At 69.2% G+C, this 48297-nt stretch carries 47 protein-coding genes, 3 tRNA genes and 2 pseudogenes; 36 read left to right on the forward strand and 16 right to left on the reverse strand.

Annotated features, from left to right (window positions below; all coding sequences use genetic code 11):
• Nucleotides 1-467, reverse strand: a pseudogene (locus ACTHL4_RS14250) (hypothetical protein); the annotation flags it as partial.
• Nucleotides 468-658: 191 nt separating this feature from the next.
• Between ACTHL4_RS14250 and ACTHL4_RS14255 the strand changes: the two are divergent.
• The 3 genes from ACTHL4_RS14255 to purM are packed head-to-tail and all read left to right on the forward strand — an operon-like array spanning nucleotide 659 to nucleotide 3687.
• Nucleotides 659-931, forward strand: coding sequence for a hypothetical protein (locus tag ACTHL4_RS14255; protein ID WP_440283426.1), 273 nt, complete (start codon nucleotides 659-661; stop codon nucleotides 929-931).
• A gap of 34 nt (nucleotides 932-965) precedes the next feature.
• Entirely contained in the window at nucleotides 966-2555 is a 1590-nt protein-coding gene (purF, locus tag ACTHL4_RS14260) for an amidophosphoribosyltransferase (protein WP_440283427.1), read from the forward strand.
• A gap of 25 nt (nucleotides 2556-2580) precedes the next feature.
• Nucleotides 2581-3687 carry a phosphoribosylformylglycinamidine cyclo-ligase gene (purM, locus tag ACTHL4_RS14265; protein ID WP_440283428.1) on the forward strand — a complete coding sequence of 369 codons (1107 nt, stop codon included), beginning with the start codon at nucleotides 2581-2583 and terminating at the stop codon, nucleotides 3685-3687.
• A 138-nt stretch (nucleotides 3688-3825) separates the two neighbouring features.
• On the opposite strand, the gene ACTHL4_RS14270 is transcribed toward purM, so the two are convergent.
• The 3 genes from ACTHL4_RS14270 to ACTHL4_RS14280 form a co-directional block, all read right to left on the reverse strand.
• Nucleotides 3826-3972 (reverse strand): DUF3073 family protein, encoded by a 147-nt coding sequence (locus ACTHL4_RS14270; protein ID WP_440283429.1) that lies wholly within the window; start codon nucleotides 3970-3972, stop codon nucleotides 3826-3828.
• A gap of 225 nt (nucleotides 3973-4197) precedes the next feature.
• Nucleotides 4198-4845: a copper resistance CopC family protein gene (locus ACTHL4_RS14275; protein ID WP_440283430.1), complete on the reverse strand. Its 648-nt coding sequence runs from the start codon at nucleotides 4843-4845 to the stop codon at nucleotides 4198-4200.
• Between the two features lie 73 nt (nucleotides 4846-4918).
• Nucleotides 4919-5695 carry a DUF4352 domain-containing protein gene (locus tag ACTHL4_RS14280; RefSeq protein ID WP_440283431.1) on the reverse strand — a complete coding sequence of 259 codons (777 nt, stop codon included), beginning with the start codon at nucleotides 5693-5695 and terminating at the stop codon, nucleotides 4919-4921.
• Between the two features lie 162 nt (nucleotides 5696-5857).
• On the opposite strand from ACTHL4_RS14280, the gene ACTHL4_RS14285 reads away from it, so the two are divergent.
• Together ACTHL4_RS14285 and ACTHL4_RS14290 are read left to right on the forward strand one after the other, a co-directional pair.
• Nucleotides 5858-7120, forward strand: coding sequence for a sensor histidine kinase (locus ACTHL4_RS14285; protein ID WP_440283432.1), 1263 nt, complete (start codon nucleotides 5858-5860; stop codon nucleotides 7118-7120).
• Complete coding sequence (locus tag ACTHL4_RS14290; protein ID WP_440283433.1) at nucleotides 7113-7781, forward strand: response regulator transcription factor; 669 nt, start codon at nucleotides 7113-7115, stop codon at nucleotides 7779-7781. The genes ACTHL4_RS14285 and ACTHL4_RS14290 overlap by 8 nt, the downstream gene beginning before the upstream one ends.
• A 92-nt stretch (nucleotides 7782-7873) precedes the next feature.
• On the opposite strand, the gene ACTHL4_RS14295 is transcribed toward ACTHL4_RS14290, so the two are convergent.
• The 4 genes from ACTHL4_RS14295 to ACTHL4_RS14310 all read right to left on the reverse strand — a co-directional run bounded on the left by ACTHL4_RS14295 (nucleotide 7874) and on the right by ACTHL4_RS14310 (nucleotide 9322).
• A tRNA-Phe gene (locus ACTHL4_RS14295) sits at nucleotides 7874-7949 on the reverse strand.
• Between the two features lie 32 nt (nucleotides 7950-7981).
• Nucleotides 7982-8058 (reverse strand) — tRNA-Asp (locus ACTHL4_RS14300).
• Between the two features lie 43 nt (nucleotides 8059-8101).
• Nucleotides 8102-8174: transfer RNA gene (locus ACTHL4_RS14305), tRNA-Glu, on the reverse strand.
• Between the two features lie 101 nt (nucleotides 8175-8275).
• Nucleotides 8276-9322, reverse strand: a complete 1047-nt coding sequence (locus tag ACTHL4_RS14310) for a PHP domain-containing protein (RefSeq protein WP_440283434.1) — start codon at nucleotides 9320-9322, stop codon at nucleotides 8276-8278.
• Between the two features lie 41 nt (nucleotides 9323-9363).
• Here ACTHL4_RS14310 and ACTHL4_RS14315 point away from each other — a divergent pair, with 41 nt between their 5' ends.
• A complete protein-coding gene (locus ACTHL4_RS14315) occupies nucleotides 9364-9831 on the forward strand; it encodes a hypothetical protein (protein ID WP_440283435.1) in 468 nt (155 codons plus the stop codon).
• 7 nt (nucleotides 9832-9838) lie between these two features.
• Here ACTHL4_RS14315 and ACTHL4_RS14320 read toward each other — a convergent pair whose 3' ends face one another.
• From ACTHL4_RS14320 to ACTHL4_RS14330, 3 genes are all read right to left on the reverse strand, one after another.
• Nucleotides 9839-10801 (reverse strand): threo-3-hydroxy-L-aspartate ammonia-lyase, encoded by a 963-nt coding sequence (locus ACTHL4_RS14320; protein WP_440283436.1) that lies wholly within the window; start codon nucleotides 10799-10801, stop codon nucleotides 9839-9841.
• 10 nt (nucleotides 10802-10811) lie between these two features.
• On the reverse strand, nucleotides 10812-11351 hold the full coding sequence (locus ACTHL4_RS14325) for a hypothetical protein (RefSeq protein WP_440283437.1): 540 nt from the start codon (nucleotides 11349-11351) through the stop codon (nucleotides 10812-10814).
• A 62-nt stretch (nucleotides 11352-11413) separates the two neighbouring features.
• Entirely contained in the window at nucleotides 11414-12679 is a 1266-nt protein-coding gene (locus tag ACTHL4_RS14330) for an MFS transporter (RefSeq protein ID WP_440283438.1), read from the reverse strand.
• A gap of 279 nt (nucleotides 12680-12958) precedes the next feature.
• Here ACTHL4_RS14330 and ACTHL4_RS14335 point away from each other — a divergent pair, with 279 nt between their 5' ends.
• The 3 genes from ACTHL4_RS14335 (at nucleotide 12959) to ACTHL4_RS14345 (ending at nucleotide 15487) form a co-directional block, all read left to right on the forward strand.
• Nucleotides 12959-14200 carry a hypothetical protein gene (locus ACTHL4_RS14335; protein WP_440283439.1) on the forward strand — a complete coding sequence of 414 codons (1242 nt, stop codon included), beginning with the start codon at nucleotides 12959-12961 and terminating at the stop codon, nucleotides 14198-14200.
• 77 nt (nucleotides 14201-14277) lie between these two features.
• On the forward strand, nucleotides 14278-15150 hold the full coding sequence (locus tag ACTHL4_RS14340; protein ID WP_440283440.1) for a diacylglycerol/lipid kinase family protein: 873 nt from the start codon (nucleotides 14278-14280) through the stop codon (nucleotides 15148-15150).
• Nucleotides 15151-15175: 25 nt separating this feature from the next.
• Nucleotides 15176-15487 carry a DUF1330 domain-containing protein gene (locus ACTHL4_RS14345; RefSeq protein WP_440283441.1) on the forward strand — a complete coding sequence of 104 codons (312 nt, stop codon included), beginning with the start codon at nucleotides 15176-15178 and terminating at the stop codon, nucleotides 15485-15487.
• On the opposite strand, the gene ACTHL4_RS14350 is transcribed toward ACTHL4_RS14345, so the two are convergent.
• Nucleotides 15460-16725 carry an isochorismate synthase gene (locus ACTHL4_RS14350; protein ID WP_440283468.1) on the reverse strand — a complete coding sequence of 422 codons (1266 nt, stop codon included), beginning with the start codon at nucleotides 16723-16725 and terminating at the stop codon, nucleotides 15460-15462. The genes ACTHL4_RS14345 and ACTHL4_RS14350 overlap by 28 nt on opposite strands.
• 80 nt (nucleotides 16726-16805) lie before the next feature.
• Here ACTHL4_RS14350 and ACTHL4_RS14355 point away from each other — a divergent pair, with 80 nt between their 5' ends.
• The 22 genes from ACTHL4_RS14355 (at nucleotide 16806) to ACTHL4_RS14460 (ending at nucleotide 40211) form a co-directional block, all read left to right on the forward strand.
• Nucleotides 16806-17519 carry a demethylmenaquinone methyltransferase gene (locus tag ACTHL4_RS14355; RefSeq protein ID WP_440283442.1) on the forward strand — a complete coding sequence of 238 codons (714 nt, stop codon included), beginning with the start codon at nucleotides 16806-16808 and terminating at the stop codon, nucleotides 17517-17519.
• Between the two features lie 86 nt (nucleotides 17520-17605).
• Nucleotides 17606-18919, forward strand: coding sequence for a geranylgeranyl reductase family protein (locus ACTHL4_RS14360; RefSeq protein ID WP_440283443.1), 1314 nt, complete (start codon nucleotides 17606-17608; stop codon nucleotides 18917-18919).
• A 43-nt stretch (nucleotides 18920-18962) separates the two neighbouring features.
• Nucleotides 18963-19328 (forward strand): NADH-quinone oxidoreductase subunit A, encoded by a 366-nt coding sequence (locus tag ACTHL4_RS14365; RefSeq protein ID WP_440283444.1) that lies wholly within the window; start codon nucleotides 18963-18965, stop codon nucleotides 19326-19328.
• Nucleotides 19329-19339: 11 nt separating this feature from the next.
• Nucleotides 19340-19894 carry a NuoB/complex I 20 kDa subunit family protein gene (locus tag ACTHL4_RS14370; protein ID WP_440283445.1) on the forward strand — a complete coding sequence of 185 codons (555 nt, stop codon included), beginning with the start codon at nucleotides 19340-19342 and terminating at the stop codon, nucleotides 19892-19894.
• Nucleotides 19891-20652 (forward strand): NADH-quinone oxidoreductase subunit C, encoded by a 762-nt coding sequence (locus tag ACTHL4_RS14375; protein ID WP_440283446.1) that lies wholly within the window; start codon nucleotides 19891-19893, stop codon nucleotides 20650-20652. The genes ACTHL4_RS14370 and ACTHL4_RS14375 overlap by 4 nt, the downstream gene beginning before the upstream one ends.
• Nucleotides 20649-21992, forward strand: a complete 1344-nt coding sequence (locus ACTHL4_RS14380) for an NADH-quinone oxidoreductase subunit D (protein ID WP_440283447.1) — start codon at nucleotides 20649-20651, stop codon at nucleotides 21990-21992. Before ACTHL4_RS14375 ends, ACTHL4_RS14380 begins: the two co-directional genes overlap by 4 nt.
• Nucleotides 21993-21994: 2 nt before the next feature.
• A complete protein-coding gene (nuoE, locus tag ACTHL4_RS14385) occupies nucleotides 21995-22840 on the forward strand; it encodes an NADH-quinone oxidoreductase subunit NuoE (RefSeq protein WP_440283469.1) in 846 nt (281 codons plus the stop codon).
• Nucleotides 22840-24168 (forward strand): NADH-quinone oxidoreductase subunit NuoF, encoded by a 1329-nt coding sequence (gene nuoF / locus ACTHL4_RS14390; protein ID WP_440283448.1) that lies wholly within the window; start codon nucleotides 22840-22842, stop codon nucleotides 24166-24168. The genes nuoE and nuoF overlap by 1 nt, the downstream gene beginning before the upstream one ends.
• Entirely contained in the window at nucleotides 24165-26744 is a 2580-nt protein-coding gene (locus tag ACTHL4_RS14395) for an NADH-quinone oxidoreductase subunit G (RefSeq protein WP_440283449.1), read from the forward strand. Before nuoF ends, ACTHL4_RS14395 begins: the two co-directional genes overlap by 4 nt.
• Nucleotides 26741-28132 carry an NADH-quinone oxidoreductase subunit NuoH gene (gene nuoH / locus ACTHL4_RS14400; RefSeq protein ID WP_440283450.1) on the forward strand — a complete coding sequence of 464 codons (1392 nt, stop codon included), beginning with the start codon at nucleotides 26741-26743 and terminating at the stop codon, nucleotides 28130-28132. Before ACTHL4_RS14395 ends, nuoH begins: the two co-directional genes overlap by 4 nt.
• 64 nt (nucleotides 28133-28196) lie before the next feature.
• Entirely contained in the window at nucleotides 28197-28796 is a 600-nt protein-coding gene (nuoI, locus tag ACTHL4_RS14405; protein WP_440283470.1) for an NADH-quinone oxidoreductase subunit NuoI, read from the forward strand.
• Nucleotides 28793-29587 (forward strand): NADH-quinone oxidoreductase subunit J, encoded by a 795-nt coding sequence (locus ACTHL4_RS14410; RefSeq protein ID WP_440283451.1) that lies wholly within the window; start codon nucleotides 28793-28795, stop codon nucleotides 29585-29587. The genes nuoI and ACTHL4_RS14410 overlap by 4 nt, the downstream gene beginning before the upstream one ends.
• Complete coding sequence (nuoK, locus tag ACTHL4_RS14415) at nucleotides 29584-29883, forward strand: NADH-quinone oxidoreductase subunit NuoK (protein ID WP_440283452.1); 300 nt, start codon at nucleotides 29584-29586, stop codon at nucleotides 29881-29883. The genes ACTHL4_RS14410 and nuoK overlap by 4 nt, the downstream gene beginning before the upstream one ends.
• A 60-nt stretch (nucleotides 29884-29943) precedes the next feature.
• Complete coding sequence (gene nuoL / locus ACTHL4_RS14420; protein ID WP_440283471.1) at nucleotides 29944-31800, forward strand: NADH-quinone oxidoreductase subunit L; 1857 nt, start codon at nucleotides 29944-29946, stop codon at nucleotides 31798-31800.
• Nucleotides 31800-33467 carry an NADH-quinone oxidoreductase subunit M gene (locus ACTHL4_RS14425; RefSeq protein ID WP_440283453.1) on the forward strand — a complete coding sequence of 556 codons (1668 nt, stop codon included), beginning with the start codon at nucleotides 31800-31802 and terminating at the stop codon, nucleotides 33465-33467. Before nuoL ends, ACTHL4_RS14425 begins: the two co-directional genes overlap by 1 nt.
• Nucleotides 33464-35008, forward strand: a complete 1545-nt coding sequence (gene nuoN / locus ACTHL4_RS14430; protein WP_440283454.1) for an NADH-quinone oxidoreductase subunit NuoN — start codon at nucleotides 33464-33466, stop codon at nucleotides 35006-35008. The genes ACTHL4_RS14425 and nuoN overlap by 4 nt, the downstream gene beginning before the upstream one ends.
• A 36-nt stretch (nucleotides 35009-35044) precedes the next feature.
• Nucleotides 35045-35863 (forward strand): polyprenyl synthetase family protein, encoded by an 819-nt coding sequence (locus ACTHL4_RS14435; protein ID WP_440283455.1) that lies wholly within the window; start codon nucleotides 35045-35047, stop codon nucleotides 35861-35863.
• Between the two features lie 236 nt (nucleotides 35864-36099).
• Nucleotides 36100-36702: a TetR/AcrR family transcriptional regulator gene (locus tag ACTHL4_RS14440; protein WP_440283456.1), complete on the forward strand. Its 603-nt coding sequence runs from the start codon at nucleotides 36100-36102 to the stop codon at nucleotides 36700-36702.
• Nucleotides 36699-37877: an alanine racemase gene (locus ACTHL4_RS14445; protein ID WP_440283457.1), complete on the forward strand. Its 1179-nt coding sequence runs from the start codon at nucleotides 36699-36701 to the stop codon at nucleotides 37875-37877. The genes ACTHL4_RS14440 and ACTHL4_RS14445 overlap by 4 nt, the downstream gene beginning before the upstream one ends.
• Nucleotides 37870-39168 (forward strand): D-arabinono-1,4-lactone oxidase, encoded by a 1299-nt coding sequence (locus ACTHL4_RS14450; RefSeq protein ID WP_440283458.1) that lies wholly within the window; start codon nucleotides 37870-37872, stop codon nucleotides 39166-39168. Before ACTHL4_RS14445 ends, ACTHL4_RS14450 begins: the two co-directional genes overlap by 8 nt.
• A 186-nt stretch (nucleotides 39169-39354) precedes the next feature.
• On the forward strand, nucleotides 39355-39672 hold the full coding sequence (locus ACTHL4_RS14455; RefSeq protein ID WP_440283459.1) for an ArsR/SmtB family transcription factor: 318 nt from the start codon (nucleotides 39355-39357) through the stop codon (nucleotides 39670-39672).
• Nucleotides 39669-40211: an SRPBCC domain-containing protein gene (locus tag ACTHL4_RS14460; RefSeq protein ID WP_440283460.1), complete on the forward strand. Its 543-nt coding sequence runs from the start codon at nucleotides 39669-39671 to the stop codon at nucleotides 40209-40211. The genes ACTHL4_RS14455 and ACTHL4_RS14460 overlap by 4 nt, the downstream gene beginning before the upstream one ends.
• Before the next feature lie 6 nt (nucleotides 40212-40217).
• Here the strand turns inward: ACTHL4_RS14460 and rarD are convergent, their stop codons facing one another.
• On the reverse strand, nucleotides 40218-41204 hold the full coding sequence (gene rarD / locus ACTHL4_RS14465) for an EamA family transporter RarD (RefSeq protein ID WP_440283461.1): 987 nt from the start codon (nucleotides 41202-41204) through the stop codon (nucleotides 40218-40220).
• A 152-nt stretch (nucleotides 41205-41356) separates the two neighbouring features.
• Here rarD and ACTHL4_RS14470 point away from each other — a divergent pair, with 152 nt between their 5' ends.
• Nucleotides 41357-41974: a hypothetical protein gene (locus ACTHL4_RS14470; protein ID WP_440283462.1), complete on the forward strand. Its 618-nt coding sequence runs from the start codon at nucleotides 41357-41359 to the stop codon at nucleotides 41972-41974.
• On the opposite strand, the gene ACTHL4_RS14475 is transcribed toward ACTHL4_RS14470, so the two are convergent.
• The 3 genes from ACTHL4_RS14475 to ACTHL4_RS14485 form a co-directional block, all read right to left on the reverse strand.
• Nucleotides 41936-43000: a 2-oxoacid:ferredoxin oxidoreductase subunit beta gene (locus tag ACTHL4_RS14475; RefSeq protein WP_440283472.1), complete on the reverse strand. Its 1065-nt coding sequence runs from the start codon at nucleotides 42998-43000 to the stop codon at nucleotides 41936-41938. The genes ACTHL4_RS14470 and ACTHL4_RS14475 overlap by 39 nt on opposite strands.
• 17 nt (nucleotides 43001-43017) lie before the next feature.
• On the reverse strand, nucleotides 43018-44892 hold the full coding sequence (locus ACTHL4_RS14480; protein ID WP_440283463.1) for a 2-oxoacid:acceptor oxidoreductase subunit alpha: 1875 nt from the start codon (nucleotides 44890-44892) through the stop codon (nucleotides 43018-43020).
• 171 nt (nucleotides 44893-45063) lie between these two features.
• Nucleotides 45064-45543, reverse strand: coding sequence for a carboxymuconolactone decarboxylase family protein (locus ACTHL4_RS14485; RefSeq protein ID WP_440283464.1), 480 nt, complete (start codon nucleotides 45541-45543; stop codon nucleotides 45064-45066).
• 98 nt (nucleotides 45544-45641) lie between these two features.
• Here ACTHL4_RS14485 and ACTHL4_RS14490 point away from each other — a divergent pair, with 98 nt between their 5' ends.
• The 4 genes and pseudogenes from ACTHL4_RS14490 to ACTHL4_RS14505 all read left to right on the forward strand — a co-directional run.
• Entirely contained in the window at nucleotides 45642-46403 is a 762-nt protein-coding gene (locus ACTHL4_RS14490; RefSeq protein WP_440283465.1) for an alpha/beta fold hydrolase, read from the forward strand.
• Nucleotides 46404-46408: 5 nt separating this feature from the next.
• A complete protein-coding gene (locus tag ACTHL4_RS14495) occupies nucleotides 46409-47725 on the forward strand; it encodes a cytochrome P450 (RefSeq protein ID WP_440283466.1) in 1317 nt (438 codons plus the stop codon).
• A gap of 7 nt (nucleotides 47726-47732) precedes the next feature.
• Nucleotides 47733-47957: a hypothetical protein gene (locus tag ACTHL4_RS14500; RefSeq protein WP_440283467.1), complete on the forward strand. Its 225-nt coding sequence runs from the start codon at nucleotides 47733-47735 to the stop codon at nucleotides 47955-47957.
• Nucleotides 47958-48002: 45 nt separating this feature from the next.
• Nucleotides 48003-48297: pseudogene (locus ACTHL4_RS14505) on the forward strand (hypothetical protein); the annotation flags it as partial.

Below are 48297 nucleotides of genomic sequence, written 5' to 3' on the forward strand. Positions count from 1 at the left end.
AGTGCGGGTGGCGGGGTGTCCCAGTCGTCGCCGGCGGAGGTGGCCGCGGGCGTCTCCTCGAGTGCGGGCGGCGGGGCGTCCCAGTCGTCGCCGGCGGAGGTGGCCGCGGGCGTCTCCTCGAGTGCGGGCGGCGGGGCGTCCCAGTCGTCGGCGGCCGGCTCGGCGACCGGTTCCGGAGCCGGCTCGGCTGCCGGTTTCGCAGGCGGTTCGGCCACCGACTCGGTGATCGACGCACTGGCCGCCGGCTGCACACTGGTGGCCGGCTCGTCATGGGTGTCGACCGAGTCCTGGGCGGGCGCGGCGCTCGCGAGCTGCCCCGGATCGACCGCCGGCTCTGCGCTGCTCAGCTTGTGATCACTGGTCACGCCGTCGATGCCAACCGAGCGACCGCCCTTCGGGTCGCGCAGCAGCAGCCACAGGACGACGGCCAGCACGACAATGATCAGGGCCAGGATCAGCCACACCATGAGCAATACCTCTGAGTTCGACGGTGATCCGACGGAGCGTTCGCCGGACGGGATCAACTAGCGCCTCACCCTAACGAGTCGCGATCGCGCTCGCCGCCGCGTCTCTACGCGCCGGTAACAACGCGATGTGCGAGGTCGCCCCGCGCAGGGCGGCGACATACCACTGAGCGCGCGCGGTTACCGTTCTGGGCGTGAACGAGCAGGAACGACCGACCGGCCCGCAGCGGAACCCACGCGTGGTCCGGCGCCGGGTGCGCCGTACCCCCAACTTCCTGCGGTTCATCATCACCGGAGCGGTCCTCGGTCTGATCGTCGGCGCGATCATCGGCAGCACCGGCCCGCAGACCGCGGGCTACTCCACCCGCACGGGTGTCGCGCTCATCGGCGCTCTACTGGCCGCGATCGGTGCGCTCGCCGGGGCGATCGTCGGGTTGATCCTGGAGCGCCTGCTGAACCGCCCGTGACCGAGCAGTCCGCCCGCCGTGTCACACTGGTGGCGTGGCGCGTGGAGATGGACGGCTGACGCACGATCTCTTCCCCGGTGAGAAGGCACCCCAGGACGAATGCGGTGTCTTCGGTGTCTGGGCTCCCGGTGAAGAGGTCTCCAAACTCACCTATTTCGGGCTCTATGCCCTGCAGCACCGCGGCCAGGAAGCCGCCGGCATGGCTGTCTCCGACGGCACGACCGTCGTCGTCTACAAGGACATGGGGCTGGTGTCGCAGGTCTTCGACGAGTCGAGCCTGACGTCGCTGCGCGGCCACCTGGCCATCGGCCACACCCGCTACTCGACCACCGGCGGCAGCACCTGGGAGAACGCCCAGCCGACCCTCGGCGGCAGCGACCGCGGCACGGTGGCACTGGCCCACAACGGCAACCTGATCAACTCGGCGGAGCTGCGGGAGCTGGTCGACGAGCAACTGGACGGTCGCGCGGCCCGTGGCGAACTCGCCCGCGGCAACACCTCCGACACCGCGCTGGTCACCGCGCTGCTCTCGGAGAACCCCGACAAGCCGCTCGAGGAGACCGCCCTGGAGGTGCTGCCCAAGCTGCGCGGCGCCTTCTGCTTCGTCTTCATGGACGAGCACACCCTGTATGCCGCCCGCGATCCGTATGGCGTCCGGCCGCTCGCCCTCGGCCGCCTCGACCGGGGGTGGGTCGTGGCGTCCGAGACGGCAGCGCTGCAGACGATCGGCGCCAGCGTGGTGCGCGAGGTCGAGCCCGGTGAACTCATCGCGATCGACGAATACGGGCTGCGCAGCCACAAGTTCGCCACCCCGACCCCCAAGGGCTGCGTCTTCGAATACGTCTACTTGGCCCGCCCGGACGCCGTCATTCGCGACCGCGTCGTGCACGAGGCGCGAGTGGAGATGGGCCGGGTGCTCGCCCGCGAGCACCCGGTGGATGCCGACCTCGTCATCGGCGTCCCCGAGTCCGGGGTGCCCGCCGCGACCGGCTACGCGCAGGAGTCCGGCATACCGTTCGGCCAGGGCTTCGTGAAGAACGCCTATGTCGGCCGCACCTTCATCCAGCCCAGTCAGACGCTGCGCCAGCTCGGCATCCGGCTGAAGCTCAACGCCCTGCAGCACGCGGTGAAGGGCAAGCGGGTGTTGGTCGTCGACGACTCCATCGTGCGCGGCAACACCCAGCGCGCCCAGATCCGGATGCTGCGCGAGGCGGGCGCGGCCGAGGTGCACGTCCGCATCTCCTCGCCGCCGGTGAAGTGGCCCTGCTTCTACGGCATCGACTTCGCCACCCGCGCCGAACTCATCGCGACCGGCCTCGGTGTGGAGGAGATCTGCTCGTCCATCGGCGCCGACTCGCTCGGCTACATCTCCGAGGCCGGCATGATCGCCGCGACCAAGCAGCCGAAGCGGGAGCTGTGCAGTGCCTGTTTCACTGGCGAATACCCGATCGAACTGCCCGAGGACGGCCGGATCGGCAAGCACGTGCTGGAGACGCTGCCGATCGACGTGCGCACCGGACACGACAGCTCCATCGACGTCGCCGACCAGGACCGGCGCAGCGACGCCGAGGGTGTGTCGATCGGTTTGTCCGGTGGCGCCGAGAACTCCCTGTTGCAGCCCTGATCCGTCATACCCCCGAAGGACTCCGATGACCGACTCCCCGCAGATCACGTATGCCGCAGCCGGTGTCGACGTCGAGGCGGGTGACAAGGCGGTCGAGCTGATGAAGGAGTCGGTCCGCCGCGCCACCCGGCCGGAGGTGATCGGCGGCCTCGGCGGCTTCGCCGGCCTCTTCGACGCGTCCGCGATCGCCCGGTTCGCGCACCCGGTCCTGGCGACGTCCACCGACGGCGTGGGCACCAAGGTTGCCATCGCCCAGGCGATGGACGTGCACCACACCATCGGCTTCGACCTGGTCGGCATGGTCGTCGACGACATCGTGGTGTGCGGCGCCGAGCCATTGTTCATGACCGACTACATCGCCACCGGGAAGGTGGTGCCTGAACGCATCGCCGCGATCGTGCAGGGCATCGCGGCCGCGTGCGAGCAGGCCAACGTGGCCCTCGTCGGCGGCGAGACCGCCGAGCACCCGGGACTGCTGGAGCCGAGCGAGTACGACGTGGCCGGTGCCGCCACCGGCGCCGTCGAACGGGCCGACCTGCTCACCCCCGACCTGGTGCGGGCCGGTGACGTGGTGCTCGGGGTGCCGTCCAGCGGGCTGCACTCCAACGGGTTCTCGCTGGTGCGTCGCGTCATCGCGTCGGCCGGCTGGTCGCTGGACCGCGACGTGCCGGAGTTCGGCCGCACCCTCGGTGAGGAGCTGCTCACGCCGACCCGGGTGTATGCCGCCGACCTGCTGCAGCTGGTCCGGGAGCTGCCGGTGCACGCCCTCTCGCACGTGACCGGCGGGGGATTGGCCGCCAACCTGGCCCGGGTGCTGCCGACCGGGCTGACCGCCGTGGTCGACCGCAGCAGTTGGACGCCGCCGGCGGTCTTCTCGGTCATCGGCGAGCTGGGCAACGTCCCCCAGGAGGACATCGAGCGCACCCTCAACCAGGGCGTCGGCTTCGCCGTGGTGCTTCCCGAGGCGGCCGTCGACGACGCGCTCGCGCTGCTGGCCGCGCGTGACCTGCCGAGCTGGGTCATGGGCACCGTCCGGGCCACCGACGAGGTCGATGCCAGCGGCGTCGAGATCGTCAGCGGCGCGAAGGGCGCGCAGTCCGGCGGGGCTCAGCTGATCGGTGTCCACGGCTGAGGGAGTGACTGCACGCCGCGACGTGCAGTCGCGGCGGGTGCGTCATACCCAGGATGGGCGGAACAGACCGATCCACGGACCGACGGTCCGTGGATGCGGTGAGTGTGGTGTGGTGCCCCCGGTCAGCAGGGGGCAGGGTCAATCGCGGTGCGACGCCCAGTCGGCGTAGTCGCCGTAGTCGTCGTCATCACGCGACTCGTCGGCTTCCTCCGCACCGTGCTGAGACTTCGCGCGAAGTTCGCGCTCGAGTGCATTCAGATCCGTGTCGGGAGAGAAGTACTTCAACTCCCGGGCTACCTTGGTCTGCTTTGCCTTGGCCCGGCCGCGCCCCATGGCGAGACCCCCTCGTGTGTGTTGCCGGGGTGCGACCCGACGGGAACCCGCGCATGCGCGAGACCGCCCTCGGACCCCGGGATCCTCGGTCTATGTCGTGAGGTAAACGGTACCTCAGCCGCCGGACATTCCCAGCATCGACCGGCACCTGTCGCGCAGATCCGATGACGGGGCGGGTCACAGGTCGGAGTCGTCGTCCCGGGAGCGCAGCCGGATCAGCGCCGCGACACCGCCGACCACGATGAGCGCGGCGACCGTCAGGACGATGATCAGCAGCGGCTCGTTGTTGGTCCGGTCGGTCGGGCGCTGGAAGGTCGGCACCGACGTGGAGTAGCTGGTGTCGTCCGACGTCGACCCGCTGCTGCGCTCGAGCCCGCCGGTGGCGCTGGAACTGCCCGTCCCGGCGGTCCTGCCGGCGCTCGTGTCCGGACTGCGCGTGCTGGCTGCTGCCGCGTCGACCGAAAAGTTGAAGTTGCCGGTGGCCGGATGCCCGTCGGAGGACGTCACCCGCCATACGACCCGGACGGTGCCCGGCGTCGTGGTCGCCTTGAGTCGCTGCGTGACCACGGTGTCGTTGACGACCGGTTCACCGAGCTGCAGCTGCGCGCCGGATGCATCGGTGACCTGGATGGCCGTGCCGGTCGCGTTGATGCCGTCGCTGAACGTCAGCCGCAGGGACGTCGGCGCCGCGCGCAGGTCGGTGCCCGCGGCGGGATTGGAACCGACCAGCGAAGCGTGGGCCAGGGCCTGTCCCGTGCCGGCCGGCCAGGCCGCGAGCAGCAGCGGCAGGACGAGGAGGCCGAGACGGGGATGCAGAAGACGCATGGGCCCGATTAGAACATCGGCTGTGCCGATCGGGCCCATGCGCCGGTCCTGGCGGTGTGTCTCGGACCTCCGGTCAGTGCAACCGGACGGTCTTGCTGTCCTTGAACAGGCCTCCGCTGAAGTCGATGGCCGTGGCTTGCACGCCGACCGGCATGTCGTAGACCAGGATGCCGTCGACGGCGTTGCCCGGGTTGATCTGCGCCAGCCAGACGTCGTTGTCGTCCATCACCAGCTCGGCACCGCTGTCGGGGCTGTAGGTCTTGTTGTCGGCGTCCTTGATCTTCTGCTCCGAATCCAGCAGCGTCTCGGAGTCGTTGCCGACATTGCGGACCGTGACGTACACCAGCGTGAAGCGGCCCTGCGCCTTCTGCGCCATGAAGTCCTGGCCGACCTGGGCCTGGTTGCGCACCACCTTGGTGACGGTGAACTGCAGATTGCCCGACTTCACCGGGTCGCCGATGCCCGGCGCGGTGTCCTTCGCCGGCTCGGCGGCTGCGCTCGTCGGCTTCGCCGAGGTGGCGGACTTCGCCGGCGCCGCGCTGCCGCCGGCCGCAGAGCCGTCCGCCGAGCCGGCCGCAGAGTGCGAGGCTGTGGTGGTCGGAGCCGGGTCGGAGGCCCCGCCACTCGCGGTGGCCGCCGTGGCGATCACCACGACGGCGGCCAGCCCGCACAGCCCGGTCAGGATCTTGTGCCGGGCGAACCAGTTGGCCTTCTTGGGTGCCGGACCGGGCGGCACGGGCGGGTAGGGCCCGCCGGCGTACGGCGGTTGGCCGCTCCACTGGGTGGGGTTCTGCTGCTGGTGTCGTGAGGTGTTGTGGGCGCCGTGGTCGGGGCCGTCGTGCTGGGTCATCGGGTGCTCCTCCGCTTGTCGTTCTCCGATGGCCTCAGTGGACCGCGGCGGCGGGGTGGCGCACTTCCGGCGACCGGCTCGACATACCTCCGCCGAACGGGGGAGGTGGTGATCGCCGACCGGTGGATATGCGCCGTCCGAGGCGGGCCCTAGAGTGCGGCCATGACGACCGCAGCCGACGCATCCTGGTGGCGATCGTCGCGCGTGCGGCGTGGCGCGGTCACCACCGTGATCGTGCTGTTGTGCGCCGGCACGCAGATCAGCACGTCGGCATACGTGCAGTACCGCCACGACGGCATCACCGACCGCGCGGTCGCCGATGCGACTCAGTCGTCCGGCCGCTTCATCCTCCTCGGCCTGGTCGGTGTTCTCGCCGGTGTCGCGCTCGTCTGGCGGCACCGGTGGCCGGTGTGGATCTCCCTCGGCATCAGCACGCTGACCATCGCCCTGCCGCTGGACGCCATCACCCCGCTGTTCGCGCTGTATGCCCTGCTGCTCGTCGCGTCGGGGCCCTGGTTGTGGGCCTGCCTGGCCGTGGCGACCGGTGCGGAGCTGGCGAGCGTATGGCGCGACGGCACCGGCAGTCAGGTGTCGTCGTGGGCCCGCAGCATGTTCTCGATGGACGACGCCACGCGCTTTCCGTGGTGGCTCGTGGTGCTGGAGACGGTGATCCTGCTCGCGATCACGGTCGGGGCCGCGATGCTGGTGCGCAGCCGCAGGGCGCTGCGGGTGAGCGAGGTCAAGGAAGGCCGCGCCGAGACCAAACTGCACGCGCTGGGTGAGGAGGTGGCGCGCCAGGCAGAGCGCGAACGGATCGCCCGGGAGGTGCATGACGTGCTCGGCCACCGGCTGTCGCTGCTGTCGCTGCACGCCTCCGGTCTGGAGCTGGCCGCCGAGGACCCCAAGCTGGCCCGGAGCGCCGCACTGGTGCGGGAGGGCGCCCAGGAGTCCATGGACGACCTGCGTTCGTTGCTCGCGGTGCTGCGGCAGCCGGGCTCCCCGGACATCAGCGCCACGCTGCCGACGCTGGTCGACCTTCCCCGGCTGATCGACGAGTCGCTGGCGGCCGGCAGCCCCGTCGCGGCGACCGTCTTCCTCGATCACGGCGCCGACCTGCACGACCAGGTCGGTCGCAGCGCCTACCGGATCACCCAGGAACTGCTCACCAACGCACGCAAGCACGCCCCCGGCGCACCGGTCCGGCTGCAGATCGAGGGCGGCCCGGAGCGTGGGCTGCAGATCGGCACGGCCAACCGGGCGCCCGACCCGGCCGACCACACCATCCGGCCCGGCAACGGGCTGACCGGCATGCACGAGCGGGTGCAGCAGGCCGGCGGCGAGTCGTGGGTGTGGGTGGACGACGAGGGCGCCTTCCGGACGCTGGTCCGGCTGCCCTGGCGATCGAGAGGAGCCACTGGTGAGTGACGCGCAGGTGCAGCCGATCAGGGTGCTGCTGATCGACGACGACCCGCTGGTGTGTGCGGGGCTGGAGCTGATCCTGTCCAGCACCGACGACATCGAGGTGGTCGGCACTGCGGGCGACGGCGACGAGGCGGTCGCAGCCGTGCAGCGACACTTCCCGGACGTCGTCCTGCTCGACGTGCGCATGCAGCGCCTCGACGGCATCGCGGCAACCGCGGCGCTGCGTGCGCTGCCCCAGACGCCGCGGGTGATCGTGCTGACGACGTTCGACGCCGACGACGTGGTGATGCGGGCGATCTCGGCCGGTGCAGCCGGCTTCCTGCTCAAGACCGCCCCGGCGCCCACCATCATCGCCGCCATCCGCAACGTCCATGCCGGTGACGGCGCGCTGTCGCCACGCAGCGTGCGCCGGGTGTTCGAGCAGATCAACGACCGTCATACGAGCGAACACACCGCGGCGCGCGAGGCGATCGGCATGCTCACCGAACGCGAGCTCGAGGTGGTGCAACTCGTCGGCGAGGGGCTGAGCAACCAGGAGATCGGCGCCCGGCTGTATGTCGGGGAGGCGACCGTCAAGACGCATCTGTCCGCGGCCCAGCGCAAGCTCGGCATCGAAGGGCGCGTGCGGCTGGCGGTGTTCGCCTCGAAGGCGGGCCTGGTCTGAGGCCGGGCCGGCCGGCATACCGACCGACCCGCAGTCCGCAGACGACAACGGACCCGTCCGAGGACGGGTCCGTTGTGCGGCCAGTGCGACCGTGGTGGCCAGAGACGGGGTCGAACCGCCGACCTAGCGATTTTCAGTCGCTCGCTCTACCAACTGAGCTATCTGGCCTTGTGGCTGTCTAACGTCCCTCCGAGAAGGGATGGCGACCCCGACGGGACTCGAACCCGCGACCTCCGCCGTGACAGGGCGGCGCGCTAACCAACTGCGCTACGGGGCCTTGCGGCCTTCCTGCATCCTGCATCATCACCATGAGTGATGCGTATCCCCAACGGGATTCGAACCCGTGCTACCGCCGTGAAAGGGCGGGGTCCTAGGCCGCTAGACGATGGGGACTACATCTTCGACGACCAGTCCTGTCGCTCAGCGCACCTCGGCTGGTGTCGAGGACTAGAGAACTATAAAGGAGCGTTGGGCGATCCGCCAAAACGAGGTCCTCAGGACCTCGCCGCCCAGCGCAGCAGGTCCCTCTTGGGCCAGGTGTTGACGATGCGTTCGAGCGGGATCTGCAGCCGTTCGGCGCGTTCGCAGCCGTACTCCACGAAGTCCAACTGCCCGGGCGCATGGGCGTCGCTGTCGATGGAGAAGAGGCAGCCGGCGTCGAGCGCGAGCGCGATCAGATCGTCCGGCGGGTCTTGGCGTTCGGGCCGGGAATTGATCTCGACCGCGACACCGTGCGCGGCGCATTCGGCGAAGACCGCCGCTGCATCGAAGCTGGACTGCTCGCGCCGCAGCGCCTTGCCGCGGCGTTCGCCGTCGACCATCCGTCCGGTGCAGTGGCCTAGGATGTTGGTGCTCGGGTTGCGGACCGCGCCGATCATCCGGCGGGTCATCGGCGCCTTGGCCATCTTCAGTTTCGAGTGCACGGACGCGACGCGTACGTCGAGCTTGTCGAGCATGGCGTCGGTCTGGTCGAGGGTGCCGTCGTCCAGGATGTCGACCTCGATCCCCTTGAGCAGCGTGAAGTCACCGGTGCGTTCGTTGATCCGGTCGATCAGTGCCAACTGCTTGGTCAGCCGCTCGGCACTGAGCCCGTTGGCCACCCGCAACGACGGTGAATGATCGGTCAACACTTGGTATTCATGGCCGAGTTCCATTGCGGTCGCGACCATTTCGGGGATCGGTGAGCCGCCGTCGCTCCAGTCGGAGTGGCTGTGGCAGTCGCCGCGCAGCGCCTCCCGGTAGCGCTCGCCGCCGTCGGCCAGGCGTTCGGGTGACTTCTCCTCCAGGCTGGTCAGGTATGCCGGCCGGTCGCCGCCCAGTGCTTCCCGGATGACCGCCTCGGTCGACTTCCCGATGCCCGGCAACTCGGCGAGGGTGCCCGCCCGTGCGCGGTTCTCGAGCTCGTCGCGCGGTGTCGCCACCACGGTGTCGGCCGCCTGACGGAAGGCCTTGAGGCGATAGGTGCCTGCACGGGATCGCTCCAGCAGGAACGCGATCCGGCGCAGTGCGTCGAGGGGCTCGATGGTGGTGTCGTCCGGCATACGCCCAGCTTGCCGGACGAGCGGGCCGTAGGCTGCCAGCCGTGCGGATCTGGATCGAGTTGCCCCTGCTGGTGGCGGGCGTTGCTTGGGCGTGGTGGGTGCGCCGGCGCATGCAACAAGGTCAGCTGCGCTGGCTGATCCGGGCAGCCGCGCAGAGCACCAGCCGCGCGCGCACTCTGACCGTGAGCAGCCAGCTGATCGCAGCCGTGCTGGCCATCGTCCTACTCGTGGTCGCGCTGTGGGCGGAGCAGGTCTATCGCGCCTTCTGGATCCGAATTCCGCTGGCACTGTTGGTGATCTCTGTCTATGTTCCGTTCGCAACGCAGCTCGCATCGGTGCGGTTCCGGCTGGGCACGTTGCGCCGTTCACCCGAAGAAAGGATGGTCGAGCTCGGTGCGCGACCGCCCGTCGCCGAAGCGATCGGTCGTGCCGGGCGGCCGTTCGCGTTCGTGGGTTCGCTGATCTTCCTGGCGTCGATCGCGGTCCTTGCCTGGCACCACGTGCGCTGAGGGAGTCTCAGCGCGACGACAGCAGGCCGGCGAAACGATCCAGGTCGATGTTGCCGCCGGACAGGATCACCCCGACCTTCGCGCCTGGCATGTCCGGAGCCAGCGTGCGGGCCGCGGCCAGCGCCAGTGCCCCGGTGGGCTCGACGACCAGTTTGCAGGTGTGCGCCAGTGACCGCATCGACGCCACGAGTTCATCATCACCGACTCGCACGATGTCCTCGACGAGCTCGCGGATGATCGGAAAGGTCAACTCGCCCAGCGCCGTGGTCTGGGCACCGTCAGCCAGCGTCTGCGGCACCGGGATGCGGACGATGTGCCCTGCGTCGAACGACTGCTTGCCGTCGTCACCGGCGGCCGGCTCTGCGCCGAAGACCCTTGTCCCACCTCGCTTCCCGCGGACCGCGACGGCCGTGCCGCTGAGCAGTCCGCCGCCACCGAGCGGTGCGATCACGACATCGAGATCCGGCACCTCCTCCAGCAACTCCAGGGCCGCGGTGCCCTGCCCGGCGGCGATGTGCGGATGGTCGAACGGTGGTATGACGGTGCGACCGTCCCGCGCGGCCAACTCGGCGGCGATCGCCGCACGGTCCTCGGTCTGCCGGTCGTAGAGGACGACCTCGGCGCCATACCCCTTGGTGGCGGTGAGCTTGATCCTCGGCGCGTCCGTCGGCATCACGATCGTCGCCGGCATGCCCAACAGCCGGGCGGCCAACGCCACCGCCTGCGCGTGATTCCCAGAGGAGAAGGCGACGACCCCGGCGGCGCGTGCCGCATCGTCCAGCCGGCTGAGCGCGTTGTAGGCGCCGCGAAACTTGAAAGCGCCCATCCGCTGCAGGTTCTCGCACTTCACGTGCAGTGAGACGCCCAGCTCGGCGTCCAGCCGTGCCGAGGTCACGACCGGTGTGCGGTGTGCGACGCCGTCCAGCCGGCGCGCGGCGTCCTCGACGTCGGCGAACTCGAACGTCGTCATCGGGTTCCTGTCATCGGGTCTCTTCGGGACGGCTGTCGCGCTCGGTCTCGGTCGCTGCGTCGGGACCGGACGTCGACGTCGGCAACGCCGGGTTGGCCGGCTTGGCGCTCGGCGGCGCTTTCGGGCCGGTGGGTGCGGTGGCCGCCGGTGCGTCGTGCCGTGCCCGGTCCTGCACGGTCTTGACGGCGAACAGGACGGCGACGACGCCCGCTGCCATGAGCAGCCGCGGGTGCTTCACACCGCGCTTGACCAGGAACTGCTCGATCCGGTCGTCGGCCTTCATACCGAGGCCGGAGGTGACCAGCATCAGCCCGCCGGTGGCGGCGGCGAGCACGTCGCTGGCGCTGACAGCCTTGTGCAGCGGGTGGTCGTCGGGCAGGTCGTCACCGCGGACGACGAAGAAGAGCGACCCGGCCGTCCCGGCGGTGTTCGCCCAGCGCAGGCCGCGCCGCGCCCACTTCGGGAAGCGCGCGGGCTGGATCAGCGTGATGACGCCGGCCGTCGCGGCCGACGCGAGGTTGAGGGCAGTGGTCTGCTTGGAGGACGCCATGGCAAAACCCTAGAGCGTGCTCGGGCGCGGGCAGTTGTCGCCCGAGGACGGCGACGGTGGGCTCAGGCGGCTCGTGTCGCCGCCGACCGACGGTTGTCGCCCGGCTGCAGGGTCTGCGCGGCGGCGTGTGCCCGCCGCAGCAACGGGCCGGCCAGCACGGCGAGCACACAGGCGAGGCCACCGGCGGTGACGGTGACGGCGAACGCGGCGGTCGCGCCGGACACGTCACCGAGTCGTCCGGCGACGGCGGCGCCGACGGCATACCCCAGTCCGGTGGCGGCAGCCAGCAGCGTCATCGCGGCGCCGGTGCGCGACGGAGGTGTCAGCTGCTCGCCGAGGGTGAAGGTGGTGATCATGTATGGCGCCACGCAGCACCCGAGCACGATCAGCACCGGGCACAGCAGGGCCAGGGAGTGCACCAGCAGCAGCGGCGACGCCAGCACGAACAGGCCGGCCGCTGTCACCCGCCAGCGGGTCACGTAGCCGATCCGCGCCGGCAGCGCTGCCATGCTCAGCCCCGCCGCGACGCTGCCGACGCCCAGCAGTGCCTGGACGAGGCCGGCCACCCCGCCGTGTCCGGCGTCGGTCGCGATGACGGTCGTGCCGGTCTGCACCGAGCCGAAGATCATCCCGATGATCAGTTGTGCCAGCAGCAGCGTCCCCAGCGCGGGAGTCAGCAGCCGCCCGGCCGCGGCGACCCCGGTGCGGGAGGAGCGCAGCCGCGCCGTCGGGTGGATGGCGAACCACGTGCCGAAGACGGCGAGCAGGGCCGCGGCGGTGCAGATGCCGACGCCCGGGTCGACGACCGCAGCGATCGACCCGACGAGGGCCGGGCCCAGCACGAACGACGCCTCGTCGGCCGAGCCCTCGTAGGAGAAGGCGGTGTCGATCAGCCGGACCGCCGAGCCGGGGCGGTCGCTGGAGGTGATGATCGGACGCCAGCGGACGCGTGCCAGCGGCCCGGCCTGCGGGATGAAGAAGCCGCCGACCGCGGCCGCGACGGCCGCCCACCCCCACGAGATGCCGCTCTCGGCGGCGATCACGACAGCGATCAGGCCCAGGGCGCTGATGACCGACTGGACGAGCACCACGGATCGCTGGCCGAGCCGGTCGGACACGGCGCCGAGCACCGGGGCACCGGCCGCGTTGGCGACGGCGAGCGCACCCGCCGTGGCACCACCGGCTCCGTAGCTGCCGGTGGTGTGCGCGACGAGCAACAGCACGCCCATCTGGCTCATCGCCAGGGGCAAGCGGGCGAGGAACGCCACGACGATGTAGGTGCGTCCGGTCAGGCCGAAGAGGTGACGGTATGACGCGACGGGTGACACGGGGGAGGCCTTTCGGGTCGTGCAGCGCCCTTCGGCACTGCGTCGGAGGTCGGCAGAAGCCGACGCGCGACTTCCCGCCTCCAGTCGCGCCGGACCCTTCACTGAACGGGTCCCAGTCTACCGCCGATCCGCCCGGTCACCGACCGCGTCGCTCGCGGCCGGGCGTTCGCCGCGAACGCGGCGCGGTGCCTTGGGATTCGGGGCCTGGTTTGCGACCGTGGTCACGGACATCGCCGTCTCGGAGGGATGTCCGGCAACCCGAGGGGAGTTGGGGAGCAGATGGCGACGGTTTCCAGGCGGGACGCCCTGGCCGCGGGTGCCGCGGTCGGTGCGGCGGCGGTGCTCGGTGGGTGCGGCATCAGCGGTGGTGGCGCAGGGGCGCGCCATACGCCCGGAGGCGGTCGGTCGTCCGCCGGGACGCCGCATGCGTCCACCTCGTCGTCCCCGGCCGTGCGGCTGATCGGCGACGGCTCGACGTCCGACACCGGTCGGCAGCCGCACCAGCCGGTCGCGCAGCGCCTGGTGCCGGGACAGACGCCACCGCAGTTCGTGGTGATCTCCTGGGACGGTGCCGGCGAGATCAGTGGGCTCAACCTGCTGTCCCATTTCCGCGAGGTGGCGCGCGACACCGGTGCCTCGATGACGCTCTTCCTGTCCGGTCTCTTCCTGCTGCCACGCAGCCACAAGGATCTCTACCACCCGCCGCGGCACCGGGTCGGCGCCTCCGACATCGGCTATTTGGAGGACGAGGACATCCACGCCACGATCCAGAACATCGGCGAAGCCTGGCGCGAGGGCCACGAGATCGGCACTCATTTCAACGGTCATTTCTGTGGGCCGCGCGGTGTGCAGCAGTGGTCGCCCGCCGACTGGAAGAGTGAGATCGAGCAGGCGAAGTACTTCGTCGAACATTGGCGCAGCACCACCGGATTCACCGACCTGCCGCCGCTGCCCTTCGACTACGACAAGGAACTCGTGGGCGGCCGCACGCCGTGCCTCGAGGGTGCGGACAACCTGCGGGTCACGGCGTCGAAGCTGGGCTGGCGTTACGACAGCAGCAAGACCGGCATCCAGATGTGGCCGTCGAAGGATCGCAATCTGTGGGATCTGTCGATGCAGTCGATCCCGTTCGCCGGGCACACCGGGCAGGTGATCTCGATGGACTACAACATCATGTACAACCAGACCGGCGGCACCACCCGCGGCACACCGTCGCGGCGCCCCGGCTGGCAGCAGGAGGCGGTGGACACCTACCTGGCCGGTTTCCGGCGCGCCTACGACTCCAACCGGGCACCACTGATCATCGGCAACCACTTCGAGGGCTGGAACGGCGGCATCTACATGACGGCCGTCGAGCAGGTGATGCGCAAGATCGCCACCTACCCGGACGCCCGCATCGTGTCCTTCCGGCAACTGGTCGACTGGATCGAGGCACAGGACCCGGCGGTGTTGGCCAAGCTGCGAACGGTGCCCTTCGGTGTTCGACCGCCGGGCGGATGGAAGCAGTTCCTGGCGGCCTAGCGGCGTGGCGGTCTTGCGTGCGGCGAGTCGCGCACTGGATGCTGAGGTGAATCTCTCACTCCTGGAGGCGATGTCCGGTGCGGTCCTTCCACGTGATCGCCAACCCGTTGTCCGGCGGCGGACGCGCCGTGCACATCGCACGTGACGTCGCCGCGAACCTGGGCGACGCCGGCGGCACCGTGCGGATCACCTTCTCGCCCGGCATCGAGGTGGCCGAGAGCCTGATCCGGGACACGGCGGCCGCGGGGGAGATCTGCGTGCTGGTCGGCGGCGACGGCATGGTCAGCAGCATGGCGGGCCCGCTGCACAAGTACGACCTGGTCGCCGCGATCGTCCCGGGCGGTCGTGGCAACGACTTCGCGCGCCAGCTCGCCATACCCGAGAACATCCACGACGCAACCCGATTGGCGGTGGGCGGCGTCGAGACGAAGGTCGACGCCATCGAGGCGGAAGGCCGCGTCGTGGTCGGCAGCGTCTACGCGGGCGTTGACGCACGCGTGTCCGAGCTGGTCAACGCCGGCGCCGGACGGCTGCCGTCGGCGGCGCAGTATCAGCTGGCGTCGGTGCGCGGACTGCTGCAGTTCAGTCCGCGGCACTACCGCGTGCAGGTCGACGACGAGACCTTCGACTATCGCGGATTCACTGCGATCGCAGCCAATTCCGGCTACTACGGCAAGGGCATGCACATCGCTCCGGACGCCGACGTGCGGGACGGACTGCTCGACGTGGTGATGGTCGGCGCCGGCAACCGGTTGAAGTTCGTGCGCTCCCTGCCGCAGCTCTACCGTGGCACCCACGTGCGCAACCCCGAGGTCAGCGTCGTGCGCGGGCGCACCGTGCGGATCGAGGCCGAGGGCGTCGAGGCGTATGCCGACGGTGATCCGCTCGCATCGGCGCCCGTGACCGCGCGGGTGCTGCCGGGTGCGCTGCGCCTACTGTTGAACCGCTGAGCCCCCCGATGACGAAGGAATCCTCATGGGTGCCAAGGGATATTGGATCTGCCGCGTGCAGGTGCACGACGACGACAGCTACGCGGAGTATGCCGCGGCGGCGAACCCGGTCTACCGGGCGCACGGCGGCAATCCCGTCGTGCGCGGTGGTCGGTTCGAGGGTGTCGAGGGCTCGGCGCGGCCCCGCAACGTGGTGATCGAGTTCCCGAGCTACCAAGCAGCGCTGGACTGCTACAACTCCCCGGACTACGTCGCGGCGCGCGCCATCCGGCAACGCGCGGCTGAGGCCGACATCGTGATCGTCGAAGGTTACGAGGCGCCGCAGCCCAGCGCCTGACGCATCGGCACGAGTTTCGCGTCGGACTCCCTCAGCTCGGACTCGGGCTGCGACCCGGCGACGATCCCGCAACCGGCGAACAGCCTGATCCGGTGCGGTGTTTCGAGTGCGCCGCAACGCAGAGCGATGCCCCACTCGCCATCTCCCGCGGCATCCAGCCAGCCGACGGGTCCGGCATACCGGCCGCGGTCCATCCGCTCGAGTTCGGCGATCAGGTCGCGTGCGGCGAGCGTCGGCGTGCCGCACACGGCCGCGGACGGGTGCAGCGACGCGGCGAGCGTGAGCGACGAGACGTCCTCGTGCAGCACGCCGGCGACGTCCGTCGCCAGGTGCATGACGTTCGGCAGGTGCAGCACGAACGGCGACTCCGGCACGTTCATCGACGAGCAGTGCGGTGAGAGCGCGTCGGCAACCGACCGCACCGCGTACTCGTGCTCCTCGAGGTCCTTGCTGGACCGCGCCAGCGAAGCGGCGAGGGCCAGGTCGTGCTCGTCGTCGCCGGTGCGCCGGATCGTGCCGGCGAGCACGCGCGAGGTGACCAGACCCTTCTGCCGGCGCAGCAGCATCTCGGGGGTCGCGCCGATCAGCCCGTCGACGCTGTAGGTCCAGGTGTTGGGGTAGGAGTCGGACAGGTTGCGCAACAGGTAGCGCGGGTCGATCTCGCTCGCGGAGCGGACCACCACGTCACGCGCCATCACCACCTTGTCGAGCGCGCCGGACTGGATACGATCGACCGCCGAACCCACGGCCGCGGTCCATTCCGCGTCGGTCAGCGCACCGCTGCCGACGGCGGACACGTCCGGGGCCGCCGGACACCGGCCGGCCTGCAACCTCGGCGCGCCGGGCAGTTCGGCGGCCGTGCTGATCGTGGTGATCCAGGCGACGTCGTTGCGCCGGCCGACGACGACCTCGGGCACGTGCAGCACGCCACCGGCGGCGGACGCCGCCGCGAAGGCGAACGACCCCACCGCGATGAGGCCCGAGCCGGGCAGGTCCACCTCGGTGCGGACGACCGCGTCGCGCACGATGCTGCGCCACCACTGCTCCGCGTCGGCGAACCGCGCCGTCCCGTGCGTCTGTATGGCGGCGGCGGTGCCCCACCCCACGAAGCCGTCCCCGTCGCGCAGCCAGCTCACCGGCGCCTCGGCGCCGGCCGGGATCAACGAGACCAGATCGCCCGGGTCGGGGATGCGCCGCGAGCGCACGACCAGTGCGGGATGGGATTGGGGCAACGGCATGGTCACGAGCGGCCACCTTACGCCGCCGTCACCGGTCGGCCCCCGTCCGCGCCGTCTCGGCATACGGAAGAATGCGCCGTATGAACCGTGCGAGCTTGGAGAAGCAGCCCCGTGACGTCGCCACGATGTTCGACCAGGTGGCGGCGCGGTACGACATCACCAACGACGTCATGTCGATGGGGCAGGACCGGCGCTGGCGCAAGGTCGTGGTGGAGTCGGTCGCGCCCCGTTCGGGCGACCTGATCCTGGACATCGCGGCGGGCACCGGCACCAGCAGCGAGCCGTTCGAGCGCCTGGGTGCGCGCGTGGTGCCGGCCGACTTCTCGCTCGGCATGCTGCGCAAGGGCAAGCAGATGCGGCCGCAGATGGCCTTCACCGCGGCCGATGCGATGCAGTTGCCGTTCGCCGACGGGGTCTTCGACGCGGTGACGATGTCCTTCGGTTTCCGCAACGTCCACTCCACCGAGGAGGCGCTGCGCGAGTTCCGGCGGGTGACCAGGCCCGGCGGCAAGATCCTGATCTGTGAGTTCTCCACGCCGACCAACGGTGCGTTCCGCAAGGTCTACAGCGAATACCTGATGTCCGCGCTGCCCCGGGTGGCCCGCAAGGTCGGCTCCAACGCCGAGTCCTACGTCTATCTGGCCGAGTCCATCCAGGCCTGGCCCGACCAGGCCGGCATCGCGTCGCTGATGCAGGACGCCGGCTGGGAGTCGGTCGAATGGCGCAACCTGACCGGCGGCATTGTGGCGCTGCACCGGGCGACCAAGCCTGCCGCCGACTGGATGACGACTTAGGTTCGCCTCAGTAGGTTCGCTGACCTGGCTGGGAATACAGTGCATGGGTTAGTGAAGACGTTCACAAGCTAGAAAGATTCACCCGAGTGAGCCTCCCCGGCGTTAGCCCTGCCCTGGACGAGAACGCCGACGTCATCGTCGTCGGCGCCGGCCCCGGTGGATCAGCCACAGCCGCTTACCTCGCAATGGCCGGTCTCGACGTGCTGTTGTTGGAGAAGACCCACTTCCCCCGGGAGAAGGTCTGTGGCGACGGTCTGACCCCGCGAGCCGTGCGTGAGTTGATCACGCTCGGCGTGCCGACGCCCGAGGCGGACGGCTGGATCAAGAACAAGGGCCTGCGGATCATCGGCGGCGGCATGCGGTTGCAGCTGGACTGGCCGGACGTCGCGAGCTTCCCGCCATACGGCCTGGTGCGCACCCGCCAGGACTTCGACGACATCCTGGCCAAGCACGCCGTCAAGCACGGCGCCCGATTGCGCGAAGGCGTCAACGTGGCCGGCGCCATCCGTGACGAGCGCACCGGCGCGATCGTCGGTGTCGAGGCCAAGGAGATGGGCGAGAACGATCGCCCGACCGGCCGCACGCTGACCTTCCGCGCGCCGCTGGTCATCGCCGCCGACGGCAACTCCTCCCGGCTGTCGCTGGCCATGGGCCGCGACAAGCGCGACGACCGCCCGATGGGTGTCGCGGTCCGCGCCTACTACACCAGTCCGCGGCACGACGACGACTACCTGGAGTCGTGGCTGGAGCTGTGGTCGCAGGACAAGAACGGCAAGCGGGTGCTGCTGCCCGGCTACGGCTGGATCTTCGGTGTCGGCGACGGCACCAGCAACGTCGGGCTGGGCATCCTCAACACCTCCAGCGCGTTCGGCAAGACCGACTACAAGGACGTCATGCGCCGGTGGGTGGCCACCATGCCGGAGGAGTGGACCTACAACGAGGAGACCATCACCGGTCCGATCCGCGGGGCGGCGCTGCCGATGGGCTTCAACCGGCAGCCGCACTACGCCGACGGCCTGCTGCTGGTGGGCGACGCCGGTGGCATGGTCAACCCGTTCAACGGCGAGGGCATCGCCTATGCGATGGAGTCCGGCCGGCTGGCAGCCGAGGTGGTCGCGCAGGCGTTCGGCCGCGCCGACGACGCCGGACGCGAGCGGGTGCTGCAGTCCTACCCGAAAGTGATGAAGGACGCGCTCGGTGGTTACTTCACCGTCGGCCGCTACTTCGCGCAGCTGATCGGGCACCCGGAGATCATGCGCTTCGCGGTGCGCTACGGCCTGCCGCGCAAGACGATGATGCAATTCTTGTTGAAGGTCATGGCCAACCTCGGCGACGAGCACGGTGGCAAACTCGATGACCGAGTGATGTCGATGCTGTCACGGGTGGTGCCCGCAGCATGACCGTCTCGGCTCGAACAGCGACGTTCGGAAGGACTCGTAAGCAATGAACTACTCCTACGCCCCGCTGTTGTTCTTCGCGGGCATCGGCGCCGCGTTCGCCATCTTCTCGGTGCTCGGCGCGAGCTCGCTGGCCGGCCCGAAGCGCTACAACCGCGCCAAGGTCGACGCCTACGAGTGCGGCATCCAGCCGAGCCCGCACGCCGAGGGCGGCGGCCGCGTGCCGATCAAGTACTACCTGACGGCGATGCTGTTCATCATTTTCGACATCGAGTCGGTGTTCCTCTATCCGTTCGCGGTCTCGTTCGACCGGTTGGGACTCTTCGCGCTCATCGAGATGGTGCTCTTCGTCGTGACCGTGTTCGTCGCCTACGCCTTCGTATGGCGCCGCGGCGGACTTGAGTGGGATTGAGGTCTACGGACATGGGAATCGAAGAGAAGCTGCCTGCGGGCTTCCTGCTGAGCACGGTGGAGCAGGTCGCCGGCTACATGCGCAAGAGCTCGGTGTGGCCGGCCACGTTCGGCCTGGCCTGCTGCGCGATCGAGATGATGGCGGTCGGCACCCCCGACTACGACATCGCCCGCTTCGGCATGGAGCGCTTCAGCGCCACGCCCCGGCAGGCCGACCTGATGATCGTCGCCGGCCGGGTCAGCCAGAAGATGGCGCCGGTCGTGCGCCAGGTCTACGACCAGATGCCGGAGCCCAAGTGGGTCATCTCGATGGGCGTCTGCGCCAGCTCGGGCGGCATGTTCAACAACTACGCGATCGTCCAGGGTGTCGACCACGTCATACCGGTGGACGTCTATCTACCGGGTTGTCCGCCGCGGCCGGAGATGCTGATGAACGCGATCCTGGAGCTGCACCAGCAGATCCAGAACAGCAAGCTCGGCGTCAACCGGGTCGAGGCCGCACGCGCCGCGGAGCGCGCCGCGATGGAAGCGACGCCGACGCATCAGATGAAAGGCCTTCTCGCATGAGCGATGAGAAGAAGCCCGACGAGCCCAGCGCGGAGGCGACGACCACCGACGCGGTGACGCCGAACGAGCTCGTCGAGACCACCACCGTGGGCGAGCCGGTCACGATCGCCGACCGGCACGGGATGTTCGGTTCGTCCCTCGGCAACGACACCAGCGGGTACGGCGGGCTCAACCGCCCCGTGCTCTTCCCCGGCACCGCGAGCAAGCCGTACGGCGGCTACTTCGACGAGCTGACCGACGCCTTGCAGGCCGGCCTGACCCGGCGCGGCGGCGACTACGACGTCGCGGTCGAGCGGGTCGTGGTCGATCGCGGCGAGCTGACCCTCTTCGTGGCACGCGAGCACCTGCCGCTGGTCGCGCAGGCGCTGCGCGACGAGCCGGCGCTGCGTTTCGAGCAGTGCCTCAGCGTGAGCGGGGTGCACTACCCGCAGGACACCGCCCGCGAGCTGCACGCCGTCTACCACTTCATCTCGATCACGGGCGGCAGCAAGCGGGTGCGCGTCGAGGTCGTGGCACCCGATGCCGATCCGCACATCCCGTCGATCGTGCAGACCTACCCGGGCGCTGACTGGCACGAGCGCGAGACCTGGGACATGTTCGGGATCATCTTCGACGGCCACCCGGCTCTCACCCGCATCCTGATGCCGGACGACTGGCCCGGTCACCCGCAACGCAAGGACTACCCGCTCGGCGGCATACCGGTGGAGTACAAGGGAGCCACGGTGCCCCCGCCCAGCGACAGGAGGTCGTACAAGTGACTTCGACAACCGACGCGTATGGCGCCACCACCCACGACGTCGACGACGAGACCCCGGTGCTCAACGCCGTCGGCGGCGACTGGGACGACCTGGTCGACGAGGCGGCCGCGCTGCACGAGGAGCGCATCGTCGTCACCATGGGTCCGCAGCACCCGTCGACCCACGGCGTGCTGCGCCTCATCCTCGAGCTGGACGGCGAGACGGTCACCGAGGCCCGGGCGGGCATCGGCTACCTGCACACCGGCATCGAGAAGAACATGGAATACCGCACCTGGACGCAGGGCGTGACCTTCTGCACCCGCATGGACTACGTCATGCCGATCTTCAACGAGGCGGCCTACTGCCTGTCCGTGGAGAAGCTGCTCGGCATCACCGACCAGATCCCGGCCCGGGCGCAGGCCATCCGGGTGCTGATGATGGAGCTCAACCGGGTCACCTCGCACCTGGTCTGCATCGCCACCGGTGGCATGGAGATGGGCGCGACCACCGTCATGACCATCGGCTTCCGCGAACGCGAGCGGATCCTGCGGATCTTCGAGGCGATCAGCGGACTGCGGATGAACCACGCGTACATCCGTCCGGGCGGTGTCGCCGCCGACCTGCCCGCGGGCACCATCGACCAGGTCCGCGAGAACATCCCGCTGGTGCGCAAGGGCATCGGCGAGCTCGAGGCCCTGCTCAACGAGAACCCCGTGCTGAAGGCGCGCATGTGCGACGTCGGTTACCTGGACCTCACCGGCTGTATGGCGCTGGGTATGACGGGACCGGTGCTGCGCGCGACCGGTCTGCCGCACGATCTGCGCAAGGCCGACCCCTACTGCGGCTACGAGACCTACGACTTCGACGTGGCCGTCCGCGACAGCTGCGACGCCTACGGCCGCTACCGGGTCCGCATCGACGAGATGTACCAGTCGCTGCGCATCGTGGAGCAGGTCATCCAGCGGCTCGACGAGAACCCCGGACCGGTCATGGTCGCGGACAAGAAGATCGCGTGGCCGGCCCAGCTGGCCGTCGGATCGGACGGCCAGGGCAACAGCCTGGACCACATCCGCGAGATCATGGGCGAGTCGATGGAGTCCCTCATCCACCACTTCAAGCTGGTGACCGAGGGCTTCCGGGTGCCGCCGGGCCAGGCCTACGCCGCCATCGAGAGCCCCAAGGGCGAGATCGGCTGCCACACCGTGTCCGACGGTGCGACGCGGCCCTACCGGGCGCACTTCCGTGACCCGTCCTTCAACAACCTGCAGGCCGTCGCCGCGATGGCCGAGGGCGGCTCGGTCGCCGACGTGATCGTGGCCGTCGCCAGCATTGACCCGGTGATGGGAGGCGTTGACAGGTGAGCATCGAAGAACACGTCGAGCACGAGGTCGCGGTGCCGTTCCACGAGCAGACGCCGTTGCAGCAGAGCGCCGAGCCCTACACCGCCGAGCAGCTGGAGCAGTTGCACCGCGACTCCGACGAGATCCTGGGCCGTTACCCGGTGAAGCGGTCGGCGCTGCTGCCGATGCTGCACCTGATCCAGAGCGTCGACGGTTACGTCACCGGCCGTGGCGTGACGTTCTGCGCCGAGAAGCTGGGCCTCACCGACGCCGAGGTGTCGGGTGTGGCCACCTTCTACACCCAGTACAAGCGCCATCCCAACGGCGAATACACCGTGGGCGTCTGCACCAACACGTTGTGCGCGGTGATGGGCGGGGACCTGATCTTCGACGCCGTCTCCGAGCACCTGGGCATCGGGCACGACGAGACGACCGAGGACGGCAAGATCACCCTCGAGCGGGTCGAGTGCAACGCCGCGTGCGACTATGCGCCGGTGGTCATGGCCAACTGGGAGTTCATGGACAACCAGACGCCCGAGTCGACCATCCGGCTGGTGGACGACCTGCGTGCTGGCAAGGACGTCAGGCCGACGCGCGGCCCGGCCAAGGTCTGCGGCTTCAAGCAGATCTCCCGCACGCTGGCCGGTTTCCCGGACGGCCTGGCCGACGAGGGCGTCGGCGCGGGCGGTCCGAGCCTGGAGGGCCTGAAGCTGGCCAAGGAGCACGGCTGGCGCGCGCCGGGCGACTCCTCCGAGGTCGGCGACGAGCAGCAGAACCCCACCGGTGCCGGCCAGGACCCGCAGCCGGGTGACCCGCACACCAGCACCCAGGGGCACGGCACCGCAGAGTCCGCCAAGGAGGAGAAGTAATGGCCACCACGCTGACTCCGATCCTGACCAAGTTCTGGGACGACCCGCGGTCCTGGACGTTGGACACCTACCTGGACAACGGCGGATACCAGGCGCTCGACAAGGCCCTGGGCATGGAGCAGCAGGCGCTGGTCGACATGACCAAGGACTCCGGCCTGCGCGGTCGTGGCGGCGCCGGCTTCCCGACCGGTCTGAAGTGGTCGTTCCTGCCCAAGCCGGACGGCGGCCCCCGCTACCTGGTGGTCAACGCCGACGAGTCCGAGCCGGGCACCTGCAAGGACATCCCGCTGATGATGGCGGCGCCGCACTTCCTCATCGAGGGCGTCGCGATCACGTCATACGCCATCGGCTGCCACCACGCGTTCATCTACCTGCGCGGCGAGACGGTGCACGTCTACCGCCGGCTGATGCGTGCGGTCGAGGAGGCGTATGCCGCGGGCCACCTCGGCAAGGACATCCACGGCACCGGCTTCGACTTGGAGGTCACCGTGCACGCCGGTGCGGGCGCCTACATCTGCGGTGAGGAGACCGCGCTGCTGGACAGCCTGGAAGGCCGGCGTGGCCAACCCCGGCTGAAGCCGCCGTTCCCCGCCGTCGCGGGTCTCTACGCCCGGCCCACTGTGGTGAACAACGTCGAGTCGATCGCGTCGGTTCCGCTGATCGTCGGCCGGGGTGCCGACTGGTTCGGCGACATGGGCACCGAGAAGTCCAAGGGCTTCGGCATCTTCAGCCTGTCCGGTCACGTGACCCGGCCGGGTCAGTACGAAGCGCCCCTGGGCATCACCTTGCGCGAACTGCTGGACATGTCCGGTGGCATCCGCGAGGGTCACCGGCTGAAGTTCTGGACGCCGGGAGGCTCCTCGACGCCGATCTTCACCGACGAGCACCTGGATGTGCCGCTCGACTTCGAGTCGGTGGCCGCCGCCGGTTCGATGCTCGGCACCCGCGCCCTGCAGATCTTCGACGAGACCACCTCGGTGGTTCGGGCGGTCAGCCGCTGGACCGACTTCTACGCGCACGAGTCGTGCGGCAAGTGCACGCCGTGCCGGGAAGGCACCTTCTGGCTGAAGCAGATCATGACCCGGCTCGAGGTCGGCCAGGGCACCCAGGACGACATCGACAAGCTCGTCGACATCTGCGACAACATCCTCGGCCGCGCGTTCTGCGCGCTCGGTGACGGCGCGACCAGCCCGATCACCTCGGCCGTGCAGTACTTCCGTGAAGAGTTCGAGGCCGGCATGCACTCGCCGTGGTGGGAGGCCTTCCCGCCCGAGCGTTCGGCGCTCTTCCCGGCCGCTTCCACCCAGAAGGAGACCGCGTCCGTATGACGACCGTCACTTCATCCGCATCCGGCGGCGCGGCCGCAGCGCCGCCGCCCCCGCCGGAGAGCGTGTCCCTGACCATCGACGGTGTGCCGGTCAGCGTGCCCAAGGGCACCCTGGTCATCCGTGCCGCCGAGGAGATCGGGGTGCAGATCCCGCGCTTCTGCGACCACCCGTTGCTGGAGCCGGTCGGCGCCTGCCGCCAGTGCCTTGTCGAGGTCGCGACGCCGGGACCGGACGGGTCGATGCGGGCCATGCCCAAGCCGCAGGCCTCCTGCACCATCGAGGCCACCGAGGGCATGGAGGTCAAGACGCAGATCTCCTCGCCGGTGGCCGACAAGGCGCAGCAGGGTGTCATGGAGCTGCTGCTGATCAACCACCCACTGGATTGCCCGGTCTGTGACAAGGGCGGCGAGTGCCCACTGCAGAACCAGGCGATGAGCAACGGCCGGCCCAAGTCGCGCTTCGACGACATCAAGCGCACCTATCCCAAGCCGATCAACATCTCCAGCCAGGTGCTGCTGGACCGCGAGCGCTGCGTGCTGTGCGCTCGCTGCACTCGCTTCTCCGACCAGATCGCCGGTGACCCGTTCATCGCGCTGATCGAGCGCGGCGCGCTGCAGCAGGTCGGCATCTACGAGGAGAAGCCGTTCGAGTCCTACTTCTCCGGCAACACCGTGCAGATCTGCCCGGTGGGTGCGTTGACCGGCGCGGCATACCGCTTCCGGTCGCGTCCGTTCGACCTGGTGTCCACCCCGTCGGTGTGTGAGCACTGCGCCAGCGGCTGCTCGCTGCGCACTGACCACCGCCGCGGCGTGGTGCTGCGCCGGATGGCGCTGGAGGATGCGGCGGTCAACGAGGAGTGGAACTGCGACAAGGGTCGCTGGGCGTTCAAGTACGCCACCACCGACCGGCTGCAGACGCCGCTGGTGCGCGACGCGCACGGTGAACTGCGGGTCGCTTCCTGGCCCGAGGCCCTGGACGTGGCGGCCAAGGGCATCGCGGCTGCCAAGGCGGCCGGCGGTGTCGGCGTGCTCACCGGCGGCCGGATCAGCGCCGAGGATGCCTACGCCTACAGCAAGTTCGCGCGGCTGGTGCTCGACACCAACGACATCGACTTCCGCGCCCGTCCGCTGTCCGCCGAGGAGGCCGACTTCCTGGCCAGCTCGGTCGTGACGACCGGTCCCGATACCGCGGCGACGGCCGGTGGTGCCGCAGCGCAGCAAGGCAGCACCGACGCAGACGAGCCGCGAAAAGACGTCCGCGGTGCAGTGACGTACACCGACCTCGAGCACGCTCCGTCGGTGCTGCTCGTGGGCATCGAGCCGGAGGAGGAGTCGCCGATCGTCTTCCTGCGGCTGCGCAAGGGCAACCGCAACCACGGCACCAAGGTGCTGTCGGTCGCGCCGTTCGTGACACGCGGCCTGAGCAAGATGGGCGGCACGCTCATCGCGGCCGCACCGGGCACCGAGGCGGAGGTGCTGGACGCGATCACCGCGGCCACCGGCGACTTGGAGTCGACCTCCGCCGAGCTCAGCTCCGACTCGATCATCGTCGTCGGCGAACGTATGGCGACCGTGCCGGGCGCGCTGTCCTCGGTCCTCGCGTTGGCGCAGGCCAAGGGTGCCCGCGTCGCGTGGGTGCCGCGGCGTGCCGGCGAGCGCGGCGCGCTCGAGGCCGGCGCCATCGGCAACCTGCTGCCCGGCGGCCGTCCGGTCGCCGACGCGGCCGCGCGCGCCGAGGTCGGCACCGTCTGGGGCGCCGCCGAGCTGCCCGCGCAGCCCGGTCGCGACACCGACGCGATCCTGGCCGCCGCCGCGTCCGGCGAGCTGGCCGGCCTGATCGTGGGTGGCCTCGACCCCCGCGACCTGGCCGCGCAGCACGCCGCACAGGCCGGTCTGGACCGGGCCTTCGTGGTGTCGCTGGAGGTCCGGCAGAGCCCGTTGGCGCCCTACGCCGACGTTATCCTGCCGGTCGCCGCCCAGCAGGAGAAGTCCGGTTCCTACGTCAACTGGGAGGGTCGCGTGCGGCCCTTCGAGAGGGCCATCGAGAGCACCCAGATCTCCGACCTGCGCGCCCTGGACCTGCTCGCCGCCGAGTTGGGCGAGTTCCTGGGCACCCGCACCGTGGAGCAGGTCCGCGCCGAGATGCGCGAGCTCGGTGCCGGCGCCGGCGAACGCCCGGCGCGGCCGCGGGTCAAGTCCCGTGGTGTGCCGCGCCCGCTGATCGGCGAGGCCGTGCTGGCCACCTGGGCGCATTTGCTGGACAAGGGCGTGCTGCAGGACGGTGAGCCGTTCCTGGCCAGCACCGCCATGGCGTCCGTGGCGCGGCTGTCGTCCGCGACCGCAGCCAGTGTCGGCGTGCACGAGGGTGAGCGAGTGCGGGTGTCGACCAAGGACGGGGCGATCACCCTGCCGGTGGTCCTCACCGAGATGCCCGACTACGTCGTGTGGTTGCCGACCAATTCGACCGACAGCGCGGTGCGTGCCACCCTCGGTGCCGACGGTGGCGCGATCGTCACGCTGGCCAAGGCGCCGGCGGCCGTCACCGACCAGTCCCCAACCGAGGAGAGTGTTCAGTGAACCTCGTCGCCCTCGCCGGTCCGGCGCTGGCCGCCAGCACCGACAACCCGGCGGCCGACTTCAGCGACACGCCGTGGTGGCTGTCGCTGATCAAGGCGGTGTTGCTGTTCGTCTTCCTGCTGCTCAACACGCTGATCGTGATCTGGTTCGAGCGGCGCGTGATCGGCCGGATGCAGGAGCGTCCCGGCCCCAACCGCACCGGACCCTTCGGTCTGCTGCAGACGCTGGCCGACGGTGTGAAGCTGGCGTTGAAGGAAGACATCACGCCCCGCAAGGCCGACAAGCTGATGTTCGTGCTGGCACCGATCATCGCCGGCGCGATGGCGTTCGTGTCGTTCGCGATCATCCCGTTGTCCGGCAACGTGTGGATGTTCGGCCACTACACGCCGCTGCAGCTGACCGACGTGCCGGTCGCCGTGCTGCTGGTGCTCGCCGTCGCGGGTGTCGGTGTCTACGGCATCGTGCTGGCCGGCTGGTCGTCGGGTTCGACATACCCGCTGCTGGGCGGTCTGCGCTCCAGCGCCCAGGTGATCTCCTACGAGATCGCCATGGGCCTCGCCCTGGTCGCCGTCTTCCTGTATGCCGGGTCGATGTCGACCAGCCAGATCGTGCTGGCGCAGAAGAGCTTGTGGTACTGCATCCCGGCGTTCTTCTCCTTCGGCGTCTACATCATCACCATGGTCGGCGAGACCAACCGGCTGCCGTTCGACCTCGCCGAGGGTGAGGGCGAGTTGACCGGTGGTTTCCACACCGAGTACTCGTCGCTGAAGTTCGCGATGTTCTTCCTCGGCGAATACGTCAACATGTTCACCGTCTCCGCACTGGCCACCACGCTCTTCCTCGGCGGCTGGCAGGCACCTCCCGGCATCGCCGCCATCGGCGGCGGCATGTTCAACGGCGGCTGGTGGGGCCTGTTGTGGTTCGTCATCAAACTGTGGCTGTTCATGTTCTTCTTCGTCTGGCTGCGCGGCTCGCTGCCGCGTGTCCGATACGACCAGTTCATGCGGCTGGGCTGGAAGGTGCTCATCCCGAGCACCCTGGTGTGGGTCGTCGCGGTCGCCTTCCTGCGCGCCTCCAACGAGGGCTTCCTGGGCGACAGCATGGTGTTCGGTGGCCGGATCCACCGGTCGACGCTGATCACCATCGTGATCATCGTGCTGCTGGTGCTGGCGGCCGCCTGGATCTACGACTACAAGGCCGCAGCCCGGGAGAAGGCCGTCGCACCGCAGGCCACCGAGATCGACCCCTTCGCCGGTGGTTACCCGGTGCCGCCGTTGCCGGGGCAGCAACTGCGTGAGCCCGCCCCGGCCCTGACCGCGTCGGCGGCATACCAACCCGAGCGCTTCGACAACGCGACCGATTCCGAGGAGGAAGAGACTCGTGGCTGACAACAAGAAGTCGAGCGGCGCCCACGCCGCCCAGGGTGACGAGCAGCAGAACCAACAGGGTTTCCTGTCCGAGCTCTTCGCCCCGGTGGCCGGCTTCGGGGTGACCTTCTCCACGATGTTCCGCAAGGTCACCACCGAGGAGTATCCCGAGGAGAAGCGGCCCACCCAGCTGCGTTTCCACGGCCGGCACCAGCTCAACCGGCACCCGGACGGCCTGGAGAAGTGCGTCGGCTGCGAGCTGTGCGCCTGGGCGTGCCCGGCCGACGCCATCCTGGTCGAGGGCGCCGACAACGACGATGCGTCGGGTCAGCGTTTCTCGCCGGGTGAGCGTTACGGCCGCGTCTACCAGATCAACTATCTTCGCTGCATCTTCTGCGGACTGTGCATCGAGGCCTGCCCCACGCGCGCGCTGACGATGACCAACGAGTACGAACTCGCCGACGACAACCGCGCGGACCTGATCTTCACCAAGGACCAGCTGCTCGCGCCGTTGCAGCCCGGTATGACGCCCGCCCCGCACCCGATGGTGCAGGGCATGGAGGAGCGCGACTACTACCAGGGCAAGGTGACCGGCGCGACGTCCGAGCAGGAGGAGTGGGTGCGCGAGCACCACTCCGGCGACGACGCGATGGCGTCCTCCGACGCGGAAGGAAAGACGGCATGAGGCTCGGTGGTGCGGAGGCAACACTGTTCTTCTTCGGTGCCCCGCTCGCAGTGGCCGGTGCGCTGGCGCTGCTGTTCGCGCGCAAGGCAGTGCACGCCGCGATGGGCATGGCGCTGACGATGGTGCTGCTCGGTGTCTTCTACATCGCCGAGCAGGCCGAATTTCTCGGCATCATCCAGGTCTTCGTCTACTCCGGCGCCGTGATGATGCTCTTCCTCTTCGTGGTCATGCTGGTCGGTGTCGACTCCTCCGACTCGCTGGTGGAGACCATCAAGGGCCAGCGTGTCGCCGGCCTGCTGCTCGCCCTGGCGGTGATGGTCAGCATGCTGGTCAGCGTCGCCAAGATCAGCTTCGGCACCGCCAAGGGGCTGGACAAGGTCAACGGCAGCACCGGCAACGTCAGCGGGCTGGCCAACCTGATCTTCGGCCCCTACGTGTGGGCCTTCGAGGTCACCTCGGCGCTGCTGATCACCGCCGCGCTCGGCGCGATGATCCTGGCGCACCGCGAGCGGCTGCGCCCGAAGGCGTCGCAGGCCGATTGGTCGCGCGGCCGCATCCGCCGCAACGAGTACGTCGCGGGTCTGCCGGTGCCGGGTGTCTACGCCCGGCACAACGCTGCCGACGTGCCGGCGCTGCTGCCGGACGGCACACCCGCCGAGCCCTCGGTCCAGCGAGTCCTCAAGGCACGCGGCCAGGTCGGCTCGGCCGGCGGTTACGTCGCCGCCGCCCAGGAGATCGAGGGCGAGGCCGGAGACATGACGAGCAAGGAAGTCGGTGACCGTCAGTCATGACACTCACGTCATACATTTACCTGTCGGTGATCCTGTTCTCGATCGGCAGCGCCGTGGTGCTGCTGCGTCGCAACGCGATCATCGTGTTCATGGGCATCGAGCTGATGCTCAACGCCGCCAACCTCGCCTTCGTGACCTTCGCGCGCATGCAGGGTTCGCTGGACGGCCAGGTCATCGCGCTGTTCGTGATGGTGGTCGCCGCCGCCGAGGTCGTGGTCGGCCTCGCGATCATCATGGCCATCTTCCGCGCCCGCAGGTCCGTGTCGGTGGACGACGCCAACCTGCTGAAGCTGTGAGCTCGAGGAGTATTCGTGACCTTGCATGACGCCACCGGTGTGGCATCGATCGGCTGGCTGATGATCGGCCTGCCCGCCCTGGGCGCAGCGCTGCTGCTGCTCGGCGGGAAGAAGCTGGACAAGGCGGGCCCGATCGTGGCCGTGCTGCTGTCCTGGGCCTCGTTCGTCATCGGCCTGCTGATCCTGCTGCAGTTGCGCGGCAAGCCGGCCGACGAGCGGTCGCTGCACCTGCACCTCTACTCCTGGCTGCCCGCCGGAAAGCTGCACCTCGACGCGGGTCTGCTGCTGGACCAGCTGTCGCTGACCTTCGTCATGCTGATCACCTTCGTCGGGTCGCTGATCCTGGTCTACTCGCTGGGCTACATGGAGCACGACCCGGACAAGCGCCGGTTCTTCGCCTACCTCAACCTCTTCGTCGCCAGCATGCTGCTGCTGGTCCTCGCCGACTCCTACCTGCTGCTGTTCGTCGGCTGGGAGGGCGTGGGCCTGGCGTCATACCTGCTGATCGGCTTCTGGAACTGGAACCCCGCCTACGCGACGGCCGCCAACAAGGCGTTCTTCCTCAACCGCATCGGCGACATGGGCATGCTCATCGCGATGTTCGTGATGTTCTGGGCGTTCGGCCGGATCGACTTCGCCGGAGTCAACGCCGGTGTCGCACACGCCGGCAAGGGCACCCTGCTGGCGATCGGCCTGTGCCTGCTGGTGGCCGCCTGCGGCAAGTCCGCGCAGTTCCCGCTGCAGTCCTGGCTGGGCGACGCGATGGCCGGCCCGACACCGGTGTCCGCGCTGATCCACGCCGCGACGATGGTGACCGCCGGTGTCTACCTCATCGTGCGCAGCCACGTGATCTTCAACGCCTCGGAGAACGCCCGCCTGGCGGTGTGCATCGTCGGCGCCATCACCCTCTTCGCCGGCGCGGTCATCGGTTGCGCCAAGGACGACCTGAAGAAGGCACTGGCCGCCTCCACCATGTCGCAGATCGGCTACATGGTGCTCGCGGCTGGTCTGGGCCCGGTGGGCTACGCCTTCGCGATCTTCCACCTGGTCACGCACGGCTTCTTCAAGGCCGGCATGTTCCTCGGCGCCGGCTCGGTCATGCACGGCATGAACGACCAGGTCGACATGCGCCGCTTCGGTGGACTCGGCACGGTCATGAAGATCACCTGGATCACCTTCGGCCTCGGGTTCCTGGCCATCATCGGGTTCCCCGGGCTGTCCGGCTTCTGGTCCAAGGACAAGATCATCGAGGCCGCCTTCGAGGGCAGCGGCTGGAAGCCGTGGGTCTTCGGCCTCACCGCGCTCATCGCCGCGGGCATCACCGCGTTCTACATGTCGCGGATGTTCTTCATGACCTTCATGGGCAAGCGCCGGTGGACCGAGGACGTGCACCCGCACGAGTCGCCGCTGACGATGACCGTCCCCATGATGGTGCTGGCCGTCGGCTCCGCCTTCCTCGGCCTCATCCTGGGCCCGACCGGCATCATCAGCGACTGGCTGGAGCCGGTCGTCGGCAAGCACGAGGCCGGCAGCGCGGTGCTCGGGCAGTACCCGCTGATGGTGGCCACCTTCGTGCTGATGGTCATCGGCATCGCGATCGCCTGGAAGATGTACTGGCGCGACGACGTGCCGATCACTCCACCGGTCGGCTCGCCGCTCACCCAGGCCGCCCGTCGTGACCTCGGTCAGGACGACTTCAACCAGGCCGCCATCCAGCGTCCCGGTCTGCACCTGACCCGCTCCCTGGTCTTCTTCGACAACAAGGTCGTCGACGGCGTCGGGAACGGCTCGGCAGCCGGCATCGGTGGCAGCTCCGCTCGACTGAAGAAGATGCAGAACGGTTTCGTGCGTACTTACTCCCTGACGATGCTCGTGGGCGTCGTCGCAATCCTCGGCGCCTGGTGGGTGGTGCAGTGATGTCGAACTTTCCCTGGCTGACGACGATCGGCGTCATACCCCTGGTGGGCGCCGTCGTCATCGGGCTGCTGCCCAAGGGCGCCACCCGCAACTCGCGGGTCGTGGCGCTGGCCTTCTCGCTGATCACCCTGGTCGTCGGCATCGTCGCCGCGACGCAGTTCAAGACCGGCGGCGGTCACGGGCAGTTCCAGCTGACCGAGACCCACTCGTGGATCCCGCAGTTCGGGGTCTCCTACGCCGTCGGCGTCGACGGTATGGCGCTCACGCTCATCCTGATGAGCCTGGTGCTGGTCCCGGTCTCGCTGATCGCGGCCTGGAACGACGTGCCCGAGGGCGGGCGCCGCGAGCAGGGCTACTTCGCACTGCTGCTGGTGCTCGAGACGTTCATGATCGGCGTCTTCGCCGCGACCGACGTCTTCCTGTTCTACGTCTTCTTCGAGGCGATGCTGATCCCGGTCTACTTCCTGATCGGGCTGTACGGCGGCCCGCGCCGGCAGTATGCCGCGGTGAAGTTCCTGCTCTTCTCGCTGCTGGGCGGGCTGATCATGCTGGTCGCGGTCATCGCGCTCTACCAGCAGGGTCCCGGTGGCGACCACGGCTTCCTGGTGAGCACGCTGACCGGGCTGCACATGTCCGAGAGCACCGAGCGGCTGCTGTTCGTCGGCTTCTTCATCGCCTTCGCGATCAAGGCGCCGATGTGGCCGGTGCACACCTGGCTGCCGGATGCGGCGACCGAGGCCAAGCCGGCCGTCGCCGTGCTGCTGGTCGGCGTGCTCGACAAGGTCGGCACGTTCGGGATGATCCGCTTCTGCCTGCAGCTCTTCCCGAACGCCAGCAAGTGGGCGACCCCGGTCGTCATCATCCTGGCGCTGATCTCGATCATCTACGCGGCGATCGCGGCCATCGGCCAGAACGACATGATGCGGCTGATCGCCTACACCTCGGTGAGCCACTTCGGCCTGATCGTGCTGGGCATCTTCGCGGTGACCCAGACCTCGCTGGTCGGCTCGCAGCTCTACATGATCAACCACGGCTTCACGACGGCGGCGCTGTTCCTCTTCGTGGGCTTCCTGATCATCCGCGGCAAGAGCAAGAACATCACCGACTACGGCGGCTGGCAGCGCACCACCCCGGTGCTCGCCGGCGTGTTCCTGACCGCCGGCCTGTCCGCGCTGTCCCTGCCGGGCCTGAACTCCTTCGTCTCGGAGTTCCTGGTGCTGGTCGGCTCCTTCCAGCGCTACCCGGTCGCCGCCGGGATCGCGGTGGTCGTCGTGGTGCTCGCGGCGCTCTACATCCTGCTGATGTACAAGAACGTCTTCACCGGCCCGAAGCAGGCGCTGGTGGCCGCACCCGACGGCACCCTGGCGCTCGGGCCGGACGGGCTGCGGCCCAGGACCGGCATCACCACCACGCTGTTCGACGAGCCCGAGATCGACAAGGAGGACGTCCCCGAGCAGGCGCGGGTGCGCGGATCCGACATACAGGATCTGAACACGCGTGAGCGTCTGGTCGCCGGCATCCTCATCGCGATCATGCTGGTGCTCGGCTTCTTCCCGAAGCCCGCGCTCGACCTGCTGCGTCCCGCGGTGGACTCGACCCTGCAGCACGTACACGTCCACGACCCGGCACCGCACGCCGGCGTCACCACCGAGGGGAGCAGCAAGTGACCTCGCCCGCCGCGTTCACGCAGGCACACATCTCGTATGCCGCTGTCGTGCCGATGCTCGTCATCTTCGGCGCGGCGATGGTGGGTGTCCTCGTCGAGGCCTTCCTGCCCCGCGCCCAGCGTTACTGGGCGCAGGTCGGTGTGACATTCGTCGGCATCGTGGCCGCCTTCCTCACCCTGGTGCTGATCTCGCGGGACAACCGCGGCATCACCGCCGCGGACGCGGTCGTCGTCGACGGCCCGGCGCTGCTGCTGCAGGGCACCATCCTGGTGATCTCGTTCTTCGCGGTCATGCTGATGGCCGAGCGGTTCGACACCCCGGCGGCGGACGCGTTCACCCAGTCGGGTGCTTCGGTGCCCGGCTCGCCCATGGAGACCAACGCCGTCAAGCTGGGCGCGACCACGACCGAGGTCTTCCCGCTCGCGCTCTTCTCCATCGGCGGGATGATGCTCTTCGTCGCGGCCGGTGACCTGCTGGTCATGTTCATCGCGCTCGAGGTGCTCTCGCTGCCGCTCTACATCCTGACCGGGCTGGCCCGCCGCCGACGGCTGCTGTCGCAGGAGGCGTCGCTGAAGTACTTCCTGCTCGGCGCGTTCTCCTCGGCGTTCTTCCTCTTCGGCTCCGCCCTGGTCTACGGCGCGACCGGATCGATCAAGTTCGGCGAGATCGCCAACGCGGTCGGCACGGTCCCCGGCCGGGACGACATCATGATCCCGGGTGTGTTCCTGATCGCGGTCGGTCTGCTCTTCAAGGTCGGTGCCGTGCCGTTCCACACCTGGACGCCGGACGTCTACCAGGGTGCCCCGAGCCCGGTCAGCGGCTTCATGGCCACGACCGTCAAGGTCGCCGGTTTCGGCGCAATGCTGCGGCTGTTCTACGTCGCGCTGGAAGGACTGCGCTGGAACTGGCAGCCGATCGTGGCGATCGTGGCCGTGCTCACGATGGTCGTCGGTGCCGTGTTCGCGGTCACCCAGACGGACATGAAGCGGCTGCTGGCCTACAGTTCGATCTCGCACGCCGGCTTCCTGCTGGTCGGCGTGGTGGCCCTGAACAAGACCGGCCTGTCCGGGACGATGTTCTACCTGGTCGCCTACAGCTTCACCACGCTGGCCGCCTTCGGGATGATCCCGCTGGTGCGGTCGGCCGGTTCGGAGGCGACCCACCTGTCGCAGTGGGCCGGTCTGGGCAAGACCAGCCCGGTGCTCGCGGCGACGTTCTCCTTCCTGCTGCTCGGTTTCGCCGGCATCCCGCTGACCTCCGGGTTCACCGCGAAGTTCGCGCTGTTCTCCGGCGCGGTCGGCCACGGCTCGACCTGGCTGGTGGTCATCGCCATGTTGATGAGCGCGGTCACCGCGTTCGTCTACATCCGGATCATCGTGCTGATGTACTTCTCCGACCCGACGGGCGACACGCACGTGCTGATGCCGTCGGCGTTGACCGGCATCGCGGTGACGGTGGGCGCACTGGCGACGCTGGTCCTCGGCGTGGCTCCGGCCCCGCTGCTGAACCTGGCGCAGCACTCCGCGCTCTTCCTTCGATGAAGGGTCGCGTCGGCCGAGTAGGCGGCGTGGGCCTCGATGAGTAAAGCCGCGACGTTGATGCCGTCGGCCAGCGGGGCGCTGGCCGACCGGCTCACCGCCGGGCTGGGATCGGTCGAGTCCCGGCTGGCCGAGGTGGTGCAGCACGAGGACGAGTTCATCGCGGGTGCCTCGCAGCACCTGCTGGGCGGCGGGAAGCGGTTCCGCCCGTTGCTGACCCTGCTGGCCTCCGAGCTCGGCACCGGCGTCAACGAGGCAGTGATCGACGCCGCCGTCGGGGTCGAACTCACCCACATCGCCTCGCTCTACCACGACGACGTGATGGATGCCGCCGAACGACGCCACGGCAAGACCAGCGTCAACGCCGAGTACGACAACATCACCGCCATCATCGTGGGTGACCTGCTCTTCGGACGTGCCTCGGAGATCGTGGCCGGCCTCGGCAGCGAGGCCGCGCGCATCCAGGCGCAGACCTTCGTCCGGCTCTGCGCCGGCCAGATCCGCGACGACCGGCAGGCGCCGGTCGACGCGGACCCGATGGAGCACTACCTCGGGGTGCTGGCCGACAAGACCGGTTCGCTGATCGCGACGGCCGCCCGGTATGGCGCGATGTTCGGCGGATGCCCCGCCGAGACCGTAGAGATCATGCGCCAGTACGGCGAATTCGTGGGCATGGTCTTCCAGCTGTCCGACGACGTGCTGGACATCGCCTCGGACGGTTCGTCCGGCAAGACCCCGGGCACCGACCTGCGCGAGGGCGTCACCACCCTGCCGGTCCTCTACGTCCGGGCGTCCGAGGACCCCGCCGACGCCCGGCTGCAGGACCTCGTGTCTCGTCCACTGCTGGACGACGCCTAGCTCGCGGAGGCGCTGGAGCTGCTTCGTGCGCACCCCGCCCTGGAGCAGGCTCGACGCCATACGGCTGCGGTCGCGGAGCAGGCCGTCGCGCTGCTGGAACCGCTGGGCGACAGCGACGCCCTCGCGGTGCTGCGCGACCTGCCCGGCCAGGTGGCCTCGCGCACCGTCTGACCGGTCCGCGAACCGGGCGGCGCTTTCGTGGTCGGCCGTCCAACTTCGCCGCTAGACTGACTGCCATGTCACGGCTGTCAGCGCAGGATCGTCGGGTCGAACTCATCGATGCGACCGTGCGGGTCGCGGTCGCGGAGGGGCTGGACGCCGCGACCGTGCGGCGGATCGCGCAGGAGGCCGGTGTGCCGCTGGGCACCGTGCACTATTGCTTCGGGTCCAAGGCCGCACTGATCAGCGCAGTCGCCGACAGCATCGAGCAACCCACCATCGACGTCACCCTGCTGGAGACGCTGCCGACCGACCAGGCACTCCTGACGGCGTTCCGTGCCTACTGGGAGCAGATCGGCAGCGACCGGCGCCGTCAGCTGTTGATCTACGAGCTGCTCGCGCACCTGTCCCGTGGCGACGTGGCCAGTCGGCAGATCGCCCGCAAACTCCTCGATCGCGCGTATGGCGCCGTGCTGGGCGCCATCCGCCGGTATGCCGAGGACCTCGGCCGGACCATGCCGGTCGAGCCCGAGGTGCTGGCGCGTTTGGTGATCGCGGTGACCGACGGTGTGAGCCTCGCCTGGATCGTCAACAGCGACGATGCGCAGGCGCAAGTGGTGATGGAGACCTTCGCGCGGCTGCTGGCCGGCGCGATCGACCAGGGATCGGGGCCGGCGTGAGACTGGGCCCCGGACGCAGTGCGCGCAGCGGCGCGGCCGGCGTCTGGGACGCGGTGACCACGGCCGGTGCACCGGTCGCGGCGCTGGACCTCGCGGCCTGCGAGCACAACGTCGCGGAGATGCGCGGGCGGGCCGGTGGCCTGCCGATCCGGTTGGCATCCAAGTCGATTCGGGTGCGCGGGCTGATCGACATTATGCTCGGTGAGCCGGGCTACCACGGGGTGCTCGCCTATTCGGCGGCGGAAGCGCGGTGGCTGGCCGAATGCGGTGTGGACGACGTGCTGGTCGCCTACCCGACGGTTGACTCCGTGACGATCTCGGCGGTGGCGGCCGACCCGGTCCTGCGTGAACGGGTCACCTTCATGGCCGATCTGCCGGATCACCTGCGGCTCATCGACGCGGCCGCGGGCGGCGCGCGGGTGCGGGTGTGCCTCGATGTCGACAGCTCGCTGGACCTCGGGCCGGTCCACCTCGGGGTGCACCGATCGAGTGTGCACTCCGCATCGCAGGCCGCCGAATTCGCCCGCCAGGCAGCTCAGTTCGCGTCGATCCGGCTGGTGGGCCTGATGTTCTACGACGCACAGATCGCCGGCATGCAGGACACCGGCGCCGCCATACGGCTGGTGAAGCGGAAATCGGCGGACGACCTGCGGGTCCGGCGCCAGGAGGTGCGGGCGGCGGTCGAGCGCTACACCGAGCTGGAGCTCGTCAACGCCGGCGGCACCGGCAGCCTGCACGCCGACTGGGACAGCTCGGTGACCGAACTCGCGGCCGGCTCAGGGCTTTTCGCCCCAACGCTGTTCGACGGGTATGACGGCACCGACCTGCACCCTGCGGCCTACTTCGGCACACCGGTGGTCCGCAAGCCACGACGGGACGTGGTGGTCGCCTTCAGTGGCGGGTATGCCGCCTCCGGCGTCGCCGGGCCGTCCCGGTCGCCGCAGCCGGTCCATCCGGTCGGCTTGGAGCTGATCCGCACCGAGGGTGCCGGCGAGGTGCAGACACCGTTGCGCGGCAAGGCTGCTCGAGACCTGCAGGTGGGAGACCTGGTGTGGTTCCGGCACGCCAAAGCCGGTGAGATGTGTGAGCGGTTCGACGAGATCGTGCTGGTGCGTGACGGGGCGATCGTGGACCGGATGCCGACCTACCGCGGAGAGGGGCAGAACTTTGGCTGAGTGGAGCAACTGGGCCGGCACGGTCACCAGCCACCCGCAGGAGACGGTCACGGTGCACGACATCCCGCATCTGCAGCTGCTCTGCGAGGAGTCGATGCGTGCCGGGCGCCGGGTGAAGGCGGTCGGCGCCGGCCATTCGTTCACCGGCATCGCCGAGCCGACCGACGTGCTGGTCCGCATGGACCGGCTCTCCGGAGTGCGCTCGGTCGACGAGGCGACCGGCCGGGTGTGGGTGCATGCCGGGACGCCGCTGCACGTGCTGGGGCCGGAGCTGCACCGCCGCGGTCTGGCGATGACCAACCTGGGTGACATCGATCGGCAGACGATCGCCGGTGCCGTCTCGACCGGCACCCACGGCACCGGCGCCGGTTTCACCGGCTTGGCGGGTCAGCTGACCGGCGTCGAGCTGGTGCAGGCCGACGGTGCACTGCTGCGCGTGACGCAGTCCGAGCACGCGGAGCTGCTTCCGGCCGTGGCCCTCAGCCTGGGCGCCCTGGGCATCGTCACCGCGCTGGAGATCCAGTGCGTGCCGACATTCCTGCTGCACGCGGTGGAGGCCCCGGCCACGCTGGACGAGGTGCTCGACGGCATCGACGAGTCCGTCGACGGCACAGACCATTTCGAGTTCTACTGGTTCCCGCACACCGACCGGGTCCTCACCAAACGCAACACCAGGCTGGCCGACCCGGCGCAACGCAGGCCACTGCCGGCCTGGCGCTCCCGGATCGACGACGATCTGTTGTCCAACAAGCTGTTCGGCGTGCTCAACAGGGCGACCGCCCGGGCGCCACGCATCATTCCCGCGCTCAACCAGGTGTCCGCTCGCGCTCTCTCCCGGCGCGAGTTCACCGACTGGTCCTATCGGGTCTTCGCGTCCGAGCGGGACGTAATCTTCCGGGAGAGCGAGGTCGCCATACCTCGCGCGGCGGTGCCGGACGTGCTGCGCGAGCTGCGGTCCTGGTTGTCCCGGAAGGTGGAGGTGGTGACCTTCCCGGTCGAGGTGCGCTTCGCCGCGGCGGACGACCTCTGGCTCTCGACGGCCTACCGGCGCGAGTCCGGCTACATCGCCATACATCAGTATGCCGGGCGGGACCACCGCCGCTATTTCGAAGCGTTCTGGTCGATGCTCGCCGGCCTCGACGCCCGTCCGCACTGGGGCAAGATGCACGAACTCGACGCTGCCGCACTACGTTCGCGCTACCCCCGATTCGACGACTTCGTCGCGCTGCGCGACCGGCTCGACCCGCAGCGCGTCTTCAGCAACCCCTACCTGGACCGCGTCCTGGGCTGACCGTCCGCAGACCCGACCCCGACCGGCCCGCCCCACCCCTACTTACCGAGCGGACACAAAACCATCCAGCGGACACGATCCGGCGCCCATTTCCGGGCGATTTTCGTGTCCGGTCGGTGCGTAATGTGTCCGGTCGGTGCATTTGTACCCTTGCAGTTATGTAACTGAGCGGGTACTTTCATCCGCATGGACGCAGTTCTGCAGGCTCTGGCCGACCCGAGTCGGCGCACGGTGCTGGAGATCCTGCGCGACCACGAGGCGACGGCCGGTGAACTGGCCGGCGCCCTGCCGATCGCGCGACCCGGCGTCTCGCGGCATCTGCGGGTGCTGCGCGAAGCCGGACTCGTCGAGGTGCGCCAGGACGCACAGCGCCGGATCTACCGACTGTGTCCCGAAGCGCTCGTCCCGGTCGACGACTGGCTCGACGACTACCGAGCCCTGTGGCAGAACCGCCTCGACGCGCTGCACACCGAGATAGCCCGAGGAAAGAAGGCCCGCACGTGAAAACCATTGCCACGATACGGAAGCTGGACGACACGCGCGGGGTGGTGCGCGTCGAGGACGTCTATGACACCGACATCGAGGACCTGTGGGAGGCGTGCACGGATCCGGAGCGCCTCGCCCGCTGGATCGCCCAGGTCGAGGGCGATCTGCGGCCGGGCGGCATCGTCCACGCGACCTACACGAGCACAGCATCGGGCGCCTGCCGCATCGTGACGTGCGAACCTCCGAGCCACTTGTTGATCGCCTCCGTGCCGGAGTCGGCGGACCAGCGCGAGGACCTCGACGGAGACAGCGAGACAGAGGTGTGGCTCAGCGCCGAGGGGTCCCGGACGCGCCTGGTCGTCGAGGAACGTGGTCTGCCCGGGGACAAGCTGCACTTCTACTGCGCGGGATGGCAGGCGCATCTGGAGGACCTCGCGACGACGCTGGCGAGCGGAGAGCCGGTGCACGCCGGCGGCTGGTCGCCCGAACGACCGGCCGACGCTTTCGACGCGCGGTTCCAGGAGCTCATCCCGGTCTACGAGCAAGCCGGCGCCTGAGCCGACTCAGATCGCGCAGTTCTCCGCGGCACGGGCCAACCGCCACGCCCGTGACCCGGCGGTGAGCGAGTCGATCGTCAACAGGACCAGCGCGACCCAGACGATGGCGAAGCCGATCCACCGGGCGATCGGCATGTGCTCCCCGAGCAGCAGTACGCCGCACAGGAGCTGCAGGATCGGGGTGATGAACTGCAGCATCCCGATCGTCACCAACGGCACCCGGCTCGCGGCAGCTGCGAAGAGCAGCAGCGGCACAGCGGTCACGACTCCGGCGGCGAGCAGCAGCAGCGTGTGTCCGGTGCCGTCCGAGGTGAAGGTGGCGTTGCCCGTCATACCGACGACCACCAGCACGACGATCGCGATCGGCGTCAGGACGGCGCTCTCGGCGGTGAGGCTCGCGACCGCGGTCAGCGAGCCGCCGATGCGCTTCTTCATGAAGCCGTAGCTGGCGAAGGAGAGCGCCAGGACCACCGAGATCCACGGCGGCCGGCCGTAGTCGATGGCCAGGTAGACGCAGGCGAGGGCGCCGACGCCGACGGCGACCCACTGCAGGACGCGCAGACGTTCGCGCAACACCACGACACCGAGGGCGACGGTCACCAACGGGTTGAGGAAGTAGCCCAACGCCGCCTCGACGGTGTGCCCGGTGACGACGGCCTGGATGTAGACGGTCCAGTTGACCGCGATCAGCAGGCCGGCGATGGTCGTCGCGCCCAGCTGGCGGGGGTTGGACGCCAACCGGCGCAGGAAGCCCAGGTTGCGCGTGGCGGCCAGCACCGCCAGGCAGACGACCAGCGTCCAGACGATGCGGTGCGCCAGCACCTCCCACGCGCCGGCCGGCTTGAGGGCGTTGAAGTAGAGCGGGAAGGCACCCCAGATCAGGTAGGCCACGAAGCCGTATGCCGCGCCGTTGCCGGCGAGTGCGGAACGCTGTGTCGCAGTCGTGTCGTCGCCCGCCGACGTCCCTGCACTCGTGGTCTGCACAGCGCTCATTGTCCCACTCTCGCGTATGACGATCGTGAAGCACCAGCGAAATCTTCTTCATGACCATGAAGGACAACTGCAGCGTGGCGACGCCGGGCTCAGGGACGGGTCCGGGCCGTCACCCAGTGACGGCCGGGACGGCCACGATCTAGCGTCGCACCATGAGCCGCCGTCTCGTGCTGAGCGTCCTGGCCGTGTGCGCGCTGGTGCTGCTGCCGTGGACGACCTATCTCGGCCGGACGCTGCCGGCCACGCACCTGACCGACGACTGGCGGCTCGCCTGGGTCGGTTTCGACGTCGGCCTGATCGTGCTGCTGCTGGCCGCGCTGTGGTCCGGTCACCGGTGGCACCCGTGGGCGGCGTCCGCGATGGTGGCGACGGCGACCGTGCTCGTCTGCGACGCCTGGTTCGACGTCGTGCTGGACTGGGGCTCGGCGGACGCCTGGGCGAGCATCGCGTCCGCGGTCCTGGTCGAGCTGCCGCTCGCGGTCGCACTGTCGGTGTCCGCCCGGCGCCTGCTCTCCGGCGGTATGCCGCGGCACGTCGTCACCGCGGAGGAGATCCGTAGCGGCTGGGCCCGTCACCGGCACGGGCCGATGTCTCTCGAACGGCCAGCGCTGGAGACACTCAGTCCCGCGGACCGGGCGACGGTGGACGCGTTCTACGAAGAGAAGGTCCAGCAGGAGCTGCGGCTCTTCGCCTGGGCGGCGGCCCGGCACGCCGACTTCGGTGAGCAAAGGTCAGCCGCCGACCGCCCAGGTGTCGCCGCCGTGCAGTAGGTCCAGCAGCTCCGCGTCGGTCGCCGGACCGGCCGGGGATGCGGCCGCGACCTGCGCGCGGACGCCGTCGTCATACGTGGGGCGGTCGACATCGCGGAAGATGCCCATCGGCACGCTGGTCATCGACGCGCCGTCGAGTCGCGACAGCGCGAATGCCGTCGACGGGTCCTCGGCCGCGGTGTCGTGGGTGAGCACCTGGGCCGGGTCGGCGGTCGCCTCGGGTGCCAGTTCCAGTCGTCCGTCCGCAGCCCGTATGACGACCCGCGCCAGCTCGCCCTCGCCGGCACGCACCGGCTCGCCGTCGACGAGCCGTAGGATGCGGCCCTCGCCCTCGTCGGCGTCCTTGAGAATGTCGAACGCGCCGTCGTTGAAGATCGGGCAGTTCTGGTAGATCTCCACCAGGGCGGTGCCGCGGTGCTGGGCCGCCGCGCGCAACACGTCGGTGAGGTGCTTGCGGTCCGAGTCCATCGTGCGAGCAACGAAGGTCGCTTCCGCGCCGAGCGCGAGCGACACCGGGTTGAACGGCCGGTCGACCGAACCCAGCGGTGTCGATTTGGTGACCGCGCCGACGTCGGAGGTGGGGGAGTACTGCCCCTTGGTCAGTCCGTAGATCTTGTTGTTGAAGAGCAGGATCTTGAGGTTGACGTTGCGGCGCAGCGCATGGATGAGATGGTTGCCGCCGATCGACAGTGCATCGCCGTCACCGGTGACGACCCAGACCGACAGATCCGGCCGGCTGGTGGCCAGGCCGGTGGCGATCGCCGGGGCCCGCCCGTGGATCGAATGCATCCCGTAGGTGTCGAGGTAGTAGGGGAACCGGCTGGAACAGCCGATACCGGAGACGAACACGATGTTCTCCCGGCGCAGTCCGAGCTCCGGCAGGAAGCTCTGCACCGCGTTGAGGATGATGTAGTCGCCGCAGCCGGGGCACCAGCGCACCTCCTGGTCGGAGGTGAAGTCCCGTTTGGTCTGCTTCTCGCCGTCGGCCAGCAGAGGGACGCCGGCGATGCCGCTGGTGGCCGGCATCCCGAGATCCGTGGTCGTCACTGGTTGCTCCCTTCGCCCATGGTGTCGAGGTGTTCACCGATGACAGCGGCGATCTCCGCTGCGGTGAAAGGCAGTCCGCGGACCGCGGTGTGGCTGCGTATGTCGACGAGGTATTTGCCGCGCAGCAGCAGCGCGAGCTGCCCGAGGTTCATCTCCGGCAGCACGACGCGCTCGTAGCGGCGCAGCACCTCACCGAGGTTCGCCGGCATGGGCGCGAGGTGGCGCAGGTGCGCACGGGCGACCTTGGCACCCGTCGCGCGGGCCAGCCGTGCACCGGCCGCGATCGGACCGTAGGTCGAACCCCAGCCCAGGACAAGGAGTTCGGCATCGCCGGTCGGATCGTCGACCTCGATGTCGGGCACGGCGATGCCGTCGATCTTCGCCTGGCGGGTGCGGACCATGTGGTCGTGATTGGCCGGGTCGTAGCTGATGTTGCCGGTGCCGTCGGCCTTCTCGATGCCGCCGACCCGATGCTCCAGGCCGGGTGTGCCGGGCACCGCCCACGGGCGCGCGAGCGTCTCCTCGTCACGCAGGTAGGGGTGGAACGCCGGGTTGCCTTTGGCATCAGTGGCGTTCGGTTCCGTCGCGAAGTCGACCTCGACGACCGGCAGTTGGTCGATGGAGGTCGGCAGCCGCCACGGTTGCGACCCATTGGCCAGATAGCCGTCGGTGAGCAGGATGACCGGTGTGCGATAGGTGGTCGCCATCTGCACGGCCTCGATGGCCGCGTCGAAGCAGTCGGCAGGGGAGTTGGCGGCGATCACTGCGACCGGCGACTCACCGTTGCGGCCGAACATCGCCTGCAACAGATCGGCCTGCTCGGTCTTGGTCGGCAGACCGGTCGACGGGCCGCCACGCTGCACGTCGATGATGACGAGCGGCAACTCGAGGGAGACGCCGAGCCCGATCGTCTCCGACTTCAGGGCCAGGCCCGGCCCGCTGGTGGTCGTCACGCCGATCGCGCCGCCGAAGGAAGCGCCCAGGGCGGCGCCGATGGCCGCGATCTCGTCCTCGGCCTGGATGGTGGTGACGCCGAAGTGCTTCAGCCGCGACAGGTTGTGCAGCAGGTCCGAAGCCGGGGTGATCGGGTAGCTGCCCAGCACGAGCGGCAGCTTCGCCCGGTGTGCCGCAGCGGTCAATCCGTATGCCGTGGCGACGTTCCCGGTGATGTTCCGATAGGTGCCGGCCTCCATCGGTGCCGGCGCGACCGCGTATTGCACCGAGAACGCCTCGGTCGTCTCGCCATACGCGTGACCGGCGCGCAGCGCCGCGAGATTGGCCTCCAGGATGTCCGGCTGCTGGGCGAACTTGGCGGCGAGGAAGGCACGCGTGCCGTCCAACGTGCGGGTGTACATCCAGGACAGCAGGCCGAGCGCGAACATGTTCTTCGCGCGTTCCTTGTCCTTGCGGCCCAGGTCGAAGTCGGCGAGCGCCTCGACGGTGATCGAGGTCAGCGGCACGGGGTGCACCTGCCACGCCTCGAGCGAGTCGTCCTCCAGCGGGTTGGTCGCGTATCCGACCTTGGCGAGGTTGCGCTTGGTGAACTCGTCGGTGTTGACGATGATCGTCGAACCGCGTGGCAGGTCGCCGAGATTGGCCTTGAGTGCCGCGGGGTTCATCGCGACGAGCACGTCGGGCGCGTCGCCCGGGGTCAGCACGCTGTGGTCGGCGAAGTGCACCTGGAAGCTGGAGACGCCGGGCAGCGTCCCCTGTGGTGCGCGGATCTCGGCGGGGAAGTTGGGCAGGGTGGACAGGTCGTTGCCGAGAACGGCGGAGTCGCTGGTGAAGCGGTCGCCGGTCAGCTGCATGCCGTCACCGGAGTCTCCGGCGAACCGCACGACGACGCTGTTGATCTGTTTCAGGTTGCTCACTGGTTCTCCCGCTATCGGTGCTGGCAGCAAATCTACGCGTTGCTCCGGCACCGATTACATCCGGGTGGACAGGCATAACTACGACTTATAGCTCGAGTCGACTGGAGGTTTTGTGCGCTGTGATCCAGCCCACTCGCGCAGGTGGTCGGCGCGCGAGCGCACCGGCCGGGATCAGCGCTTCGGCGGCTGCATTCGCGTCGGTATGGCGAGCCGGTTCCACACGTTGATCGTGGCGATCGCGACCAGCAGGTGGGCGACCTCCTCCTCGCTGAACTGGTCGCAGGCGGCGGCCCACACCTCGTCGGTGACCCCCTCCTCGCCCAGCCGGGTGACCTGGTCGACCAGCGCCAGCGCGGCGCGCTCCTGGTCGGTGAAGCACCCCACCTCACGCCAGGCCATCAGCTCGAAGAGCCGCTGCGGCTGCTCGCCGGCCTCGAGAGCGTCGTGGCTGTGCATGTCGATGCAGAAGCCGCAGCCGTTGATCATCGAGGCGCGCAGTTTGACCAGTTCGTAGAGCGTCGGGTCGACGTGAGTGGCGGCGTACTGCTCGAGCGCGATGACCTTCTCGTAGGCCTCGGGTATGACGTCGGCGATCTTCATCCGCGGTTGCATGTCGTGCTGCTCCTTCTGTCCAGATGGTGCGTCCGTCACAGGTCTACTCCTCGTCGCGGTCGCCGTCAGCCGCACCCCTCGTCATCCGCGAACGCCAGACAGGTGCCGGCGAGGGCGCGACGCATTAGGGTGCGCAGATGAGTGTTGGACACGTCGTGGTGGGTTCCGGTCCGGTGCGGTTGATCGCCCTGCACGGGTGGTTCGGGTCGTCGAGCGGTTGGGGGGAGCTGCCGCTGCGGATCGACGGTGACCGATGCACCGTGGCGTTCCCGGACTACCGCGGATACGGCACTCGCAAGACCGAGACCGGTGACTACAGCCTCGCCGAGATCAGCGCGGACGCCCGGGCGCTCGCCGACGAACTCGGCTGGAATCGTTACGCATTGATCGGCCACTCGATGGGTGGCACCGCCATGATGCGCACCTTCGCCGACGCACCGCAGCGGGTCACCGGACTGATCGGCGTGTCGCCGGTGCCGCCGACCGGTGTGCCGTTCGACGACGAGTCGTGGGCGTTGTTCGACGGAGCCGCGGACAACGACGACAACCGGGCGGCGATCATCGACTTCACCACCGGCAACGTGCACCCGGACGAGTGGGTGCAGCAGATGGTGCGCTTCTCGGTGGAGAACTCCCGGCGGGACGCCTTCGGCGCCTACCTGCCGTCGTGGGGCAGGACCGACTTCCACGAAGAGGTTCCCCCGGTCGAGGTGCCGCTGCGGCTGATCGTCGGCGCTCGCGACGCGGCGCTCGGCCCGCAGACCTGTGAGGCCAGCTGGCTGCAGCTCTTCCCCGACGCCGCGATGGCCGTCATCGATGACGCCGGACATTATCCGATGTACGAGTCGCCGGACGCCTTCATGGACCACTTCGGTCGCGCCCTCGACGCACTGGACTGAGCAGGATGGCGACGCCGTCGACTGCAGCTCTGCACGATCCGAGCACCTACACCGAGGGCGTGCCGTTCGAGCTGATCGAGCGATTGCGCGCCGCCGGTCCGGTGCACTGGGTGGACGAACCCGAACTCCCCGGCCTGCCGCCCGGGCCCGGCTACCACCTGGTGGTGGATCACGCTCTGGTCACCGAGGTGGTGCGCGACCCCGCGACATACTCCTCGGCGCTCGGTGGCACCCAGATCCGTGACCCTGCGACACCGGGTGACTTGGCCTACGTGCGCCGGATGATGCTGAACATGGATCCGCCGGAGCACACCCGGTTGCGCAGGATGATCGCCGCGTCGTTCACGCCGCGGGCGGTGCGGGCGCTGGAGGATCGGATCGCCGCGCACGCCGAGGGCATCGTCGACCGGATGCTCGACGGACCGCACGAGTGCGATTTCGCCAAGGATGTCGCGGCTGATCTGCCGCTGCTGACCCTGGCGGACGTCCTCGGCGTGCCGACGGAGGATCGTTGGCTGATGTTCGACTGGTCGAACCGGGTCATCGGCTTCCTCGACGCCGACTATGCCGGATCGGCGACTTTCGATGGAGCGCAAGGGACTTCGCTGGCGCAGGAGGCGGTGGCGCTGCGCCCGTCGCCGGATGAGCACGGACGTATGCCGGACCCGCGCGGCCGTGACGGCATGCCGGACCTCTACCGCTACGCACACCTGCTGGGTGACGCGAAGCGGGCCGAGCCGGGTGACGACGTGATGTCGACCCTGCTCGCGCAACGCGCGGAGGACGGCGGGCAGTTGTCGGTCGAGGAGTTCGAGAACATGTTCTGGCTCTTCGCCGTCGCGGGCAACGAGACGCTGCGCAACGGGCTGCCCGGCGCGATGATCGCACTCCTGTCGAACCCCGACGCGATGGCGGCACTGCGTGCCGACCCGTCGCAGATCCGGGGTGCGGTGGACGAGTTGCTGCGCTGGTGGACACCGGTCATGACCTTCCGGCGCACTGCTGCCCGTGACGTCCAACTCGGGGACACCGCCGTGCATGCCGGTGACAAGGTGGTCGTCTCCTACCTGGCCGCCAACCGCGACCCTGCCGTCTTCGACCAGCCGGCGGAGCTGCGGCTGGGCCGAAAGCCCAACAACCATCGCGTTTTCGGCCACGGTCCGCACGTCTGTGTCGGCGCACACTTCGCACGGGTGCAGATGGAGCACCTCTTCCGTGAAGTGCTGGTCCGCACCCGCGACATACAACTCGCCGGGGAACCGGCCCTGCTGCGGTCCAACTTCCAGCGCGGCGTCAAGCGGCTGCCCATCCGGTGGGTGTGACGGTGTCGTGCTGATCTGGATCAACGGTGCTTTCGGTGCGGGCAAGACGCAGACCGCGCACGAGTTGCGGCGGCGGCTGCCGGAGGCCCAGGTGGCGGATCCGATGTCCGTCGACGAAGTCGTCGAATGGATCGCGGCCGATGCCGGTCTGCGGCTGGCGGCGGGACGACTCGGCCCGGTGCCCGCTCGGCTCCGGCGGCTGGCGGTCTCGGCGAGGCACATCCGGTGGTAATGCCGGCCATGCATCAAGCCGGCAGAGTCGAGGCTCCTTGCTGACATGGACGAAGATCTCGAGATGACCGCCGAGGTGACGACATACCGGTATCTGCGGTTCTGTCTGCTGGCGTTGCTGCTGGCACTGACGATCGCGCTCGGGATCGAGACGGTGCGTGGCGGCTGGCAGACGTCGATCAGCGCGTACTACTACACGCCCGCCGGTCCGGTCTTCGTCGCCGTGCTGGCGAGTGTCGGGGTGTGTCTGGTCGCGCTGCGCGGCTACACCGACGCGGAGAACGTCTGCCTCGACCTGGCCGGCATCAGTGCGCCGATGGTGGCCTTCGTGCCGACGCCGG

This window comes from Flexivirga sp. (assembly GCF_051955415.1).
In the GTDB taxonomy this organism is placed as follows: Bacteria; Actinomycetota; Actinomycetes; order Actinomycetales; family Dermatophilaceae; genus Flexivirga.

Excerpts from the sequence above, each read along its gene's own strand:
- ACTHL4_RS14410 (WP_440283451.1), top strand. The coding sequence starts at position 28,793 with ATGAGGCTCGGTGGTGCGGAGGCAACACTGTTCTTCTTCGGTGCCCCG.
- ACTHL4_RS14275 (WP_440283430.1), bottom strand. The coding sequence starts at position 4,845 with ATGCGTCTTCTGCATCCCCGTCTCGGCCTCCTCGTCCTGCCGCTGCTG.
- rarD (WP_440283461.1), bottom strand. The coding sequence starts at position 41,204 with ATGAGCGCTGTGCAGACCACGAGTGCAGGGACGTCGGCGGGCGACGAC.
- ACTHL4_RS14350 (WP_440283468.1), bottom strand. The coding sequence starts at position 16,725 with ATGCCGTTGCCCCAATCCCATCCCGCACTGGTCGTGCGCTCGCGGCGC.
- ACTHL4_RS14355 (WP_440283442.1), top strand. The coding sequence starts at position 16,806 with ATGAACCGTGCGAGCTTGGAGAAGCAGCCCCGTGACGTCGCCACGATG.
- ACTHL4_RS14370 (WP_440283445.1), top strand. The coding sequence starts at position 19,340 with ATGGGAATCGAAGAGAAGCTGCCTGCGGGCTTCCTGCTGAGCACGGTG.
- nuoL (WP_440283471.1), top strand. The coding sequence starts at position 29,944 with ATGATCGGCCTGCCCGCCCTGGGCGCAGCGCTGCTGCTGCTCGGCGGG.
- ACTHL4_RS14440 (WP_440283456.1), top strand. The coding sequence starts at position 36,100 with ATGTCACGGCTGTCAGCGCAGGATCGTCGGGTCGAACTCATCGATGCG.
- ACTHL4_RS14475 (WP_440283472.1), bottom strand. The coding sequence starts at position 43,000 with ATGCCGGCCACCAGCGGCATCGCCGGCGTCCCTCTGCTGGCCGACGGC.
- ACTHL4_RS14345 (WP_440283441.1), top strand. The coding sequence starts at position 15,176 with ATGGGTGCCAAGGGATATTGGATCTGCCGCGTGCAGGTGCACGACGAC.
- ACTHL4_RS14470 (WP_440283462.1), top strand. The coding sequence starts at position 41,357 with ATGAGCCGCCGTCTCGTGCTGAGCGTCCTGGCCGTGTGCGCGCTGGTG.
- ACTHL4_RS14395 (WP_440283449.1), top strand. The coding sequence starts at position 24,165 with ATGACGACCGTCACTTCATCCGCATCCGGCGGCGCGGCCGCAGCGCCG.
- ACTHL4_RS14375 (WP_440283446.1), top strand. The coding sequence starts at position 19,891 with ATGAGCGATGAGAAGAAGCCCGACGAGCCCAGCGCGGAGGCGACGACC.
- nuoF (WP_440283448.1), top strand. The coding sequence starts at position 22,840 with ATGGCCACCACGCTGACTCCGATCCTGACCAAGTTCTGGGACGACCCG.
- ACTHL4_RS14455 (WP_440283459.1), top strand. The coding sequence starts at position 39,355 with ATGGACGCAGTTCTGCAGGCTCTGGCCGACCCGAGTCGGCGCACGGTG.
- ACTHL4_RS14435 (WP_440283455.1), top strand. The coding sequence starts at position 35,045 with ATGAGTAAAGCCGCGACGTTGATGCCGTCGGCCAGCGGGGCGCTGGCC.
- ACTHL4_RS14495 (WP_440283466.1), top strand. The coding sequence starts at position 46,409 with ATGGCGACGCCGTCGACTGCAGCTCTGCACGATCCGAGCACCTACACC.
- ACTHL4_RS14335 (WP_440283439.1), top strand. The coding sequence starts at position 12,959 with ATGGCGACGGTTTCCAGGCGGGACGCCCTGGCCGCGGGTGCCGCGGTC.
- ACTHL4_RS14325 (WP_440283437.1), bottom strand. The coding sequence starts at position 11,351 with ATGGCGTCCTCCAAGCAGACCACTGCCCTCAACCTCGCGTCGGCCGCG.
- ACTHL4_RS14285 (WP_440283432.1), top strand. The coding sequence starts at position 5,858 with ATGACGACCGCAGCCGACGCATCCTGGTGGCGATCGTCGCGCGTGCGG.
- ACTHL4_RS14320 (WP_440283436.1), bottom strand. The coding sequence starts at position 10,801 with ATGACGACGTTCGAGTTCGCCGACGTCGAGGACGCCGCGCGCCGGCTG.
- purM (WP_440283428.1), top strand. The coding sequence starts at position 2,581 with ATGACCGACTCCCCGCAGATCACGTATGCCGCAGCCGGTGTCGACGTC.
- nuoK (WP_440283452.1), top strand. The coding sequence starts at position 29,584 with ATGACACTCACGTCATACATTTACCTGTCGGTGATCCTGTTCTCGATC.
- ACTHL4_RS14280 (WP_440283431.1), bottom strand. The coding sequence starts at position 5,695 with ATGACCCAGCACGACGGCCCCGACCACGGCGCCCACAACACCTCACGA.
- ACTHL4_RS14310 (WP_440283434.1), bottom strand. The coding sequence starts at position 9,322 with ATGCCGGACGACACCACCATCGAGCCCCTCGACGCACTGCGCCGGATC.
- ACTHL4_RS14425 (WP_440283453.1), top strand. The coding sequence starts at position 31,800 with ATGTCGAACTTTCCCTGGCTGACGACGATCGGCGTCATACCCCTGGTG.
- ACTHL4_RS14490 (WP_440283465.1), top strand. The coding sequence starts at position 45,642 with ATGAGTGTTGGACACGTCGTGGTGGGTTCCGGTCCGGTGCGGTTGATC.
- ACTHL4_RS14365 (WP_440283444.1), top strand. The coding sequence starts at position 18,963 with ATGAACTACTCCTACGCCCCGCTGTTGTTCTTCGCGGGCATCGGCGCC.